Origin of the sequence: Bradyrhizobium sp. HKCCYLR20261, from assembly GCF_051168435.1 — a bacterium.
In the GTDB taxonomy this organism is placed as follows: Bacteria; Pseudomonadota; Alphaproteobacteria; order Rhizobiales; family Xanthobacteraceae; genus Bradyrhizobium.
Map to the genome: position 1 here is coordinate 63,987 of NZ_JBNPUZ010000009.1, position 57,671 is coordinate 121,657.

Here is a 57,671-nt window from a genome sequence, read left to right on the forward strand (position 1 = left end):
CGGCGACTGGCCGATCGAGATCGGCCTGTGGGTCGGCGGCGGCGCCACGCCCAACAATCTCGGCGACGCCAAGAACAAGAAGGAGAACACCGCCGTCTACTGGCTGGAGCAGTACAAGCGCAAGAAGGGCCCGGCGCCGGCGCCGCTGAAGAACTGCCCCTGGTGCGGCGGCGAACTGAAGGACGATGCATTCTCGTTGCATCCGACTGCGGCGAAGCCGCAGCGGCTGGACCTGCACTGCTACGAGATCGGCTGCGCCTTCTCCAGCGAGGAGCGCCTGCCGATCGTCGTCGTCGACGAGGAGATCTATCGCCGTCTGCCGGCCTTCATGATCGCCACCGTCGACAAATTCGCAAACGTGCCGTGGGAGGGGCGGGCGGGTGCCTTCTTCGGCCATGTCGAGCGTCATGACGCGACCGGCTTCTACGGCGCCGCGACGCCCGGCGGCACGCGGCTCACGGCCGAGCTGCGGCCGATCGACCTCATCATCCAGGACGAGCTGCATCTGATCTCCGGGCCGCTCGGCACCGTCGCCGGGCTGTATGAGACCGCGTTCGACCTCCTGGCCTCGCGCCACATCAATGGCGCCTGGCGCGGGCCGAAGATCGTGGCCTCGACCGCGACCGTGCGCCGCGCCGAGACGCAGATCCGCAATCTGTTCGGCCGCGAGCGCACCGCGATCTTTCCGCCGCCCGGCATCCGCCGCGACGACTCGTTCTTCGCCAGGGCCGACCGGACTACGCCGTCGCGGCTCTATCTCGGCGTTGCCTCGCCCGGTCGGGGTCCGAAGCTGGTGTTCCTGCGCGCGCTGCAGACCCTGCTCTCGGGCGCTCATGCGCTGGCGAGCGGCGGCAAGGACGATCCGGCCGATCCCTATCTCACGGCGCTGTGCTATTTCAACGCGCTACGCGAGCTCGGCGGCGCCCGCCGCATCGTCGATGACGAGGTGCGCGCGCATCTGACGAGCTATGGCCGCAACCGCGTCCGCCGCGAGCCTGAGGGCGCGCCGTTTGCCGACCGGGTGCTGCGCGAGATCCAGGAGCTGACGTCGCGCTATTCGACCGATCAGGTCTCCGAGGCACGGGCGCGCCTGGGACTGCCGGTCGCCGACAAGAACGCAGTCGATGTCGCGATGGCAACCAACATGATCTCGGTCGGTCTCGACATCGGCCGGCTCGGCCTGATGGTGGTGCAGGGCCAGCCGAAGACGGCGGCCGAATACATCCAGGCGACCTCGCGCGTCGGCCGCGAGGGCCACAAGCCCGGCCTCGTCGTCACCCTGCTCAACATCCACAAGCCGCGCGACCGCACCCATTATGAGCAGTTCCGCGCCTTCCATCAGAGCTTCTATCGCGCGGTCGAGGCCACCAGCGTCACCCCCTTCGCGCCGCGCGCGCTCGACCGTGCGCTCGCAGCGACCCTGGTGGCTGGCCAGCGCCACGTCACCCCGAGCCTGACGCCGGACCGCAATGCCGACAGAGCGGGCACCGAGCCCGCTGCCTACAAGCGCGTCCGCGACGTCATCGAATCCAAGATGAAGGTGGCGCGCGAGGACGAGGCGTCGATCCAGCGCTGCCTCGCCCGGCTCGACGAGTTGGAGCAGGCCTGGATCGGCATTGCCGCCAAGCTGACCGCCAATGGCGGCGAGTTCGCCTATGCCGGCGAGGCCGCGGTACGCCGGCTGCTGCAGGAGCCGTTCGACCAGCAGCCGAACATGGACAAGGAGCGCGAGTGGTTCGTCGCCGGGCGCTCGATGCGCGACACCGAGCCGGTGTCGCTGCTCAAGCTCAGGAAGCCCGACGGCACCCCTCTCGGATAATGGACCCTTCATGGCCGACATCACCCAGAATTTCAGCCAGCTGCTGCTGACCTATGGCCCCGGCGCCATGATGGACCTGCCGGACAACGCCGTGGTTGTCTCCGGCCTGCAGGATTGGGACTACAAGGGCTCGAGCTGGAAGCCGGTGGAAGAGGAGCGCCTGGTGGCGCTGCTGAAGCAGCAGCTCGGCACCAAGCTCAGTGCGACCTTTAATGGCCTTCGCCATCCGCCGATGTTCGACGAGGATCGCCGCGACGGCAACGCGCCCGGCGTCGCGGTACGGCTGTTTCCCTGCTGGTTCCTGGTCAACGAGACGCAGTCGAAGGACGCAGGCGCGGCGCCGGACGGCGCGGCGGCCGGCAACGAGAAGCGCCGCCGCATGGTGGAGTTCTCCGAGCTCGACGTCACCGCAGGCGGCCGGCTGTCCTACACCGGCGGCGGCGGCAAGGCCGGCGTCAACCCGATCCGCTTCGTCGGCGCCTGCACCAAGGGTCACCTGCAGGATATCTCCTGGCGCTATCTCACCCACCGCGGCCGCGACCAGTCCTGCCGCAAGCCGCTGTTCTGGGTCGAGCGCGGCGTCAGCTCCGATCCCTCCGACATCTCGGTGCAATGCACCTGCGGCGCCTCGATCAGCATGGCCGATCTGTACAAGCCCAAGTTCTTGGGCACCTGTGATTGCCACAGCCCATGGCTGACGCCGCGCCGCGACGCGAGCGAGACTTGCACAGAGGACCTGCGTCTGCTGCCGCGATCGGCGACCAACACCTATTTCCCGCAGACGGTGACGGTGATCTCGCTGACCAAGTCGAACGACGCGCTGCGGCAGGCGATTGCGCAAAACAAGACGGCCATTGACAGCATTCGCTCGCTTCCGAACTTCCTGGAGTTCTTGAGGGCATTTCCCCAACTGAAGGACGCCTTCAAGGAGTTCTCCGACGACCAGATCCTGCAGGCGCTCAACAGCGACGACGGCTCCGGTGCCAATCCGAGCGAAAACCCGCGCATCCCCGAATTCGACATGATGGCGAGCGGCGCGCCGGTGATCGGCAGCGACAGCGCTGGATCGTTCTTCTATGCCGAGACGCTGCCGAAGGATGCGCTCGGTCTTCAGGCGCCCTGGGATGCATTCCTGCACAACGTCGTGCGCGTGCACCGGCTGCGCGAGGTGACCTGCCTCTACGGCTTCACCCGCCTGGAGCCGCCGCCGACGCCGGCCGAGAGCGAGCTCGACGAGATCCAACTCGCCGTCGGCGGCGCCGACCTCGCACGCTCCGTCGAATGGCTGCCTGCAATCGAGCAGTTCGGCGAGGGCATCTTCCTGCACGTCGCCCCGGAATTTCTCCAGAGATGGCTCGACGCGGACCAGACCGTCGCAAAGGCGAGGAACCTGCGCGAGCGCGAAAACCGCGACGCCGCCCGTTTCAACCGCGAGCCCACCCATCGCGGCATCGCCTATTGGGCGCTGCACTCGCTGTCGCACGCCTTCATGGCCGAGCTCGCCCTCGACTGCGGCTACCCGCTGTCGTCGCTGAAGGAGCGCATCTATTCCTCAGGCCCAGCCCAGGCCCAGCGCTTCGGCATCCTGATCTACACCTCGACCGCCGGCGGGCAGGGCACCCTCGGCGGCCTCAGCCACATGGCCGAACGCGCCGGCGACCTGCTGACGCGCGCGACGCGCCGCCTCGCGTTGTGCTCCAATGATCCCATCTGCGCCGAGCACAGCGACGCCAGCGAGGAGTATCCGTTGCAGGGGGCAGCCTGCCATGCATGCCTGCTGGTGCCAGAGACGAGCTGCGAGGCAAGGAATACAAGATTGGATAGGGGATTACTGACAAGGACAGTACTGGGCGGGGGTCTGCCGCTGCTGGATTGAACGACCCATCAGTGTCCGAAGGTTAGTCTCCATCAAATTCAGGCCGAAGCGCGTAGCAACATTCCAAGCGACTAAGTCGACATCCCAGGAAACTCGATACTCTTGAGGGTGTCACGTATTCGCTTCAGCTCGCCAATCAGCTTGAGCACCTTTTTATCACCCAGCTTCGAGTTCAACTCGGCCAACCGAAAGATAGATGCGTGTAAGCTACCAACCACGTTGTCTCTTCGTGCTGGCCTGTTCAACTTTCCGTCCTTTCCGGGACGCATCTCGACCCACCGGATTTGATACTCCTCCGAACGCATATGGTAGGTCGATAAGCCGATCAGGGAATCGGAGGCGACCTCCAACCATTCGGCCGCATCTCGCCTGCGGACATGATATTCCTTCAATTGATCGGGAAGCGCTTCAAAAGCCTCGCGCATTTCCTCCGCAAGTTCGAAGATGATTTGTTGTGCTTGATCGACCGCATCTCCAACGCTGCCTTCCTCGCAAACCTTTCGCATCCTCCCACTCCCCACGCAGGAACATGAGCGAATACCCGCCAGCTGAGCTCAAGGAGCACCAGCGATATAATTCGTAGCTGAAGATCGTAGATTTGACGAGAGTGGTTAAAAACACCAGTGCATTCAGTTGCAGCTGCGAGGAGGGAGGAGTCCTCACTGTACCGGACACACCGGATCGGAGGGACTATGTCTGAGGATGTCCGCCACATCCTCGCAACGGACATATCGGATTGGACAGACACACTCTCCAGGAGAGTGTCTGGAGTCTGGGAAGACCTGAGCCTTAGTATGATCACCTCACAATGGCGTTTTCCAGACCCATTCGCCGTTGGGAAGAGCGGCACCAGAGAAATCGCAAGGCAGGCTCTTGGGAAGGCGCGCAGGGACGCCTTCTGCTTATCGTCCTGGGCCCTCTTGTATCTTCTTCGCCAGTCACATACTGGGCATAGAACTGCGTCGAGTTCGGTCAACGAAACATCGGATTGGGGTTTCCTTGCCGCGACCAAAGCAGCAAGCTGACGGTATCGGAGACGCTAAGCTTACGTATCGTACTCGGGTCGGCGTTTCTTCCGTCCTGATATACCAAACCATGCGAGAACGCCGGAACCGCCCGCTACAACCGAATATATGAAACCTCTTATAGGTTCTAGCTGGCTGATCTCATATTTCCACCATTCCAAGCCGTGCGCCTGCACTTCCCAAGTGTCCTGCAGAACTCGTATCGGATATGCACGCCTATCCTGTCCATTCTGGACGTACGATGTGACTTCAAGCGTAATCACGCCTTTTCCGGGCTTTAAAGGTTTGACGTCCCATTCCCAGCTAACTCGATCTGCGATATCGAGAATCGATCTCGTAGTCGTTCCCCGCGGGGTGATCTCAAACGTGTCCGGAGGACCTGCGAGCTTTGCTTCGAGGTCTCGAGATATCAGCAGCTTAGCTGTTCTGATCTCTCCTTCAAGACCCTTAAACAGTTCTTCGCGATCCGTTTGGGCAAAGGGCTTGCCCCAGTTTAGATAGAGAAAAACTGGAAAAGTGTACCCGAGTTCCAGATCCTTGGGCCTATTGTATTCTGCTTGAGCAGTCCTCAGTTGGTCAGCGATCTGTTTGGCGAGTTCCTCGCTGCTCCTGCTCGAAGAAATTTTGTTTTTCTCTAATGCTTCGACTAACTGCTGCTCCAGTTCGTTCACGGACTTGATTTCTGGAGTGAGCTTGACTTGGGGTTCTTCTGCAACACAAGCAGCAAGAAGTGACCCTAGGATTGCTAACGCAACTATGCGGCGCCAGTCCAGCATGGCTTGCCTCCGTATAGATTGATCCCTTGAAGCCATAGATACCGTTAGAAGGCAAGTGCAACAACGCGTTTAAATCCACGAGCTTATCTGAGATTGGCCATTTTCCTAGGGTTGGGTTGCTAAGTCAACCGCAGATTGTTTAGCATAAACTATGCTGCGTCGGTTCTGAAGACGATCACTGTCTCCTCGCACTTTGCTCCTGGCAAGTAGCACAAGCACATTTCGGGATTACATCAATTGGTGCGAGGCATGAGAAACGTGCTGGCAACGGTAGTATGTAGTTTCTCCGTCGTACCCGGATTCGCGTTAGGGGCCGTGGTACAGACAATGATGTACGTATTCAGTGGCTGGACAGACAGAACCGATTTTCTTCAGCTTAAGGCCTACTTTTATATCGAGAGACCTCGATTGATTTACGAGCTGGTTTTTGCGTACGCCGTGCCGACCGGATTTCAAGCTGCAATCGCTGGATTCGTGGCTGTGTGGATAACGGAAAGGGTTGTGACTGACGCGAACTACAAGATTAGCGCTGCTGTCGTGGGTATTCTTTTCGGAGCTTTATTGATCTTTCTTATGTATATAGTCATTGATTATGGCTTTGCAGTTTGTATTTTAAGCATCGAGGGTTTAGGGTTTTGGCTCGGTCTCGCGAGTGCGGCGGCTACTTCCTCGCAACCCCAGAGAAGAGTAGTCGAGCAGCTATCGAAACAGAGGTCTGGGACTTGAAGTCTGGGGCGACCATAGCGCGGGCCAAAGGGTTCGTAGTATGTTGGCTTAATTTTGACTATGGCCACTTTCGGCCCTGTCGGCGTTTGTTGCAGCACGTCGGTCTCGATCGGGTATTCCCGGGCGACGCCTTCGGGATCGTGCTCCACGCCGATCGTCCCCGCTTTGGGGGTCGGGAAGATCTTCACTCAGCCCTCATCGCCGATGAACTTGCTCGCATTGAGATAGATCCAGACCGTCTGCATCACGCCGGCCTTTGGCCCTGGGCTGTGCCTCTTCCGCTTGTATGTCGTCCTCCAGCATCGGATCGAGTTGGATGGCGTGCGCTTCCTCAACCTCGGAGCCGGGCGGTAGCGCCGACATAGTGTCGATTTCCGCGCGGTTGCAGACGTGGCAGGGGCTGCCGGGTGCACCGGATCTGCAGCCGCGCGGGCTAAACCCCCCGGGAAGCTCGGAATTGGGTTTCCCAGGCCTACCTAGTGCCGTCGCGACGAGGGCATTTCCGCTTTCTATCCTTTGCCACGTTTTCGTTGCGTCGCATGTTGCTAGATGTCCTCTCGCAGTCCTTTGAAGAACGGATGCGGCACCTTGCCCTCGCTGGATGTGGTGCGGTACTCGATCTCGGCCGGGAACTCGGGCTCAACCCAGATCCCGCGATGCGCAATGCGCTTGGGGTAGGGCTGCGTCCGGCGCACCAGCGGCTTAGGCGTTCGCCTCAGCTCGTCGGCGGAGGTACGGTCGAAGCCATGGTCGACTTTGCCGGCATAGACCAAGTCGCCGCCCTTGTAGCGGCCGACATAGATGTCGTCCAAAACGTCGCCGTCGAGCGCTAAGCCGGCGATCGGCAAGGTCTCGGGCTGGGCGCAGGTCTTCTTCGCCCAGTCATTGCCGTGGCGCGAGACGTAGCGGCTGTCGCGCACCTTCGAGACCACGCCTTCCTGCCCGACCTTGCAGCGTGGCCGAACATCTCGCGGCCGCCGATCTCGAAGCTCTCGTTCAATTAGACGTAGGTGCCTACGATCAGAATCGTCAGCCGCGCCTTGCGCTTGATCAGGGGGAGTGGCGTAGGTTCGAGCCATTGAGACGGAGCAGGTCGAACGCGGCCAGCACGACCTTTCTGGAACGGCCGTTGAGCTCGTTCTGCAACACAGAAAAATCGGTCGCACCGTTGGCCTGAGATACTGCGACTGGCTATCGATTATAGCCGATCCCGCGCTGATCTCACAGGCGTCGTCGCAATTTTGCGGAAGCGCGTGGTCCAGTCATGTCAGCGGCGCGTGTAGACCGTCACGTGCCCATGGCGCAGATGCGCCTGGACGCGGTAGCCATTGAATTTGATCTCGTGGAGCCAGCGCTCACCTGATGGCACGCGATCGACAGACTTTGCGAGCGCCGGCTCGATAAGCCGGGGTAAGGTAATTTCGTGCAGATCGATGCTGGCCGGCGATGCTGAGCGCTCACTCAACTGACTCCACGCAATATGTAGATTGGAATCCTTGGAGACGAAGTCGTCCGGTTGGGCATCCCTTGCGCTCAGGAGCTCGCCGCCGAAGCCCAACGTTCTGGGATCGCCTGTTCCGCGGCAATGACTGCCAGACCGCACCACAGACTCCGGGAAACTACGGCAAAAAAAGCTATTTTAAATATATGTTAGGCGGCCTTGTCGAAGTTGAATGCAAATTGTGAATGACAGTTGGGGAAGACCGATGCTTGGGAACCTTCGCATGATCTACAAGGTCGGTCTGATCGCCGCTTTCGTCGGCGTCGTGATGATAGGCCTAGTAACCTACATGGCAGGCGGCCTGAGCGCTCTCGACACGGAATACTCCGATCTTATGAGTCGGATCGACGCGTCCGCCTTGCAGGCAGTCCGAGCTGCCCGCAAGGCCGAGACCTATCGGGAAGCGGCATTCGAGTTGCTGACGGAGACAACCGATGCTGGCAACGCGCGATTGTTGAAGGTCACGCAAGACATGTCCGCAGAAGTGCTGGAAACATTGGCCAAGATCAAGGCCGACCTGCCAGAGAAGGGAGCGGAAATCGGGGCACGCATCGATGCGTTCAATAAGGCATTTGCCGCCTGCGGGCCCGTCATCAAGTATGCATCGACGACCACCACTCCCGAGGACAATGCCAAGGCGGCCGACCGGTTGCGCGCAGAGTGCAATGATCAGCTTCAGAACGCAGTATCGTCTCAGATCGAGCTTGGTAAAGACGCCGAGAATTTCGCCAGGCTCAAAGCTGGTGCTCAACACGATCGCGCCGTCAGTTTGATCCGTTCGGCCTGGGTCACGGCCGTGGTTGGAACGATTGTCACGATCGCTGTTGCGCTGTGCATCGGCATTTTCGGCATTGCCCGGCCTCTGGGGTTGCTCGTCGGACTGCTGCAGCGCATGGCCCGCGGAGAAGAGGTTGAGATGACGGGCCATGAGCGTGGCGACGAGATCGGCGATACCGCACGCGCGATTGATGGCGTGAAGAAAATGCTCGCGGAGAAGGCCCGCGCCGAGGCTGAAGCCAAGATCGCGCAGGATGAGCTGGCCGCTCGGCAGCGCCGTGCCGAGATGCTGCAGCTCGCGAACAGGTTCGAAGGAGCGATCGGAGAAATCATCAACACGGTATCGAACGCATCCACGGAGCTCGAGGCCTCGGCCGCCAGCCTGACGGATAATGCGGACAGGTCGCAACGGCTCGCAACCACCGTTGCCGCGGCGTCCGAGGAGGCGTCGACCAACGTCGACTCAGTCGCCGCTGCAACCGAGGAGCTGTCCTCATCTGTAAGGGAGATCAGCCGGCAGGTGCAGGATTCAGCCCGGATGGCGAGCGAAGCGGTTCATCAGGCCCATTCGACGACAGAGCAGGTCAGCGAGTTGTCCAAGGCGGCAAGCCGCATCGGCGATGTCGTGGAGCTCATCAATACGATCGCCGGACAAACCAACCTGCTGGCGCTGAACGCGACGATCGAGGCGGCGCGCGCGGGCGAGGCCGGTCGCGGCTTTGCAGTCGTGGCGTCGGAGGTGAAGGCGCTTGCCGAGCAGACCTCGAAGGCGACCGGCGAAATTGCGCAGCAGATATCCGGCATCCAGAGCGCGACCGCAAATTCGGTCTCCGCCATAAGCGCGATCAGCGGCACCATCGAGCGGCTGTCCGAGATTGCCTCGGCGATCGCGGCCGCTGTGGAAGAGCAGGGCGCCGCCACCCAGGAAATCTCGCGCAACATCCAGCACGCCGCCGAGGGCACCGAGCAGGTGTCTTCCAACATCGGCCAGGTACAGCGGGGCGCAACCGAGACCGGGACGGCTTCTTCGCAGGTGCTCTCCGCCGCCCAGTCGCTATCGAAGGATAGCAATCGCCTGAAGCTCGAGGTGGGCAGGTTCCTTGAAACGGTGCGTGCCGCCTGATCGAGGGCGACTGGCGGTATCTGGGGCTCGACGCCACCTATGTGAAGGTGCGCCAGAATGGCCGCGTCGTCTTGGTCGCGGTGATCGTCCCGATCAGCGTTAACAGTGACGGCCGGCGCGAGGTGCTGGGCATGGATGTCGACCCGTTCCGAGGCCAAAACGTTCTGGACCGCGTTCCTGCGCAAACTCGCTCGCCGAGGTTTGCGCGGCGTCAAGCTCGTGATCTCGAATGCTCAAGAGGGCATCAAGGCCACCGTCGCCAAGGTGCTCAACGCCACCTGGCAGCGCTCCCGCGTGCACTTCATGCGCAAGGTCCTGGCCCATGCCGACAAGAGCGGGCGCCGCGTGATCTCCGGCTTCATCGCCACCGCCTTCGCCAGGACGACGCTGAGGCCGCCAAGGCGCAGTGGCGCAAGGTCGCCGATCAGCTCCGTCCCCAGGTGCCCAGGCTCGCCTTTATGAATGAAGGGGAGCCTGATGTGCTCGCTTGTATGAGCCTCCCGGCGCCGCACCGCGCCAAGCTGCACTCGACCAATCCGATCGAGAGGGTCAATGGTGAGATCAAGCGCTGCACCGAGTTCGTCGACATCTTCCCAACGAGGGCGCCATCATCCGGCTCTTCGGCCGACAACCCTACACGCTTAGACTGGCGCGATATCGTGGCCGCCTTACATATGGTTGCCGAAAACCCTGCAAGACGCCGCGAGCGACGCGGATCACGGTGCTCGCGGCTAGGCGTCTTGCGCGATCTCCGATCCGCTCCCAAGTGTTGACGATCTGCATGATCGATCCCTACAGCCATTGATTGAAGCGGCGGATGTACAGTCGCTTGATTAATTGCGTAAGCAGGCAATAGCTCAGCAGGATTGCGACTAGGATCGGGAAATAGGCCTGGGGTAGGGGCACCATGCCAACATGCGCACCGAGCGGAGAGAACGGCAGGTAGACGCCGATCGCCATGATGCTGGCGGTGAGCAGGATCACCGGCGTGGCGGCCCGGCTCTGGATGAAGGGGACGTGTTGGGTCCGGATCATGTGCACGATCAGCGTCTGCGTCAGCAGGCCGACCACGAACCAGCCGGATTGAAACAGCGACTGCTTCTCGATCGAATCGGCTCCGAACACGTGCCACATGACGATGAAGGTCACGATATCGAAGATGGAGCTGATCGGACCGATGCACATCATGAAGCGTGCGATGCCGCTGGCGTCCCATTTGCGAGGTTGCTTGAGATAGTCCTCGTCGACGTCGTCCCAGGGAATCGAGACCTGCGAAATGTCATAGAGCAGATTCTGGATCAGCAGCTGAATCGGCAGCATCGGCAGGAACGGCAGAAAGATGCTTGCAACCAGCACGCTGAACACGTTGCCGAAATTCGAGCTCGCCGTCATCTTGATGTACTTGATGATGTTGGCGAAGGTCTTGCGCCCCTCGATTACGGCCTCTTCGAGCACGAGCAGGCTCTTCTCGAGCAGAATGATGTCGGCCGATTCCTTGGCAATGTCGACGGCGGTATCGACCGAGATTCCGACATCCGCATCCTTGAGCGCCGCGGCATCGTTGATGCCATCGCCCAGATAGCCGACGGTGTGGCCCTTGCTCTGGAGCGCGCGGATGACGCGCGACTTCTCCATCGGCGACATCTTGGTGAAGATCGTGGTGCGCTCCGCCGTGTCGGCGAGTTCGGCATCGGACATCGCCGCCACGTCCTTGCCCGTCATCGCGTTGTCGACGGCGAGCCCGACCTCCTTGCAGATCTTGCGTGTCACCACCTCATTGTCGCCGGTGATGATCTTGGTCTCGACACCGTGTGCGCTGAGCGCGGCGATCGCTTCGCGCGCCGTCTCCTTGGGAGGATCGAGAAATGCGACGTAGCCGGCGAGAACGAGGTCGTGCTCGTCAGAAACGGTGTAGGTGCGGTCTTCCAGCGGCAACGTCTTGTAGGCGACCGCCAGGGCCCGCAAGCCGTCTTCGTTCAGATCCCGGGTAATTGTCCGCACCTTGTCCCGCATCTCACTGGTGAACGGCACCACGCCGTCAAGCGCTGCCCCATTGTCATCGGCAGAGGTGCACAGCCCAAGGACTTCCTCGACCGCACCCTTGCACACCAGAAGATTCTTGTTGCCGTTGCGCACGATCACCGACATGCGCCGACGCACGAAATCGAACGGGATTTCATCGACCTTCCGATAGTGCTGAAGCGTTCCGACGAGCTGGTCCTGCTCGGCGTATTCGAGGACGGCCACATCGAGCAGATTCTTCAGCCCGGTCTGATGGAAGCTGTTCAGCCAGGCGAGCTCCAGCACCTGGCTGTCCTCATCGCCGTGAATGTCGAGGTGCCGCTCGAGGATGACCTTGTTCTGTGTCAGCGTGCCGGTCTTGTCCGTGCACAGGATGTCCATCGCACCGAAGTTCTGGATGGCGTTGAGCTTCTTCACGATGCTCTTTCGCCGCGCCATCATGACCGCACCCTTGGCGAGGTTTGCGGTCACGATCATTGGAAGCATTTCCGGGGTCAGGCCGACAGCAACCGAGACCGCAAACAGCAGCGACTCCAGCCATGCGCCCTTGTCGAGCCCATTGATGAGAAATACCAGCGGAGTCATCACCAACAAAAAGCGGATCAGCATCCATGAAACGCGATTGATGCCGATGTCGAAGCTGGTCAGGGGACGCCCACCGACGATGTCGCGGGCCATGGCACCGAAGTAGGTCGAGTCGCCCGTTGCTGCGACGACGGCGGTCGCCGTGCCGCTCACCACGTTCGTACCCATGAAGCAGGCGGTCTCCAGCTCCAGCGCGCCACGGGCTGGGCTCGCGGTCTTGTTTGGTGGCGGAACTGGATACTTCTCCAGCGGGATGGATTCGCCGGTCAGCATCGCCTGGCTGACGAACAGGTCTTTCGCGGTCAGGATCCGCACATCTGCGGGCACCATGTCGCCCGCGGACAGATAGACAATGTCGCCGGGGACCAATTCGGAAATCGCCATCTCCTGCGGACGCGACGTGCCGGCCCGCAGCACCGCCGTCGTCGAACTCACCATCGCGCTGAGCTCTTCGGCAGCCTTGTTCGACCTGAATTCCTGCCAGAAGCGCAACAGCGTGCTGAGCAGCACCATGGAGATCAGGACAATGATCGTTCTGAACGAGCGATCTTCCGGCGCCGCAAAGAGCACGTCGGAGAATAGCGACACGATGCTGACCGTAAACAGCACGCCGTTGAATGGCGTCAGGAATGCGTGGAACAGCTGATGATACCAGGTCGGCGGCCGCTCATGCGAGACTTCGTTGCGACCATACCGCTCGTGCCGCGCGGCAACCTCGTCCTCAGCCAGGCCGTGCGGCGTTGCGCCGAGCCGGTTGAGGGCGACTTCAGGTGTGAACTCGGCCATCTCAGTCAGAAGGCTGGACGACACCTGCTTGGCGCGGCGCGGTTCACGACCGTTCAGGACATGCTTTGCTTCGACATTCATGACAGTTCACTCTTGGGCAGGAGCGATGGCGCGGGTGCTGGCGCGCGGACGCGGCGCGGCTTCCCGGCCGCGTGCGGCTTGGCGCGGCGGCAAGCTTCGGCATCGATATCCCGGGAAAGAGGCGGACTAGGCGGCGCGACGCGGGGAATAGCTGCAACTGACGCCCTCGTCAGTCGCGTCGTTGTCTAGCACCCAACGACATTCCGGGCGTTTGCTCACCGGATTCCTTTGCCAGACCATGATCGGGACGACACGATTGGCCACTCGCGGCGAATAGGCGTCGCGGCGTTGTTCAGCGCTGCGATCCCGCGTGGTGACGTTCGTCCAATCCTCGCGGAGTTCGGGCGCGGCAACATTGCCGCGAAAAAAGACGATGTTGTTGATGCTCATGGCTCACCTCCGAACCGGCCCGACGGTCCCGGAAGCGAGCCGACAGGACGCTAGGCCCAGCCCGTGCTCGCCCGGCCGGCGCCGGGAGCGGTCGCAGTTGATTGGGTTGGTGCCCGACAGTGCCGCCTCGGCTCCGCCGGACAGCGACTAGGGTAGCTGTCCATTTCTCGTTTCGATCGTTGAATGACCTCGGAACTCCGAGATCGCAGAGTCGGATTGCTCCCGCTCCACACGGCTGTCAAGGAGAAATCGCCGACAGCAGGCGATTGGAGTTAGTCATGTGGGCTGCGTGCAATCGTTGAACTTATCTCCTCCAAAGGGCGATCGATGACGACACAACACATGCCCTGTGCCATTTGCAATCTCGAAGCGCGTGGAGGACGCCTCTATCGAGATGATTGAATCAGCGCGGCGTCCCGCTGTCGGACTCAGGAAGTGGGGGGCGGCGCCGAGGCCGCGCTGCGAGCCCAAGAGGTGTTAGCAAGAAGGGGGGGCGACGTACGCCGGCAAGGGGCTTCGCTACGAGATGGAAAGATCTCGATGACTGAGCTTTCGCGTTGCGGGTTGGGGACGGCGCCGTCCCTCCGCGGATAGATCGATCGACCGCCTCTAACCGCGCCGGCGGCTTCGCCAAGCAAGCATGGCAAACAGGCCCACGATCGCGGCGCCGGCCAGCATCCAGTACTGGCCGTCCAAGCCGAAAAAGCTGAATTTTTGGACCAGGATATCCACCGCTGTCGCACCTTTCTTGTGCAACCTAAGCGGCTTCGACGCGAAATCATATTCTTTTTTAATGGTCCGCCCGTTCCGGGTGCTGGGGTGAGCTATTGCTTTGCATATCGTCTTCAGGCGCCGGATGCCTGTCCCGTTCCACGGCCAATCCGTTCAGGAAGTCCTCCAGCGCGAGGCGGCCGGCCTCGTACGCCGCGCGATAGGAACGAAAGCCAGACTCGCGCAGCCGGATCCCCATCGACTTGTGCTTGCGTCGAATCTCCCAGGCCCAATTGTCCCGCGCCGAATGGCATACTGCCACGTAGAACGACCGGCGTGGAGACGGCCGCAACATCATTGAACCTCGTCGGTCGCTGGCTCGGCGTCGAGCCGGTTCTGCAGCCGATAGCCGACACCGGATTCCGTGATCAAAAGGCGCGGCTGGTTAGGATCGGTCTCGATCTTCTGCCGGAGCTTTCGAACCAGAATGCGAAGGTATTGGATGTTGTCGCGCTGATTTCCCGTCCAGATTTCCTTCAGCAGCCGATCATGCGTGACCACGAGGCCGACGTGCATGGCCAGAATATGCAGCAGTCGGTACTCCTTCCGCGTCAGTCGGACGGGTGCATTATTCAGTGAGACGGTGCGGGTCACCAAGTCGACCGATAGCGGGCCGGCGACGACGATGGGGCTTTCGGTTGCGGACTTGAAATAGCGGCGCAACGCCGCCTCGCTCCGCGCCAGCAGTTCGGCCATGCCGAACGGCTTGACGACATAGTCGTCGGCACCCGCCTGAAGCAGGCGAACCTTCTCGTCCTCTGCGGCTACAACTGAAAGGATAATGATCGGAACGTTTGACCATGCCCGAATCCGATCCAACACCTCCGCGCCGTGGAGATCGGGCAACGCAAGATCAAGGATGATCAGATCCGGGGGACTGAACGTCGCGATCCGGAGAGCTTCATTTGCATTCTCAGCCTCGATCACCACGTAGCCGTTGAGCTCGAATCCGGCCCGGAGAAACCGCCTGATCCTAGGTTCGTCGTCGATCACGAGAACGATATTGGCAGGCTTATTCATTGGCAGCGTCGGTACCTTTGCGAGAGGATAGGTCGGAAGCCGGCAGTGCGATGGACACCGTCGTACCTTGTCCAGAGCCGCGGCTTTGAACCGAGATTCTGCCGTGGTTGGCTTGCACGAAGGTCGAGGCGATCCAGAAGCCGAGCCCAGAGCCGGGAACGGAGGCTCGGTGCCGGCTGCCCCGGAACGACCGATGGCCGAGTTGCTGCTGCTCCTCAGGGGTTATTCCGACGCCCTGATCGACGACTTGGACAACCACGTATTTCGCCTCGGCCCGGACCTCAACCGAGATCGTCGAGCCGCTCGGAGAGTACTTGGCCGCATTTTCCAGAATCTGTCCGCAAGCCTCGGCGACCAGGCCGGAGTCGACGTGGATCAAGGGCAGCCGTTCGGCAAAGCGCGTCTCGACGCAGTGTGCCGCGAGTTGCCGACCCCTGTTGCCGAGTGCATCATTGACGATGTCCTTGGGGTCGGCCCATTCCAGTCGGGGAACGAGACCGCCGGCGCTGACGCGAGTCGCGCGGAGCAGGTTTTGAATATAGTCGTCGAGCCGCTCCGCCTCGCCCAGAATGGCTTGGACAAGGGAACTGACGCGAGCGTCCTGGCGGATGTTGGGAATGGTTTCGAGCACGCTCGCCGATCCCTTGATGGCGACCAGCGGCGAACAAAGCTCGTGCGACAGCGTGCCGTGGAAGGCGTCGCGGAGCAATTGCTCCTGCAGATTCAACTTTGCGCGCTCCATCGCCTGGCCGACGTCGAGCCGCTGAAGCGTCAACAAGGCCTCTTCCAAGATCCTGCCGATCCGGCGTCGCCTGGTCTCCAGGATCTGCGACGATCCGGGGCCGATATTGATGGCGATGACGCCGTGAACGGCATTGCCGGACGACATGGCTCGCATCACCCAGAGCTCCCTGCGCCGCTCGTCAAACAGCGAGCGAGCAAGCGGGCCAAGGCCCGCGTTCATGGTGGCGGCACAAGCCTGCACATCGGGAGGGGCCAAGCATGCTTCCGACGGCTCATAGTGGCCTTGCGACGTCGCCACGAAGAAGGCGGCCGGGTGTCCGAACGTCCGTTGCAAATGGTCTTGGATCGCGGACACCAGGTCGGCGATCGTGAAACAGGCCGCCAGCCGTCGGGAGAAGTCATAGAGCTCGTGGATCTCCCTCTCGCGCCGGCTAAGGTTCTCGGTCTCCCTGCGTAATCTCGATGCGAGATTGCTGCTGACCAGCGACACGATCAGGAACAGCAACAGGTCAACCGCTTCCTGCGGATCGTCGACGCGGAAGCTGTAAATCGGAGCAAAGAAGAAGAAGTCTGCGGCCGCCATGCCCGCGATGGACGCGACGATTGCAGGTCCGATGCCCCAGCGCGTCGCTGCGAAAATGACCGGAATGAGATAGGCGATCGGCACGAGGCTGGCCGCCGTCGATCTGTTCAGGATCAGAAGAAGCCCGGTGAAGACGGCAATTCCCAATACGGACAGCAGCCACGGCGCGGTCTTGCGGGCGACCATGGCGAATGTCGAACGCGTTTCCGACCCGGTGTTTTCACCGAATCCTGATTTCGTAGGCCCACCGCTCGTCATCGATGGCGAGCGGCCTGTCAGCAACGTGGAGATCAAAGTGCTTCCATGCCCCAGGCTAGACTATCGAACGGAGCGCCGCTCAGCCTCCCGTTTGGCGCTGCTATTTCGTTTTGGGGCGGGACCTGGTCGCAGGTTGAACTTCGGCGGCGCCGGCCTGCCTTCAATTCACCTCGCATGCGGCAGCGCTACGCCGCAATTCAAATACCACCCTGATATCGTCGACTTACCCGGTGCGATGACGATGGTCCGAATCGGCGTAGAAAATCTATGCTCTTCGAGGCCCTCAGAAATATAAAAGAAATAGCCAAATGGTAGTTTCAAGCTAACGACGCGTGCGCTCACATACGGTCTCTAAACGACGTTGATGACCTCAGGTGGCGTGTTAGTCCACGTGCGCCGGAAGGTAGAGAGCTCGCCGCTCTGTCCAGAGACTTATACGGACGCTCGCTCATTCTGCGTCAGTTGCCGGTCCGGTGAACCAAACACCGCGGTATCGGAGGCGGATCGAGGCGCGCGTGGAGCCAGGGCGGCGATCGCCGCGGTGCTGATCTGCTTTGGCGGATGGAGATAGAAATCCATCAGCGGCATGTGGGTGCCGAAGCCGTTCCGTTGACGAATATCCCGGGCAATCTCTCCCTCGCGGGGAAACATCGCGCTCCAGCCAGCAAAGCTGCTGGCGAGCACTTCTATCGCCAGGAGCTTGGTTGCGATCTCGACGAATCCCTCCTTGGCCTTCTTGGCACTCCGGGTGGTGGACGCTTTCCGAAGAACAAGCCGCAGATCCGCATTTCTCTCGATCAGCGGAGCGAGGCGGAACTTCCACAACATGTCCGGCAGCGAACCGAATCCATTCATGTCGTGAAAGGATGCGATCAGGCTGCGGCATTGCTTCAAGAGTGTCGGCGGCAGAAACAAGAGATCGAAGTCCGCGGACGCGGGATTCGTTCTTCTCTCGGGGGTCGTTTCGCGATTCGATGTGTCCGCGATGGAATATCGCGATGAAATGTTGCCCATGCATCGAGCTTAGCGAGCCGGGGCATATATCTTCGATCTACAAATCGCGAGATTTGCATAGCAAAAAAATAGTTGGACGGCTTCGGAGACGGTACGCAGCTGCTAAGACTATGACGAAAATGACACAGCCTCCGGCAAACATCCAAAGCAACACATCGTTTCAACGCGAAAAACCCGATTTTTTGCTGCCGGCTTGAGCAATCAGCCGCACCAATTGCCGATCTTGAATGCAAACAGCGCCCGAGTGCACTGCCGCGCTACTATTTCTTTATGAAATCTCGCGGCAAACCGTATCGCTTTTCGTCGAGCCGATGACGAAGGATTGCACCCGAAGCTTAACGACACCGTAAGAGCGTCCGCGAGGCGCCGGTAGCAACAGCTTGGGGCAATATGATGAGAAAGACTGCGTTGGTGGGTGCGTCGCTGATTGCGATGGGATTCAGTGGCGCCCACGCCGGAGACACGCTGCCGCCGATGGGCAAGGCAAACTGCGACCCTTACAAGAACTATTCGTGTTTGGACACCTATCTAGGCAACGATTTCCTGAGCCGCTTTATCAACTACTATCGGCTCGAATGGGGCCATGATGCGGCGCCATCCGATCCAAAGGCGCCCCCGTCTCGCCGTGCGGTTTGGCCTGAAACTCCCCAGAGCACGCCGCCGATGCCATTTACGGAGTGGCCCTATGGCGGTTCCACGAGCATTGGCGTGACTCGTCCAAACTCAATCGACAGCCCGTTGATGAACGCCTTGAGCAACACCGCGGCCGGTCAATGGATGAACGACGCCCACATTCAGGTCTATGGCTGGATCAACGCAGGCGGCAATCTGAGCAACAACACCGTTCGCGGCGGCAATTGGCCGGCGTCTTACGACTACAACGCGAACACCGTTCAGCTCGATCAGGCGGTCGTCTACTTCGAGCGGCTTCCTGACACGGTGCAGAAGGATCATATCGACTGGGGCTTCCGTATCGCGCCGATCTATGGCGAGAACTACCGCTACACGACCGCATACGGCCTGTGGAGCAATCAACTCCTGCAGCAGAACAAGAACTACGGCTACGACATGCCGATGGCCTATGGCGAGGTGTTCATTCCCTGGCTTGCCGACGGTCTGATGCTGCGGTTCGGTCGCTACATCTCGATCCCTGACATCGAGGCGCAGCTCGCGCCGAACAACTACATGTATACGCATTCGATGACGTATACGTTCGACAACTACACCAACACGGGCCTCGTGGCCTCGTTGGCGCTGAACAAGAACTGGATGATTCAGGGCGCGATCGCGGTGGGCACCGAAGCCATGCCCTGGCACGTCGGCGCCAAGATCCCCAACGCCAATCCGAACCCGCTGTTCCCGGACACCACGATGAAGAAGGATCCCGGCGCCCAACCCACATACAGTGCGGGCGTGCGCTACGTGACCGACAGCGGGAACGACGGGATCTATGTGGTCGCCAACGGCATCAACAATGGGACGTGGGGCTACAACAATCTGCAGTGGTACGGGTTGACCTATTACCACAAATTCAACGAACACTGGCACATCTCGTTTGAGACCTACAACGAGCACCAGAATAAGGTGGTCAATCTCGATAGTGCGGCGGGGCTCGCGCTGACCGCCAGCGGCACGCCGTTCTCGCTCGATGTCATGCCCTGGAATGCTCCGTTCGGCGCGCACTGCGGCAATACGACCGCGCTGTCGTGCACGGCGTCGGTTCAGACGTTCCTGATGTATCTGAACTACAGCCCGACCAAGCTGGATAACATCTCGTACCGCCTGGAGTGGTTCGACGACAAGCAGGGCCAGCGAACCGGCGTCAAGACGCGCTACGTCGAAACCGGTCTCGGCTGGCAGCATTGGTTCTCGCCGCAGATCGAGATCCGTCCTGAAGTGTCAGTGTACCACGCCCTGGACGCGCCTGCATTCAACGGCAACGCCAATTTCGGCATCCCGCCGAACAAGAAGACGGCGGTCATCGGCTCGGCCGACATCATCATCCACTTCTGATCCGTGCGATGGCAGGCGGCAGTTGTGTCGCCTGCCTCACCCAAGAAACTCGACAAGGTTGAGCCATGAAAACCACTTCTCTCACGACCCTTGCATTGATCGCCTTGGCATTGACGTCCCCCGCGATCGCGGCCGATCTGCCGATCTACGCCAAGGCCCCGCCGGTCGCGTCGCCGGCCTATGACTGGTCCGGCTATTATGTCGGTGTGTTCGGCGGCTACGCTTGGGGCAACCACAACTTGAACAACGCGGTCGGCCCGGGCGCGCCATTCACCGATTTCACGAACAACTATGAGTCGAAGGGCGGCTTCGGCGGCGGCGAGATCGGCGCCAACTGGCAGAGTGGCAACATCGTGCTCGGCGTCGAGGCGAGCGGTTTCGGAGCCGATGTCAAGGGAGACGACGCCTTCGGTACGCTTCCCTTCGGATCGAACGACGCCACCAAGCTCCGCAGCGGCTTTTCCTTGCTCGCGCGTGGCGGCATTGCCGTGGACCGGCTGCTGCTCTTCTTCACCGGCGGCTGGGCCTATGGCCAGCTGACCCACACCAGCGTCAATCCCGGGATCGGGACCGACACCTTCAGCGCCAACCGGAGCGGTCTCGCGGCTGGCGGCGGCATCGCCTACGCGTTCACGGATCAGCTGATCGGCAAGATCGAGTATCGCTATCTAGATCTCGGCACGTTCCGGCGTGATGCGCCTACGAACGGCGTGCTGCCGTATACGGTCGGCAACACCTATTCGACCGTGCTCGTCGGTCTGGATTTCAAGTTCGGCGGCAACACCGTGGTCGCGAAATACTGAAGCAGCGCGGGATGACGAAAATGATCGGCGGAGTATGTCGTGCGGCTGGGATGATGGCGGCTCTTGCTGTCCTGGGCTTCGTCCTGGCCGGCTGCGTGAGCGACCTCGGGGCGTCAAGTGGAACGAGTACCCACCAGATGCGCTACTACGGCGGACCGAAATATCCGATGTGGTCGAGTCAGTAAGTCATATCGAACCTGGTGATGATCCGCGGGCTCGTCGGCCCGCGGCCATCCGCCGATATCCGCCGTTCGCGCTGGATCCCGGCGCTTTGATCTTAGATGAGACGCCAGAAGCGTCGATCCGTGGAGTGGTTCCCTGCGAGGAGGATACAGATCCTCTCGTAGCGGAGAGCATGAGCGCATGTGCAGAGCTGAGTCATGAAAGTCGCCGCGGTGTCCGCTTCCAGATGGTTCGCGATCGTCGGTGCGGCGATGGTTCTGTTTGGCATCGTCGGCTTCCTTTGGACGAGGGCGGCCGCCCCGTCACCGACCGAGCACTCGAGCCAGGCCAAGGCGAAGCTGCCCCGCTATGTCCCCACAGCCGCTGAACGCGCGACCCTTTCGATCGAGGGGGTGACGGATCGCATCTTCCGCGCCGAGCACATCACCGAGGGGAAGATTGCGGTCAACGAGGACAGCTCCACGCCAGTGTTTTCGCCCTACGCCGGTCGAGTCGTGAAGCTGCTGGCCAAGCCCAGCGACATGGTCGAGCGCGGCCAGCCGCTGTTCGTGGTTGAAGCAACCGATACCGTTCAGGGTCTCAACGACTTCGTTGCCGCCATGAGCGCGCTGAACACGGCGCGCTCCAAGCTAAATCTGGCTGAGATCGTCGAGAAGCGTGCCAACGATCTCTATGCCGGCAAGGCGGTTCCATTGAAGGACTGGCAGCAGGCGCAGGCGGATCTCACGGCCGCGCAGAACGATATGCGCTCGGCCGAGACCGCGCTCGAGGCAGCCCGCAACAGGCTACGCATCCTGGGCCGATCCGAAGAGCAGATCACGAAGTTCCAGGAAACCCGTCAGATCAGCGCCGACACGCCGATCTATGCGCCGCTCGGCGGCACAGTCGTGCAGCGGAAGATCGGTCCCGGCCAGTTCATCAATTCCGGCGCCAGCGATCCGGTGTTCGTGATCGGCGATCTCTCGACGGTGTGGCTGACGGCGTTCGTGCGCGAAAGCGAAGCCGCCGACATCGTGGTGGGCCAGGAAATTTCGTTTACCGTGCTGGCCCTGCCAGGCCGCGAGTTCAAGGCGCGGCTGGACTATGTCTCCGCGGCGATCGATCCGTCGACTCGACGTCTTCCAGTGCGGGCAACGATCGACAACAAGGATGGGCACCTCAAGCCCGAAATGTTTGCCAACGTCACCATCTACGCCGCAACGGGTCGGCCTTCCGCCGCCGTGCCGAGGCAGGCGCTTATTTACGAGGGCGAGCGAATTCGGGTCTGGGTCGCGCATGAGGACAACACGATTGAATTGCGCGAAATCACGACCGGCCTCGTCAATGGTGATCTGGTCGAGGTCCGCGGCAATCTCAGGGTGGGCGAGAAGATCGTCACCCGAGGAAGCCTGTTCATCGATCGCGCCGCCACGTCCGGCAGCTGATCGGGAAAGGCAGATCGAATGGATCGTCTCGTCGCCTTTGCGGTCAACCGGCGCTTCCTGATGGTTGGCCTGTTCGTGGCCATGATCGTCGGCGGGCTCGTCGCGTTTCAGCAGCTCAACATCGAGGCCTATCCGGACCCGACGCCACCGATGGTCGACATCGTGACCCAGAGCCCCGGATTGTCGGCCGAGGAGATCGAGCGCTACATCACGATTCCCCTGGAAACGCAGGTCGCCGGCATCAAGAACATGAAGGTGATCCGGACAATCTCCTTGTACGGCCTGTCCGACGTCAAGCTGCAGTTCTCGTTCGAATACACCTACGATCAGGCGCTGCAGCAGGTCTTGAACCGTCTGTCGCAGCTGCCGCCGCTCCCCAACAATGCCCAGCCGCAGATCTCACCGCTCAGCCCGATCGGGGAGATCTACCGTTACCGCCTCGTCGGCCCGCCGAACTATTCGGTGCTGGACCTCAAGACGTTGCAGGACTGGGTGCTGCAAAGGCGGTTTCGCACCGTGCCCGGCGTCATCGACGTCACCGGCTGGGGCGGCAAGACCAAGACCTTCGAGGTCCAGGTCGATTTCAACAGGCTCGTGGCCAACGGCCTGACCTTGCCGCAATTGATGCAGGCGATCAGCAACGCCAACGTCAATGTCGGCGGCAACACGGTCAACATCGGTTCGCAGTCGGCCGTGGTGCGCGGCGTCGGCTTGATCCGTTCGATCAATGCGCTTGCCAGCACCATGGTGGCCTCAAACGGCGGCACGCCGGTGCTGGTCGGCGACGTCGCAACCGTGACCGTCGGCGAGCAGCCACGCCTCGGGATCGCCGGTGAGGATCAGGACGACGACATTGTCCAAGGAATCGTGCTGATGCGGCGTGGCGAGCAGAGCTCGCCGACCATCGCCCGCGTCGAGGAGCTCGTCGCCTCGATCAACAATTCCACGATCCTGCCGCCTGGCGTCCGGATCGAGCGCATCTATGATCGCAAGGATCTGATCGAGACGACGACACACACCGTTCTCGAGAACATGGTTGTGGGCATCGGATTGATCGTGCTCCTGCAATGGATCTTTCTCGGCGACCTCAGAAGCGCGCTGATCGTTGGCGCAACCATTCCATTCGCTCTGTTCTTCGCTGTCAGCATCCTCGTGCTACGCGGGGAATCGGCCAACCTGCTTTCAGTCGGCGCGATCGATTTCGGCCTGATCGTCGATGCGACTGTGATCATGGTGGAATCCATTTTCCGTCGGCTGTCGCATACGGAGCGGCTGACCGAGACGGAGCAGGCTGCTATCTCGGCGCGGACGAGCATGGGGATGAAGCACCATGCGATCCTCACGGCAGCCTCGGATGTGTCGCGCTCGATCTTCTTCGCGGCGGCGATCATCATTGCGGCGTTCCTGCCGCTGTTCACGCTGTCCGGCGTCGAAGGCAACATCTTCGGTCCGATGGCCCGGACCTACGCCTATGCGCTGGCCGGCGGTCTGCTGGCGACCTTTACCGTCACGCCAGCGCTCAGCGCGATCATCCTGCCGGCCCACGTCGAGGAGACAGAAACGTTCCTGATGCGCTGGATGCACCGGCTGTACATGCCCGTGCTTGCACGGTCACTCGCGCACCGTCGATTAGTCCTCGTCGCCGGTGCTGGTCTGATCCTGGTCACGGCCGTCTGTGTGCGGCTGCTTGGGCTCGAGTTCCTGCCCAAGCTGGAGGAGGGCAATCTCTGGATCAGGGCGACGTTGCCACCCACGATCTCGCTGCAGGAGGGAAACACCTATGTCAACGAGATGCGCAGGCTGATCGCGGAACGGCCAGAGGTCGAGTCGGTGGTGTCGCAACACGGCCGGCCGGACGACGGCACCGACGCTGCAGGCTTCTTCAATGCCGAATTTTTTGCGCCGCTCAAGCCGGCCAAGCAATGGCCGGACCGGGAGGACAAGGACGAGCTGACGGCAAGACTGCTCGCTCAATTGCAGGAGAAGTTTCCGGGCGTCGAGTTCAACTTCTCGCAATATCTGCAGGACAACGTCTCGGAGGCGGTGTCGGGCGTGAAGGGCGAGAATTCGATCAAGCTCTATGGCAACGATCTCCAAGCGCTGACCGACACCGCCAACAAGATCAAGGCACAGCTGGCGACCGTGCAAGGGATCACGGACCTTGCCGTCTTCACCTCGCTCGGACAGCCGACAATCCAGATCGACGTCGATCGTGCGCGGGCCGCGCGCTATGGTCTGTCGCCCGGCGACATCAACACTACGATCAAGACCGCGATCGGCGGCGACAGCGCCGGCGATCTCTACGAGCCCGGCAGCGATCGCCATTTCCCCATCATCATCAGGCTCGCCCCGCAGTATCGGCGCAGCGCAGAAGCCATCCAGAATCTGCGGATCGGCGCGCAAGGACCAAACGGCATAAGTCAGGTGCCGCTGAGCGAGGTTGCGACGGTGAAGCTCGTCTCGGGCGCGGCCTATATCTATCGCGAACAGCAGGAACGCTATTTGCCGATCAAGTTCTCGGTGCGCGAGCGCGATCTCGGTAGCGCCATCCAGGAGGCGCAGGACAAGGTCGCTCAGAACGTTCAGTTGCCGCCCGGCTCGCATCTCGAATGGGTCGGCGAGTTCGGCAATCTCCAGGATGCGATCAAGCGGCTGTCGATCGTGGTGCCGATCAGTCTGGCGCTGATCGCGATGCTGATCTGGTTCAATTTCGGCTCGATCGTCGACACCGTACTCACCATGAGCGTAATTCCGATGGCGGTGCTCGGCGGCATCCTCGGCCTGCTCGTGTCGGGCATTCCCTTCAGCGTGTCGGCGGCGATCGGCTTCATCGCCCTGTTCGGCATCTCCGTGATGGACGGCATCATCATCCTGTCGCAGTACAACGCTCTGATCGACGAGGGGATCGAGCGCGGCGCCGCGATCCTGCGCACCGGCGAGCTTCAGCTTCGGCCGGTGCTGATGACCTGCGTGGTCGCCGGCGTCGGGCTGCTCCCGGCTGCACTGTCCTCCGGCATCGGCTCGCAGGTTCAGAAGCCGCTCGCGGTCGTCGTCGTGGCCGGCATGATGTTGGCGCCGATCGTCATCCTGATTACGCTGCCTGCACTGATCTCGCTGTTCTCGCGGCGGACCCGGTCGGATCTCGTTGGGCAGCCACGGCTGGCGCCGGCGGAATGAGGTGGCCTGTGCATCAGCGCGTCCGCAACCCGATGTCGCGTCCGCTCCGCGCGGCAGTGATCACAATCGCCGCGACGCTCATGAGCCTCGGAGCCTCGTCTGCGGAGACGCTGCCGGAAGCCCTGGTCAGAGCCTATCAGTCGAGTCCGCAGCTCAACGCTGACCGGGCTCGCCAGCGCGGCACGGACGAAAACGTACCACAGGCGCTCGCCGGCTATCGGCCGCAGATCATCGCTAGCCTCAGCGCGGGCCTGCAGGCGGTCAGGAATACGCTGCCTGACAATACGGTGCAGGGTACGACACTCCGCCCCTGGACGATCGGATTGACCGTCAACCAGGTTCTGTTCAACGGCTTCAAGACCGCCAATAGCGTCCGCATCGCCGAATTCCAGGTTCTGTCGGGTCGCGAAGCCCTGCGCAACACGGGGCAGGGTGTGCTGCTCGACGCCGTCACCGTCTACATGAACGTGCTGGCCAACCAGGCGCTCGTCGAAGCGCAGCGGACCAATGTGACCGTTCTCCGGGAGATCCAGGAGACGACGCGCAGGCGCCTGGATGCAGGCGACGTCACGCCGACCGATACGGCGCAGGCCGAGGCGCGGCTGAGCCGCGGGCTTGCCGACCTTAACGCAGCCGAGGTGACGCTCGCGATCAGCAAGGCCACTTATGCCCAGGTGACCGGGGAGGCGCCGGGCCAGCTCGCCCCGGCCACGCCCGTCGACCGGTTTTCTCCGGTGACGATGCAGGCATCGATCGAGATCGCAAGGCATGAGCATCCCGCCGTGCTCGGAGCGGCTTATGACGTCGATACTGCTCAGACGACCATCAGGGTCGCCGAGGGTAGCTTGCTGCCCACTGTGGCGGTACAGGCGAATGTCAGCCGATCCAGGGAATCAGACACGACGCTCGGCACTTCAGGCACTGACCAGGCCTCGATCGTGGGGCAGATCAATGTGCCGATCTACGACGGCGGCACTGCGGCGTCCCAGACCCGCCAGGCCAAGGAGATGGCTTCGCAAAGCCGGCTGGTGCTCGAGCAGGTCAGGAATCAATCGCGTACGGCGGTGGTCGGTGCCTGGGTCTCGAACGAAGGCGCCAAGGTTGCGCTGAGCGCGGCCGAATCGGAGGTGAAGGCGGCGGAGATCGCCCTGCAGGGCGTCCGGCGCGAAGCCGCCGGGGGGCAGCGCACGACAATCGATGTGCTGAACGCGCAGCAGGAGCTCACCAATGCTCGCTCACGGCAGATCGCGGCCCAGCGCGACCGCGTGATCGCATCCTACACCCTGCTCAGTGCCGTCGGTCGCCTCGATGTCCACACTCTCGGCCTGAACACGCCGGACTATCTGCCCGAATTGCACTACCATCAGGTTCGTGATGCTTGGCACGGTCTGCGCACGCCGTCAGGTCAATAGCGCTGCGCGCTGGCCGAGGACGGGCACGCACGCAGGTAGGTGCCTCGGCAGCAGCATCCCCTTCGCGGGAAGGGTCGAAACCTAAAAGAAACACTATCAACCGTAATCTGCCACGAGCCTGGTCCGCTCCTTGCGGCCCCTGATCCATCGAACCCGACGAACGTGATGTCCATAGCTGATACAGAACAGTCGGAAGCAGGTCACGCTGCCTCAGGCCCGTCCGGAGCGGGGTTCGGGCCGCTGATGGTTGGCGCGCTGGGCGTCGTCTATGGCGACATCGGCACCAGCCCGCTCTACACGATGAAGACGGCGTTGGAATGGGCGGGAGGCGCCGACGCCGAGACCGCGCTCGGCATGCTGTCGCTGATCGTCTGGACACTCCTGATCACCACCTCGATCAAATACGTCGCCGTCGTGATGCGGGCCGACAATGACGGCGAAGGCGGCATTCTGGCGTTGATGTCGCTGCTGGGGATCAAGCACGGCGAGCGGCTCGGGGTGATCGCGATGGGCTTGATCGGTGCTGCCTTGCTCTATGGCGACGGCGCCATCACGCCTGCGATCTCGGTGCTGAGCGCGCTGGAAGGACTGAAAAGCCCGCTGCCGCAGATCAGCCCCTATATCGTGACGCTGTCCGCGATCATCCTGGTGGGTCTGTTTGCGTTGCAGGCTCAGGGCACCGACCGGATTGGCAGACTGTTCGGCCCGGTGATGATCGCCTGGTTCATCGTCATCGGGATCCTCGGCGTGTTCGGTATCCTGCGTCACCCCTCGGTGCTGGCGGCGCTCGATCCGCGCCATGGGCTGTCCTATCTGTTCGGTCACGGCATGACCGGCTTCCTCGTGCTGGGCGCGGTGTTCCCTGTGCGCCACCGGGGCCGAGGCACTCTATGCCGACATGGGGCATTTTGGCGCCCGCCCGATCCGCTTCGCCTGGTATGGGCTGGTGTTGCCCTGCCTGATCCTGAACTACGCCGGCCAGACCGCTGTCGTGGTCGATGCTGCGCTGGGCCAGGAGCCAAATCCCTTCTTCGCCCTGTGCCCGGCCGCGCTCCAGCTGCCGCTCGTTGCGCTGGCCACGGTCGCGACCATCATCGCCAGCCAGGCGATCATCAGTGGCGCGTTCTCGATGACCCGGCAGGCGATACAGCTTGGCCTGTGTCCGCGCCTGAACATCGCGCAGACATCGGCCACCGGCTACGGCCAGATCTATATCGGTTTCGTCAATTGGACGTTGATGGCGCTGACTCTGGGGCTCACCCTCGGCTTCCGCTCGTCCGACAATCTGGCGGCAGCGTTCGGCATCGCGGTGTCTCTGACCATGCTGCTGACTTCGATTCTGATGTTTCTGACCATGCGCGAGATCTGGAAGTGGAATCTGGCGGCGAGTCTCCTGACCGCGGGCCTGTTTGTCGTGGTCGACATGAGCTTCGTCAGCGCCAATTTGATGAAGGTGCTGGAAGGGGGCTGGTTCCCCCTGGTCGTCGCCGCCGTCATCTTCTTCCTGATGATGACATGGCATCAGGGCCGTGATCTCCTGGTCAAGAAGCTGGAGCGCGACACCCTTCCGCTCGCGACCTTCATCGCGCAGGTCGGCGCCAAGACGCGGGTCCCCGGCACCGCGGTCTACATGACCAGCCGGCTCGATGTCGTCCCCGTACCGCTGCTCCACAATCTCAAGCACAACAAGGTGCTGCACGATCGCATCGTGCTCCTGCGCGTGGTCACCGCGAGCACGCCGCGCGTCGCGCCAGATCTGCGCATCGACGTCGAGCACGTCGGGAGCAATTTTCACACGATGACGGTGCGCTACGGCTTCATGGAGCAGCCGGATGTCCCTGAAGCTCTCGATCAGTGCCGCCAGCGCGGGCTGATCTTCAACATGATGGAGACGTCGTTCTTCGTCGGACGGGTCAAGATCGTCGCCGAGCGGCGGTCGCGATTTGCTGCCTTCCAGGCCCATTTGTTCGAGATCATGCATCGCAACGCCATGGCGGCCACCGAATTCTTCCGCATCCCTCCGAACCGGGTCATCGAGCTGGGCGGACAGGTGGAGATCTGAGGAGCGCCACACTATCCATGCGAACTTGGAGCAGCAGGTCGCAATGATGTAGGCATCTTTACACGCGGCAGCTGGAATGATGGCCAGAGTGCAATCCTGTCCTTTAATGATATCAATCGCAGCCAGTCCGGCGGCATATCCATCAAGGACAGCTACTGGGGCCGGTTGAACGATACGGCCGGCATTGCGTCCGATATCGCAAGGTGCTTTTGGGTTCGCCATTGTCACACGTGTTCGCGCCACTGGAACGGTCTTGGCGTCTCGACAAGGTTGTGGTCGCCCTAAGATCGTGTCGTGACCGACGAATCACCACTGACAACGGCAAAGCCGCTCGTCCGCTATGGGGCTAATGGGGCCGCCTCGCTGTGCGCCCGGGGTGCTTTATGGGAGGGGGCCTGCTCGGCCGGCCTGTGGTCCCAAAGCTGACTTGGGCCATCTACCATGACACCTTCGGCCGGCGCTTTCTCAATCTCCGGTATGGAAAAACGTCGTTTTGGAGATCTGGCGGGTTACATTCTCTCCCGAATGGACCTGAGTGGACCCTTCGGAGCAAGCTTGTTTACAGTGCCTCTACCTCCAGCGAGAGAACTGAAAAGCCACCCGCCGGTGCTCACTTGTTTGGTAAGACCTTCCAGTAGAGTAGTTTTCCGAGGCGCTCGCTTGTCAACCTGTCAACCGTGTCAACCCAAGAATTGCCCGAACTAGCTGGCGAACTTTCGGGGCGCGCTTGGGCCGTGCGGGGTGGGGTGCGGGGAAGGACCCGCCGACCCTACTGGCGAAGGGCGACGCACGGGCGACCCGGTGGCGATGCTATCGCACGAGCGCGAGCGCCGATTTAGCGCCTAGCCCTAGCGCGACCATGGCAGGAGAGACGGCCACGAGCACCGGCGCGCCGGCGAGGGCCAGCGCGAACGATGCGAGCATACCGAGCGGCGTCAGCGCACCGAGCACAACCAGGCAAAGCACCAAGCGGACACCCTGTTCTTGGCAACGCCCCGTAGCGCTCGGATCAAGCACGGCCGCCCAACATATGCGCGAGCTCGTGATGCAAGCGCACGGGCAGGATGGTCTTGACGGCTAGTAGGAACTCCGCGCCAGTCAGCGCCGCTGATCATGTCTTTCGGAATGAATAGCCCAGAGCGTTGCGAGGCGATCGGCAACCGGCCGGCGCCAGCGCGGGTGAACACCTGCGCGCCCAGACTGAGCCCGACCGCGGTTTGGGAAGCGGCCGCCCGGCGGAAACCTTGTGCACGATCGCTTGTTTGCATTCATTGCAGCGGCAACCCATGACGTCACCCGATCAGGTATCGTCGCACGCGCAAGATGAGCTCGCGGAGTGTACTAATTCGCTTTTGCTTGCGCGGTGTCGGGCGGCGACGGTGTTTGAATGGTCGCACCGCTACTCTAGCCGCCGGTGCTCGGAGCGGATTACTGCGCCGGGTTTGCTCGCCGTTTTTTAACCGTGCGATTGGTTGGCCGCCAGGCTGTTAATTGCGAGCCATGCGTATCCTCACACCAACGGATCGGAATCGGATACATTCACATCTTTGCGTTGATGGGGAAAGTCGAGCCCGCGACACAACTAAGGGCCGCGGGCTTAGTATCGCGACCTTACATCACGCTCCGGATATAGGCCGGCACTTTCCTTCCGGTCAATCAACCCTGTCGCATATCGCGACTAAGCCTTTTATGCTGCAATGATTTTTTTGATTTTTTCCCGGCGCGCCGGATTCTAGCTCGCGACCGCTTCGGCCCTGATCGGCGATTCAGTCGGCTCGCCAACCGTGGGCCCGCGGCTTGGCGCAACCCAAGGTCGGCAGCGGCGCGGCCAAGGTCGCGGCCCTGGATCAGCCGCGCGCGGCCGTCGCTCCAGGGCATCAATGGCAGCGCGCTTGCCTGTACCTCGTTCGTTTCCAGCTTGCCGGCGAGATCCGCGGCTGAGCAGATCGGGCGCGAGGGGCCACGCCACCCATTCGGCGCGACACTCGCCAATATGCCGCGGCGCGGGATCGTGCCAGTTGAGCGGCGAGCGCGGCAGCATCGAGAGCGTATATTCGCCCTCGCGCTTGCGAGCGCGTGCTTCATTCTTGCGCAACTCCACGAACTCGCCGTCCGCGCCGATGCCGTACACGCGGGGGCCGGCCGTCGGCGCTAACATATGACAATGCACGGGCAGGCGAACCGCCACGCCGGTCGCTTGCCCATGGCGGCACACGACAGCGCGACGGCTTGCGAATTCCACACCGCCACCATCAAGGCCGGCGCCACCGGCTCAGCGATCGCCGCGAACTCGTCCAACAGTGCGCGCGCGTGATCCTCGCGACCGAGCGACTTTCGCCGTCGGCAGCCGCGCCAGCGCATCGGAACCGCCTCCGCGTCGCGATGCGGCTCGCCCGGCACATAGCCGAGCGGATCGGCCTCGATCGCACGGCCGAGACTGCGCGCGATCGAGGCGGGCCACGCCCAACTGCGCGCCGGCCGATCACATGGCCAATGTCGGCCGACACCGCTCGCCGTTTCGGAAACTCGTCGCGAACAGCCCAAGGCAACAGCTTCTAAACCTCCATCTTGCCTTTCATGGTTCCAAAAGCCCCGTTTGTTGGAACTATAGGGATGTAGGGATGTAGGGATGTAGGGTGCATGTAGGGTTGCTAACTAACCCTACATGTCGTTTTTTCCTTTGTTTTCAGTTGTTTAATTGTGATGGATGTAGGGATGTAGGGTTGAGAGTAGACGCACACATGAGAAGAGATTTTTCGCACGCTCCGCTCCCCAAAAGAGTCAGAGAGTGAAAACCGCGTTTGACCCTACATCCCTACAGCGCTCAGCTTAACCCTTTGCGATCGTTTCGGTATTTCCGCATGTAGGGTGCGAGACAACCCTACATGCACCCTACATCCCTACAGGCTACACCGCGCAATGTCGTCATCGCCAGGGTGCGGCGGCCGATCGTCGGCGCCAGTGAGGTCTGGCCGGTACGTTCTTGAGCCGCGCATGCAGGTAGCGCACGCCCTGCTCGCTACGTTTCTTTGCAAAGCCCTTCTGCCTGATCGTTTCCCGCTCGATTGCCGCCATCTCATCGAGTGTTCGGCTCACGGCGTCGATTGCGGTTTGCTCGTTCGTGATGGCCACCATCACGTCGGCCTAAGCGCTATCCGCGCGCGGTCTTTTCGCGAGCGCGTCGCGAGATTCATTGTCGCCCTCGCGTTCCCAATGCGTACCGGCCGGGGCGGGCCAGCCAACATTGCAACAGATCGGCACCAAAATGGTGCAGCAGCCGCTGACCGTACCGGTGGCATTTTGAGGCTCGGCAGCGCAGAGCGTAAGCACCTCCTGCGCGGTATTGGCAGCATCGGCTAGCGCATTATCGGCCGGCTCGAAATTTGCCTCGCGCCGCCCCTAGTAAGGGAACGCCTCATCGGTGGGGTGCGGGGCGCAGGACGCCGAGGACCCCAGAAATTTGAAGCTGCCACGCTCGACCTTATCAGTGATCCGAGCCGCTTCTGAGGATGTCATTAAAGTGCTTTCCGCGGACGCGAACAGGATTCGCTGCGGCCTTGGCAAGCCTCCGTTTTCAGTCGCAGTCATGTTCGCTTGTACCCCGTCGCGGCGGCCTTCTTTGGGTCACTAGAGGTGAGACACCCGTCACAGAAACTCTAACGATTCCGTGGAAAGACTTCTTGTCCCACCACAACGTAAGCCATTGATATTCCGGGGATTCCAAAGTCCCCTAGGGAGCGCCAATTCCGTTGCCTTCGCCCCGCGAAGGGACGAAGGCCCGGAGAGGCGGGTTTCTCAACCCTCAGTTTTCAGCCCTCAGTTCTCAGCCTCAATTCTCCGTCCCATTTCTCACCCCTCCGGCATGCCGGCTGCGACCCAATCGGTCACATCGTCGAGTGTCGCCTCGAAGCGCTTCAGCAGCTCGTCCACCTGGGCGGTCGTGATGATCATCGGCGGGCAGATCGCGATGCTGTCGCCGACATTGCGGATGATCAGGCCGTGCTGGTGGGCGGTGTCGAAGAATTTTAGCCCGACCTTGCCGACCGGCTCGAAGCGGGCCTTGGTCGTCTTGTCGGCGACCAGCTCGACGGCGGCGATCAGGCCGCGGCCGCGGACCTCGCCGACCAGCGGATGGTCCGCGAAGCGCGCCAGCTTGTCATGCAGATAGGCGCCGACCTCGGCCGCGTTGGCGACCAGGTTGCGCTCCTCGATGATCGCCAGATTCTCCAGCGCCACCGCGGTCGCGACCGGATGGGCGCTCGCGGTATAGCCATGGCCGAAGGTGCCGAGCCGGTCGGACTGGTCGGCCATCGCCTGGTACATCTCGTCGCTGATCAGGACCGCGGCGAGCGGCTGGTAGGACGAGGTGATCTGCTTGGAGCAGACCAGGATGTCCGGCTTGATCCCAAAGCTGTCGCAGCCGAACAGGGTGCCGAGCCGGCCGAAGCCGTTGATGACCTCGTCGGCGATCACCAGCACGTCGTATTTGCGGCAGACCTCCTGCATGCGCTGCCAGTAGTTCACCGGCGGCACGATCACGCCGCCGGCGCCCATCAACGGCTCGCCGATGAAGGCGGCGACCGTCTCGGGGCCCTCGCTGAGGATCAGGTCCTCCAGCTCCTTGGCGAGCCGCTCGGTGAACGCCTCCTCGCTCTCGCCGGGCAGGCCGAAGCGGTAGTAATGCGGGCAGGTGAGATGCCGCGCGAACGGCAGCGGCAGGTCGAAGCCGCGCTGATTGGCCTGCAGGCCGGTGAGGCTGCCGGCGGCGATCGTGATGCCGTGATAACCGCCCTGGCGGGCGATGAACTTCTTCTTCTCGGTCCGGCCGAGCGCGTTGTTGTAGTACCAGACGAACTTGATGGCGGAATCGTTGGCCTCGCCGCCGGAGCTGGTGAAGAACACGTGCTTCAGATTGGCCGGGGTCATCGCCACCAGCTTCTCGGCCAGCAGGGTCGAGGGCTCGTGGGTCTTGTGCGCGAAGATGTGGTAGTAGGGCAGCTTGGCCATCTGGCGCGTCGCCGCCTCGACCAGGCGCTTCTCACCGAAGCCGACGCCCACGCTCCACAGCCCCGCCAGCCCCTCGATATATTCGCGCCCCTCGTCGTCATAGACATAGATGCCGGAGCCGCGGTCGATGACGATCGGCCCGATGCGCTCGTGCCGCCGCATGTTGGTCGCGGGATGGATCTGGTGGGCGATGTCTTTGCTCTGCAGGGAATTCGTTCGCATGGAGGCGGGGACTTTCTGGTGGCGGAAGCGCCCAGTCTATCGCGATCCCCGCGCAAACCATAATGTCTTCAGGGAGCCCGGGCGCGGCAGGCGCGCGGGAGCGCCATTCCCGGCGTGCAAGTCTCGATCTCCGGCCTCCGAGCCTTCCGGCTCGCAAGCTTCCCTGACCCTCGAGATCTCCGACCCTGCAGCCATGACGTCTCCGCCTCGCGGCGCGCTTGATCGGCCTCGCGGCGCGTTTGCGCGTCCGAGCTTTGCTCTCAGGCACGCCCTTCGAACAGAAGGGCGCAGGGAAGGCCGGGTGCAGGCCGCACCCATGGCCCGCCTGCAGACAAAAAAGCAGGCGGCAGTCACCACAGGATTGGCCGAACAACCGGCCTTCCCTGCGCGATGGATTTTACGGCTGCTCCGTGCTCTCCCAGGGGACCGGGCTTACTTGCCCCCGTCATCGGGATGTCGCCGACCAAGACACCAGCGTCGGGGTGTCGGGACCACACGGCTTGACCGTCCGCGAAGGGCTCGTTCGTCCGCACGCGAAACGCGCACTGCGACCCCAGGCGGCCACCGCATCTCCCGCTCCACGGTCCGTGACGATCGCGAAACGCCCCTTCAGTGAGCAGGAGACGGCGAGGAGTGTCGGCCTGATTTGGCCGACGACACAAGACCGGATTTGCCCGACGGAATGCGACAAACTGGCACGACGGGCAATTGGGGATGGGTGGGATGCAGCGAGGCCATTCTGACGGGTGAACTTGAGCGCGGTTGCACCGCTGTTCCGACGAGGCAGGCGGTGCTAAGTGCACTGTCAACGTCATACCAAAGCCGCATCGCTATCGCTCGGCTTAGTCACCCGAGTACATCAGGTCTGCCACCGCAAATTCCTGCTCGATGAACCGGCGGGCCAGAAGATGCATGACGCGGGCCGCCGTGTGCAGGCGGACGATCTCATGGGCATCGTCGGGATCGGACTTCGAGTGTTTCCCGGCATGCGCCACGGCAATTCGGCAGGAGTCGTGGATGTATTTATGCGGTGGCTCATCGCCGCACAATCTAAGGAAGCGAGTGATGTCGTCGTTGTTCTTTGAGGTCGCGCGCATCGCCTCGAAATTGGCGAGGAACCATTTGCGCGCCGTTTCCTTGCCGTGATTCCGGATCTCGATGATCTTGTAGTAATTCAGCACGGCGTAGCTCACAAAGCCGTTCTGCTGCGCATTGCGCGCCTCGCGAAAAAGGGCAAGCGCGCGCCGTGCTTCCTCGGAGCCCGGGATCTTCCGGTCGAAGATGTAATGGGTTGCCGTCGTGAAGGCGAGGTCGCGCTTGGTTACCGGGACCGGGACGGGATTGCCCGACCATCCAAAGCCGGCGATCGCGAAATTGTCGTCGCACCACGCCATGATGCTCAGGAAGCGATTGATCACCGTCATCGCGGTCCGCTCGTCGACCCGGTTGGCAACAAGGTCGATGTGCACCGATTGCACGTGCTCCCTCGTCTTGGGCATGAGGACGAGTTGGTAGCGGTCGAAGGTGATGAGCCGCTCTTCCTTGGGCCAGGTGACCTGGTTATCGACGCCAATATGGAGGTAGCGGGAGTTATTGCGCACGCCGAGCTTCTGGTAGCGTATCCGTTCGGCGTCCTCGGCGTCGTATTTCGAACCGTCGCCTTCGGGAGGCGCGGCGAAACGCTCGGCCAACTCGCATTCCCGCGCGAGGCGCCGGAAGAACTCCTGATTAAACGACATCTCGCGCATTGCTGGCGCGTTCATGCGGCTGCGGTCGGGATCGAAACCGGCTTCTGCCCCGGGCGCCAGAAGCGAGATGGCGCCGTCCGGCACGAAATAAGCCCGCCGCTTTTGCCCGTCATGCAGATAAACGACCTCCGCGCCGCCGTTGCTGTTCACGCCCGTCTCAGCCACGGTCACGGTCATGCGGATGAAGTCCTTCCGCGCTTCTTGGTTCGCCAGAAGAATGGCAACCACGTCGCTGATCGTCCCTGCGCCGAAGAACGATGCGCCCGTGCCTCCCACCGGACGCAGGCCGCCGAGGATAATGGCGACGTGCCCCGCCCACCCGGGATGGACCGGGACAAGGCCGAAGACGGCCGCGGCGATATGATGCGGGGTCAGCTTCTCTTCGCGCCGCTCGCGCCCGCGCGGAAGTTTTCCGTAGCGGCGCAAGGAATCGAAACGCTCATCGAGTTCCTGCAGCGTGCTGTGCGAGACATCGCTGTCCTGACACAAGAGGCCTAAAATGCGGGCGAGGTTCTTGGCATACATCGGTTGTTCCTCACCCGCCGCCTTAGTCGTAAGCGTTGCGATAGTCCCTCAGGACTGGGTTTGCCCCGGTCCGCGAGAGACCTTTCTCGGGGATCGGCAGCTCGAGCGCGGTCAGGAGGTAGCAGAGCGATTCCATCGCCCGCATCGATTTTGAAAACTGCCGGAATTGCGCGTCGCTTTCCGGGTTGAAGTGACCATGCGCGCTCTTGCCGCGAAAATTGATCGCGCGCTTGAGATGCTCGACGGCTTCTTCCGGCATGACGCCCTTGCCGAACCTCGCCTGGACAGTCCCGATAAGACGCCTGAATTGCTGCTCGGCGGTTTCCGCCCTGATCCAGCGGATCGCGCCCGCGACCCGCTCGCCGATCGCCGCGTCATGCCCAAGCTCCTGCGCCTTCGCCGCCGCAACGGCGGCGATCGCGTCCACATCCGGGGCCGGGAGGACTGGCTGCGCCTTCCCGATCGGGATATCTTCGAACCATCGGCACGCGTTCAAGAGCCGCTCCGAGGAGACCACGTTTTTCAAATCGAAGGCGGTCCTCATCAACGCGTTGGGCCGCCGCCAGGCCGAGGCCCGGTTCATCCATACGATGAGGCATGCGCGGAAGGCGCCCAATTCCTCATCGTTCCAACAGCGTACCGGCGAGCCGCCGACCCAGAGATCGCAGTTATCAACGTCGGATTCCGGCCAGATGTAGTGGACCTTGTGGTCGCCGGGATATTCGTGCTTTTCGATGGCTTCCATCATTCCTGCGAAGGAAAGCCGGTCGATCCGGATCGAAGAGGGCGTGAGCGGCACGCCGAAGCAGAACGACAGGAAGTTCACGTAGTCCGACACATAGCCGATGTAGTCGCGGATGTTCTGCGGTCGATCGAATTCAATCCCGAAGGTCGGCCAGATTTCCTTCGGCCCCTCCAGCTCCATGCCGTAGGTCGCGCCGTACCACGCCCGGAGCGTCATGCCTTCCGCCGCCGCGTCGAAGATCGTGAGTTCATCCCCTTCCGGAAACCGCGTGCGGCCGATCGCCTTGACCTTGCCGTCATGGCGCATCAACTGGTTCGTGTGCTTTACGTTGAAGGTGACTTGCTTGACGCCGTCTTCGGCCGCCCAGGCATCGTGGCCCACGACTGCTACGTTCGAGAGGATCTCCTGATGGAGGGTCGTCCGCTGCGGCGGCACATTGCGCGATGAGGTTCCGGCGATCGTCGTGACGTTCGAATGCAGCGAGACGATTTCGTTCGTCGCGGTTTGCAGGAAGACCGGCTCTTCGCTTTCGATATGGAAGTGACCATCGTAGCTATAGATATCGACGCGGAGCGCGTTCTCCGAGATCAGAACCGTTCCCGTGAGGTTCTTCCCCGTGACGAGTTCGACGCAGTGCAGCGGTCTTATGCTTTCGCTCTTCGGCATGCGGCACCTTCGGGTGTTTAACTATTCGGCCTTGGCTAGAGCTAGAAACGCCAAGCCGCCAGAGCCGCAAAAAAGATCAACACAGCGGCGCAAACCGCCAGCGCGCCGACCGCACTAATCCTGAAACCCCACAGACTTACTTCGAGCCTTGGCTCTCGCATGGCGCAATTCTCCCTTAAGAATTCCGAGAATTGCCTTGCGGGGGGATTTCTTTTTGTCGCCGTTTTTCAGACGGCCGTCAACCACGCGCGGAATTCTTGTCGCGGATGTCTTTGAAAGCCTTTTGAAACGCCCTTCAAGGCGGCTTTAACATAAAGATGTCGAGGAGCCGCCAAAGCCGTGAGCGATGGCGGCATGTCCGCTTAAGTGATTCGTCCGTGCAAGAAGCAGCCATGAGCAAAGACGGCGCGTTAGCGCATGCGGCGTTGGGATTCCCGCACTGTCACCGATGTAAAGGGTTGAAACAATTTCAGATCACACACTCGGAAGCTATGCTGCCTGAGCTACTCGTATGGATGGCCCATTTTTCGAGCGCGCTGACGCCATCCCTCCCGCGCTTCCTTGTTGAGAAACGGCACAGTGGCGGACTGCTCATCAGCCGGTTGCCGATCGTGCGTCCACTGAGGCTTTAGATCGGACTCCGGACGCAAGATGAGATAACGGAAATGCTCGATGTAGGATTGCCACTCACCCGTCCAGGATCGCCCGAACGCGATATGACAACGCTTCAGTGCAATCGTATTCTCCGGATGCGCCCCTTTGGTCTTGATCAGGATTACGGGTCCAGTCCAGCACTGTCGCCGTAATTGGATCGGCGCCACCGGGCGCACGCCTTCCTCGAAGGCGCTGCGCCACGGGCCTTGCTCACGCACGGCCTGGAACTGCTGAGGGTTGGTCAAGGGGCCGTCGACGATCGTCGGTCGCACGTTGCACGGCGCATGGCCGCAACGGGGCGGCGTGAACTCTCTGGAAGCGGCCTCATTCGGCCTGCCTGGTCTCGCTCGTCGTTGTCGAATCCTCGCGCCGGCTGGCCAGGCCCAGCCGGCCGCCGAACGCGGCCGCGAACGCCTTGGTCTTGATGAGCTCCGCCGCGAGATAGCGGGTGAAGCGCGCCGCGCCGTTCCGGTCGAGGTGGCCGCCGCCGTCGAGCGTCGTGAGCGCGTCGTCATCCGGCGGCGGGATGAATTCCACGTTCAGGGCTTTCGCGAGCTCTGCGGCTTGGCGCGCGCAGGCCTGGCTGTGCGGCACCAGCATCAGCACGATTTGGCCGCCGATCTCGCGCAGCAGGCGGCGGGCATGATCCACCACCGCCGGGCTGGTGTCGCACTGCCGATCGCGCAGGATCCGCATCGGCGGATTGCCCGTGGCGGCATAGGCGGGATTGGTGTTCATCATGTCGCCGGTGGACACGCTGCGGTAGTCGCCGAACAGGGCGTCCGGCGCGGACCGTCCCTGCAGCACCGCGATCCAGTCTTCGATTCGCCATCTGACATTGCGGCGCAGCACGGTGAGATGGCCCTGCAGCCGGCTGCGCGCCGCGGCGTCGATCGGCTTCTTGTCGGAGCCGATCGTGAGGTGGAGGTCGTCGCTGAAGAAGTGCACGAACTGGTCGTCGGCATTGATCAGCCACAGCGCCGGCCTGATGCGCCAGCGGGCGATGATCCGGCGGGAGAACTCGCCGCCGCGGATGCCGAGAAAGGCCATGTTGTAGGTCTTCAGCCCGCCGAGCAGCGCCGAGGATCGGAGCGTTGGCCGGTCGATGCCGCGGGCGACGAAGGACGGGCCGAGCAGGACGATGTCCGAGGCCTTTGCCGCGGCGATCGAATGCCCGACATTGCTGTAGAAGATGTCCTGATCCTGAATCTGGTTGACGGACCGGCCGCCGACGTCGCGATACCAATCGGCATCGCCCGCTTTCGCGACCTGGCCCAGAAAATCATGCTCCACGCCGCCATCCCGCGACAGCAGCGCGACGATTCCGGCGAGCCCGATCATGACCAGCACCATCCCGCCCGCCAGCGCGACGAGATAGCGACGCATCAGGCGCGCGGTCGGAAGGAGGGGGAGGGGAGCGCCATTCGGTTCGCTCGCGCGTCCCGCCGGAGTGGGGGCGACTGGCATGGCGCGGGGACTAGACGACCGTTTCCGAAGTCCTGGCTCCTCGATCATGAAACCCCGGCTGTCATCGTCCGCGAAAGCGGGCGATCCAGTACGCCGTGACACCTCGGCGACTCTCTTCTGCCTCGGCGTACTGGATGCCCCGCTTTCGCGGAGCATGACAGCGGTGGGCAGGGCGAGAGCTCGATCCGGAAACGACCGGTTTCAAGGAAACACTCGTCGAGCCGATTCGCGCAACGGGCTTGCGATCCGGCGTCATGCTTCCCTCATGCCCGCCGGCTCGCCGTGAGCAGGCAGGGCTATCGTATTTGACGAACAGAGTTTTGCACGCGACTGCTTCCTCATCGTCATGGCCGGGCATGTCCCGCCTGCGCGGCCGAAGCCGCTTCGGCGCGGCGAAGGCCCGGCCATCCACGTCGTGCGGCATGCTGAGCACGACGTGGATGCCCGGGACGGAGCCCGGGCATGACGATGAGGAGACAGTTTCGCGACCCACTGAGCGTGATCATATGCGATAGCCCCTCTGCTGCCAAAGTCCCCGCGACGCCGCTGCACTCGGTCCGGCCAGTGCGACCGGCCGTCCCCGCGGCCGCGTGACGTGCACCGAGGCAACCCGAGCAACGACGCATGCGGCCCGATCCTTATTGCATCCGCACCGGCAAATTGAGCGGGCCGCGAAACCCGAACCCGTGCCACCGCACGCTGGCCGCATCGACCAGCTCCATGTTCGGAAACCGCTCGAACAGCATCGGCAGCAGGATCGCGCCGACGGTGCGGCGGGAGAGGTGGGCGCCGGCGCAGTGGTGGGGGCCGTTGCCGAAGGCCTGGTGGGGGTTGGGGTCGCGCAGCGCGTTGTAGCGCTCGCCGTCCTCGAACAGCTCCTCGTCGCGGTTGGCGGAGGCCTGGATGGTCATCACGGTGTCGCCCTTCGGGATCAGGCAGCCGCGGATCTCGGTGTCCTCCATCACCAGGCGTGAGCTCGCCTGGATCGGCGCCACCCAGCGCACGCCTTCCTCGAAGGCTGAGCGCCACTTGTCCTGCGCTTTGATGGCTTCGAGCTGGTCCGGGTTGGTCAGCAGGCCGTAGAGGATCGTCAGCAGCGCGTCGCGCGGCTCGTTGATGCCGCCGCCGATCGCGATCTTGATGTTGGCGATGATCTGGCTTTCGGGAATGGGGTTCTTGGCGTTGACCATGAAGGACAGCGCGGAGGAGTCCGGCTCGTTGCGCACGCGCGCCATGTTGGCGCGGATGCAGCGGTCCATCTCGGCATTGGCGAGGTCGGTGGCGTCGAACGGCCCCGGCGTCCAGCCGAAATTGCCGGCGCCGTCGATCAGCGCCTGCGACCAGCGCTGCATGTCGTTGTCGCTGGCGTCGGGAATGCCCATGACATGCGCGAGGATGCGCGCGGCCAAGGGGCCGGCGAGCGCGGGGAACAGATCGACGATCTCGCCGCGCGGCAGCCGGTCGAGATAATCAGCGGCGAGTTTGGCGTAGAGCGGCTCCCAGACGGCTTCGATCGTCTTCGGCATCAAGGCCGGCATCATCGCCATGCGCTCGGCGCGGTGCTCGTCGTGATCCTTGCGCATCAAAGTGTGCGCGAGGAAGGCGCGCTTCATCGGCGTGTTCGGATCGTCGGACGAGAACAGCGCCGCATTGTCCTTCACGTACTTGGTGTCGGCCGCCTTGGTGAGGAACGTCCGGCCCACCGACTTGACCCGCAGCACCGGCGCCTCGCGCCGCAGCCGCTGATAGATCGGATAGGGATCGCGCGTGAGCTCCGCGATCGTGATGGTCTCGTCGAGGGGAGCCAGTCCAGGAGCCAGGGTCGCGGTCGGCATGGGGCGCTCCTTGCGAGGATGCGGGCCAGCGTGGATCTCTCTCGATGAGGATAGGTGTGCGAATAGGGCGGTGCAATGCTCGTCCGATGTCCTGATGAGGACGAGCCTGCTGTGATCGGCATGTGCTGCAGCGCGGCGGTGCACGTGCAGCATGCTGATGGTGGGCGTCGCGCGCTTGCTGTTGCGGCGAGCCGGACACGCTGCAGCTGCCGAGTGTTCCGTCTCGCACGGGCTCCGTGGAGGACCGCGCGAGACGGATGTCGGTGGGCCTACGGGCAGAACCAGGCGGGGCCGATCTGCATGCAGCCGCGGCGGTGATAGTCGTGCGGGCGGGAGCGGAAGCGATGCCAGCCGGACGGCGGGCCATGACGCCGCTCATAGCCGCGATGATGATGGCGCCGCTGTTCGCGCTGCCAATGCCCGCGCCCGTCGCGGTCGTAGTCGCGCTGCGCCAGGCGCATCGGCGCGGCCGCCGTGGCGCCGGCCTCCGCAGGCGCGGCCACCGGCGCGGCAGAGACGCCGACGGTGCTCGCGAGGAAAAGAACGGACAGGGCAGCGATGGTTGCTCGCATCGGGAACTCCAATGATGTGTGGTGGCTGATGTGGCCGTAACGGCCAGGGGCGAGACGGACGCGTCCAGTGGAACGCCAGCGATGCGCGCGTGTCCCGGCTCTGTCGTCCGCGTCGCGCCTATCGGCAACCGCCGGGCTGGGCGACCGTTCCGGCTGTGCGTGGCCGCGGAGGCGCGTCAAACTGTCCTGCGCGGAAGGGCGCAGGTCCGGATCGGCCGAGATGATGATGCACGGCGACGCTGACGATCGGGGCTTTGCGCTCGGTATCTCTACGTCGTCATGGCCGGGCTTGTCCCGGCCATCCACGTCGGTCGGCATGCTGAGAACGACGTGGATGCCCGGGACAAGCCCGGGCATGACGGAATAACTAACTGGCGGCGCGGTGTGTGGCGACCTGACAGAGCGGTGTGTCGCGACCGCAGAAAGTCGAACTCAAGCGGAGATCATCATGCGCGACCCCGCGGGCCCTCACACCCAGCCGCCGTCGACGATGTAGTTCTGGTTGGTGCAGGCGCCGGAATCGTCGGAGGCGAAGAACAGCACCACGCGGGCGATGTCGTCGGGCATGATCTTGCGCTTGAGGCATTGCCGCTGCATCAGCTCCGCCTCGCCCGCGGGCGTTAGCCACAGCTTGAGCTGGCGCTCGGTCATGGTCCAGCCGGGGAGGATGGAGTTGACGCGGATGTTGTCGGGGCCGAGGTCGCGGGCGAGCGAACGCGTCAGGCCCTGGATGGCGGATTTCGCTGTGGTGTAGCAGGGCATGCCGCCCTGGCCGAGCACCCAGCTCACCGAGCCCAGATTGACGATCGAGCCGATGCCGGCCGCGCGCATGTCAGGCGCCACCGCTTGCGCTGCGAAGAACTGGTGCTTGAGATTGACCGCCATGCGCTCGTCCCAATAGTCCGGCGTGACATCCTCGATGCTGTGGCGGTCGTCGCGCGCGGCGTTGTTGACGAGCACGGTGACCGGGCCGAAGGCGCGACGCACGCCCTCGACCGCGGCGCGCAGCGCTGCGATGTCGCGCAGATCGGCGTGCTCGAAATGAACGCTTGCGTCGGACGGCAGGCTGGCGAGCAGCGCCTGCGAGGCCTCGCGGTCGATGTCGATGAAGGCGGTGCGCGCGCCCTGCGCGAGGAAATTGCGCACGATGGCCTCGCCGATGCCGGAGCCGCCGCCGGTGACGAGGACCGTGCGGTCTTTCAGGCTGGGATAGATGGCGGTCGGCATGGGCGTCCTCTTGATCGGGGAATGGGGGATAAGAGTGAACTGCATTGCAGCGGCGGGCCTGATCAGCCGGGCCGAGACGGAACGATCGCACAGGCGCGCGCAACTTGGTAGTCCGGGCGGGCTCGTGGCCCGCCATGACGATGGGAGAGAGGCGGCGCGGGCGGCGTCAGTAGCGGCCGCCGCTGCGCTCCTGCTGCTTGATCCAGTCGGACAGCGTCTTCGGCGCGGCTGCGGCGGCGCGGGCCGGCTTGGCGGCGCCGCTGCGGTCCTTGCGGGGCGTGTCCGCGGGACCGCGCGGACGTGTCGCAGCGTGGGCGCTGGCGCTGCCGCGCGACGCAGCATTGAGCCTGTCGGCCTCTTCCTTCTCCAGCCGCAGCTTACGCAGCCGCTCCATCTTCTCGCGCTCGGGATCGGGCGGAGGCGGCGGCAGCTCGCGCAGGCGCGCGTCCTCCGCCGAGATCAGCAGGCCGGTGATGGCGCCCTCGCCCAGCGCCTTGCAGGCCTCCAGGCGGTGCAGGCCCTCAACCAGGACAAAGTGATCCTTGTCGCGGCGGACCAGGATCGGCTCGCGCTGGCCAGACTCCAGGATGCTCTCGGCCAGCGCGTCGACAACGTCCGGCTTCAGCGCTTTGCGCTTCTTCTCGGGAACGTGGATCTTGTCGATGGGGAAACTTTCCGGTGCGGACACAGTCAAGGCTCCCTCATGTTGGCGCGGTCGCTTGCTGGCTCGATGATGTCGACGCGCCCGGCGAGCGAAGGCGATCGTCCGGTGGACGATGGCTGCGGCATCCAGGTCTGGAACAAGGACGCGCCGGAAGACAGCGACAGGAGCATGCCGCTTTACAATACGGACATTCCCCCGGCTTCCGCAAGCGCCGCGGGCGGAGGGCGGGCAGGCGGCTGCCCTGCGCGTGCCGCCTCTTGACGCGGCTGAAGCAGCCGCAGCGTCACGAGGCGAAGCCTGGTGTGTTGAACTGCGCCTTCAGCCGCGGCGTCATCCAGTTCAGGAAGGTGCGCAGTTTGAGCGGCATCGGCTTGCGCGGCGGATAGAGAATGTGCACCGGCAGCGGCGCCGGCTCGAACGGGTCGAGCACGATCTCGAGCTGCTTCGCGCGCAGCGCGGCCTCCATCTTGTAGGACATCACGCGCGCGAGGCCGGCGCCGTCGATCGCCGCGAGCACCGCGGCTTCCGACGTGTTGACGCACAGCCGCGACGTGATCGGGACCACGCGGGTGCGGTTGCCGGCGACGAACTTCCACGCCGCGGGCGCCTTGTGGTCGTCGATCGTGATGCACTGATGCGTGGCGAGATCGGCCGGCTTCTTCGGCCGGCCGCGCGCCTTCAGGTAGGACGGGCTGGCGCAGACGACGGTGCGGATCGACCCGATGCGCGTCGCGATCATGCTGCTCTCCGGCAGCGGCCCGACGCGGACCGCGACGTCGAAATTCTCGTCGCCGATGTTGACGACGGTGTCGGTCAGCTTCAGGCGGAGCGAAATCTCCGGATGGGCGTCGAGGAAGGCGATCGTGTGCGGCAGCAGATGGGTGTGGCCGAGCCCCCACGGCGCTGTCACCGCCAGCTCGCCCCGTGGGATGCGGTACTCGCCGGACAGCTCGCGCTCGGCGTCCTCGACCTGCTCGACGATGCGCCGGCAGGCGTCGATATAGGCGCGTCCGGCCTCCGTCAACGTCACGCGGCGCGAGCTGCGCTGAAACAATTGCGCCTTCAGGCGGGCTTCAAGTTCCGAGACCTTGCGGCTGATGGTGGCCACCGGAAGCTTGAGGCGGCGCGATGCGGCCGAGATCGAGCCCGTCTCTGCGACTGCAATGATCGCCGTCATCGCCTCCAGGCGATCCATCGCGCCACCTTTCCGAAATCACCAAAGCAACTTCTCATCTATATGGGCTGCACTGCAGCGGAGCAATGCGATACCTCCGAGGACGACCATCCGCCGCGGGCCGCGCAGGTCGTGTCGCGCGGCGCCGGATGATGCCGCCGTCGCGGTGGCTCGCACCTCACTCTGCCTTGGAGTCCGACATGAAGCACGTTCGTCCGACCGGTCCGCTCGCCGCCCTGAGCCGCCGCCGTTTTGCTTTCGGCCTGCCGCTGCTGGCGGCCGGCGCGGCCGTGTCGCAGAGCACAGCCACCGCGCGCGCCGCACCGGCCGGCACGGCGCCGGTGGTGACGCATCATCGCACGGCGACGATCGACGGCATCAATATCTTCTATCGCGAGGCCGGGCCCAAGGACGCGTCCAAGGACGCGCCGGTGGTGCTGCTGCTGCACGGCTTTCCGACCTCGTCGCACATGTTCCGCAACCTCATCCCGCAGCTCGCCGACCGCTATCGCGTGATCGCGCCGGACTATCCCGGCTATGGCCAGAGCGACATGCCCGACCGGACGAAGTTCACCTACTCGTTCGATCGCTTCGGCGAGCTGATCGACGGGCTGCTCGGCCAGCTCGGCGTGACGAAGTTCGCGATGTACGTCATGGACTACGGCGCGCCGGTCGGCTGGCGGTTGGCGCTCGCGCATCCCGAGCGCGTCACGGCGCTGATCGTGCAGAACGGCAATGCGTATGACGAGGGCCTGAAGGAGTTCTGGGATCCGATCAAGGCGTACTGGGCCGACCACTCCGAGGCGCGCCGCAAGCCGCTCTATAAATTGGTGACGCTGGAGATCACCAAGTTTCAGTACACCGACGGCGTCAGCGATTTGAGCCGCGTCTCGCCCGACAACTGGGTCCATGACCAGGCGCTGCTCGACCGTCCGGGCAATGCCGACATCCAGATCGACATGCTCTACGACTATCGCACCAACCTGCCGCTCTATCCCAAGGTCCAGGCCTATTTCCGCAAGCATCAGCCGCCGACGCTGATCGTCTGGGGCAAGAACGACAAGATCTTCCCGGCCGACGGCGCCCATCCGTACAAGCGTGACCTGCCGCAGCTCGAGTTCCACCTGATCGACACCGGGCACTTCGCGCTGGAGGACAAGGCCGACGAGATGGTGCCGCTGATCCGCGACTTCCTCGGCCGCAAGCTCGGCGCGTGATGCGCCGTCACGATATTCGCTCCCGTCGCGAATTTGTGGTGTGATGATGGATGACTGACGACAACACAGGGAGCCGCTCCATCATGACACGCAAAATCGTGGCCGCGCTGGCCGCGCTGGCCTTCGCGCTGCCCACCGCTGCCTACGCCGAGGACGCGCCGCTCGAGCAGCAGCTCGTCGATGCCATGAACAAGGTGTTCGGCGTGCACGCCGGCTTCCGCGCCAATCACGCCAAGGGCGTGGTGGTCGAGGGCAGGTTCAAGCCGTCGGCGGAGGCGGCGACTTTAAGCAAGGCGTCGCTGTTCAGCGGCGGCGAGATCCCGGTGACCGTGCGGTTCTCGGATTCGACGGGCGTGCCGAACCTGCCGGATGGATCCGACGACGCCAATCCGCACGGCATGGCGGTGAAGTTTCGCCTCGCTGACGGCAGCGACATGGACATCGTCATCAACTCGCTGAAGTTCTTCCCCGTCTCGACGGCGGCCGAGCTGCGCGACCTGTTCCTGGCGATCGCCGACTCCGGGCCGAACGCGGCGAAGCCGACCAAGCTCGAGCAGTTCATCGGCAGCCACCCGTCGGTGCCGGCGGCGCTCGGCACCATCGCGACGCCGGACAGCTTTGCCAACGAGGGCTATTTCGGCGTCAACGCCTTCGTGCTGGTCAACAAGCAAGGCGCGAGGCAGGCGATCCGCTATCAGATGCTGCCGGAGAAGGTAGTGCATCTCGACAAGGCCGAGGCCGCCAAGCGCGCGCCCGACTATCTGATGGCCGAGCTGCCGGCGCGGCTGAAACAGGGGCCGGTGACGTTCCGCTTCATGGCCCAGCTCGCCGCCGCCGGCGACGACACCAAGGACCCCGCGAAGCCGTGGCCCGACGATCGCAAGCTGGTCGAGCTCGGCGTCGTCACGATCGACAAGGCGGTGGCCGACAGCGATGCCGCGCAAAAGAAGCTGTTGTTCCTGCCGAGCCAGCTCCCCGACGGCATCGAGGCCTCCGACGATCCGATGATCGACATCCGCAGCGCCGCCTACGCAATCTCGTTCTCGCGGCGCAATCCCTGAGCGCCTCTCCTGCGCGGCGCGCCGCAAGATCGTGGCGCGCCGCAATCATGCACGCTTTGCGGCGCCTTTGATCAGTCTCCGTCGCGGCACCGACGAGGGATCGCCGCATTCGCCGGGATTGCGGCGGTGGGCGCCATGGTTTGTCCGCATCGGTGGCGCGCCGCGATCGGCAGTCTCGCGCGCGCTCGAGGGAACCTCGACCTCGACGCCGCGATCAGCCGCGACGCGTGTTGCCGAACCGACGCACCGATCCTCGCGCGACTGCGACATCATCCGCATCTACCTGCGCGAGCAATCAGCATCGACTGATCGGTCGTCCCTTCGAGAGCGCGCACGAATCAGCCTGCAGCCAGCGATGCATTCGCAACGCGCCGCCTCGTGCGGCGACCTGCGTTCGTCGACGAACGATCGCAGCGGACCGGGCGGCGCGCGCACTCTGCGTCGCAATCGTGTCGGGCGTTGCTTCATTTTGCCTGAATTCTGCATCTCCGGCGCAACACTCGAAACGGAATCGTTAACGGCTCATCACGGCGATCTGCATTCCTTCCGATTGACATTTTTCAATTCAGATCGCGACACAATCTGACCCTCCTGATGCGGCCGCCGTAGTTGCGGCCCGTGTTCAGGAGTTGTGAGTTCGATGCGTCGCGTATTTGGCGTATGCCTTTGCCTAACTACTTTCGCAGGAAGTACGACATCGGTTTGGGCGACCGACCTCGCCCTGCCGCCCCCGCTCCCGCCTCCCGACGTATTCGCCTACAGGTGGAGTGGCTGCCATGTCGGCGCCAATGGCGGCATGGCGTGGTCGCGTCAGCAGCAGACGTGGAGTCAGCTCGCCAATGCCGGCGCCGCGCCCGCGCAGCCTGCGCAGCAGCCTGCCGGCAATGCCAACACTCCGCCGGCCAAGCCGCCGGTGGTTGCAAACCCGCCGCAGAACCCGCCGCCGCCGAACAACCCCGGCGGGAACAACGGCGGAGGCAAGCCGCCCTACAAGCCGCCTCACAAGCCTCCGGTTTATGGCGATCACGGCGGCGGCTGGTGGAAGCCCAGCAAGCCCGCTCTCTGCGAAAAGGATCACGACGGGGGTTATAGCAAACCGCCCTCTAAGCACGATCACGGCGACCATCATTGGCCGCAGGTCGGGTCGAAAGGTGGCGACAAGCCGTCCTGGCCGTGGCAGACGCCGTCCAAGGACAAGGACGATAACTACAAGGATAACTACAAGGACGTCAAATATAGCGACAACTGGTCCGGCAAGCGCCACGACGACGATCATGACAAGTCGGGCGGCTGGTCGCAGCTGCATTCGAACGGCTATTCCGACCGTTACTCCTGGCTGAGCCACGACAAGCATGATGACACCAAGGCCGGCGGCGGCTGGGGCAAGAAGGACGGCGGCTACGACAAGCCGATTTCGTTCGGCTGGTCGAAGCAGCCGGCAAAGCCCGGCTATGACAGCTACGCCTGGGCGAAGCCGGATCACGACGACGACAAGGGCGGCTACGGCGGCAAGCCCGACAAGGATCATTGGCAGCAGCACGGCGGCAAGCACGATCACGACGGCTGGCCGCAGCATCCGGACAAGCCCGGGTGGCCGCCGAAGACTCCGCCGAAGGACGGCGGCCAGCCGAAGCCGCCACCGCAGGGCAACAACAATCCTCCGCCGCAGAACCCGCCGCCGCAAAATCCGCCGCCTCAGAATCCACCGCCCGTCGCCGGAGGCGGCAACGTGGCGCCGCTGCCGGTTGCGGCCGTGCAGATTCCGACGGCCTCATCGAGCAACGGCAGCGACGTCCTCGGCGGCCTGCAGCTCGGCTGCGACTATCAGTTCGACCGCTTCGTCGTCGGCATCCAGGCGATGGCCGATCTCGGCAACATCAATGCGACGACGTCGCTGGCGCCTGGGATCGCGCTGGATACGCGCGTCAGCAACCTCTACACCGCGACAGTGCGTGCCGGCTATCTGGTAACGCCGGAGGTCCTGCTCTATGCCAGAGGCGGCGCCGCCTGGACGCGCACCCGCGTGGCGGTGACCAACACGGCGACGGGGCAATCGGCGAGCACGGCGTTCAACCGCAGCGGCTGGACGGTCGGCGCCGGCGTCGAGTGGATGTTCGCCCGCAACTGGTCGGCCTTCGCCGAGTATGACTATGCCGATTTCGGCACGGTCACCGGCACCGTGCCTGGCGCGGCCGCGATCACCGGCGGACCCAACGTCGTCAGCCAGAAGACGCAGATCCACACGGCTCTGGTCGGCGTCAACTACCGCTTCGACATTCTGCCGCGCCTCGGCCGCTGACGGCGCGCTCCGATCTCCACAGACGACAGGCCGCCTGGAGCCCCCAGGTGGCCTTTTCTGTTGCGCACGCCCATGCGTCGCCGCATTGAACGTTTCGACGCCGCGCACGGACAAAATGATCCGGCCGCGTGAACGGCAAAACGGAGGATGGCATGACAATCGTCTCGCGCGCGTTGCTCGTCTGTGGCGCCCTGCTGATCGGGGTGACCGGCACCCGCGCGCAGACGCCGCTCGTCGACGAAGCCGCCGCGCCGAGCGAGCCTTATCAGGGCCCGTTCGCCTATGACGAGGAGGAGATCGTGGTGGCGCGCTCGCCGGCCGAGCCGGTCGCGCTCGATCTGCCGCAGGGGCTGTCGTTGCGCGACTACGAGGCGTCGCCGACCGGCCGTGAAGCCGCCGTCATCGTCGAGGACGCCGCGCGCCGCCAGCAGGTGGCATTCTGGGCATTCGGCCGCGACGGCTTCTCCCGCCGGATCGACGTGCCGGCGCAGACGCGGCTCGTCTCGATCACCTGGCATCCCCGCGGCAAGGCGGTGTTCCTGCTTGCCACGACCGAGCGCGGCTCGCAGATCCTCAGGCTCGATGCGACCGCGGCGAGCTTCACGCCGACAACGGTCTACAGCAGCGCCGCATCGCTGCGCCGGCTGGTGGTCGGCCCGCGTCCGTTCGAGGTCAACGGCGAGAAGGCGCCGGTGCTGCGCCTGTTCTTCGGCGAGAAGCTCGCCAGCGGCGCCTATGCGTTGCGCACGGTGACCGAGACCGGCAAGGGGCTCTACACCGTGGTCGGCCCGCAGCGCGACGCTGGCAAGAAGAACGATGACGAGGCGCCGAACACGACCATCGCGGCATCGGCGCTGCCGCTGCAATTCCATCCCGCCGGCAATCAGCTGGTGTGGGAGGATCAGAAGAAGTGCCTGCACAGACTGACCTACGCCGCCGATAATTGGGGCAAGAGCGCGCCGCTCGGCCGCGATTGCGGCCATACCTTGACCTACACGCCGAACGGCATCGCCATGATCGACTGGCAGCCCGGCCAGCCCGGCATCCGGATCAAGGGCCTGGTCGACAATTCCGACCAGGCCGCGCTCGGCGAGTACAAGCTCGACTCGGTGCCGTCGCAGATGCCGGACGGGCGCGGGGTGATCGCGCTCACCACGAACGGTGCCGTCAGGAGCCTGCGGTATCTGCCGATCTCGGTGCCGCTGGCCGACGTCGCCAACGCCTGGATGTACATGGAGAGCGCCGCCGACCAGCAGGCGTTCGTGCGAGACCGCGGCCTGTTCCGGCGCCTGCCGGAGATGGACCAGCTCTACAAGCTGTATGACACCGAGTCCTATCAATGCGGCGCGCCCGACACGCGGGTGCCGACGCGGCCCTATTTCGTCACCACGGATTTGTTCTGGGAATTGTACAGCGCCGCCTTCGACGGCCTGTTCATCATCCTCGAGCGCGAGCAGGCCGGGCCGGCCTTCGCCCGCTTCGTCGCTGCCGCCGATGCGGAGCTTGCCAGGCGGCATCCGGGCAGCCGCATGGCCAAGGCGTTCGCCGCGGCGCATGCCGTGCTCGATGGCCGTAGCGAGTCGAATGCCGAAGCACGTCTCATCGTCGCGGCCCGCGGCGCCGAACAGTCCCTGGCGCTGCAGGAGACGCTGGACTTTGCGCAGTTCAAGCCGCGCGGGCACTACACGACGGACGCGCAGAAGCGCTATTTCGGCGCGGTGCGCTATCTCAGCGCGCTGCCGCTGTCGGCCGAGGACACCGCGATGCTGCGCGGCCTCGATGCGTCCGTCGGCAGGGCGGCGACCGACTGGATCGCGGTGTACCGGCCGTTCATCGCCTCATCGCGGCTCGACCTCGTGTGGGGCGGCGCGGCCTCGACCATCGCCTCGCATCCGGACACGCGCGGCCTGCGGCTGTTTCCGTTGTCCTGGGGCTGGGACAATGAGGCGCTCGACAATGTCGTCGACCACGCCGACCGGCCGGCCGCCGAGCGGATCGTGACGCGCGACGGCGGCTCGCGCCTGTTGCCGTCGGGCCTGGACTTCGCGGCCGTCGCCGGCAATCGGTTGGCAAGCGAGCTGCTCAGCCGCGACTTCGCCACCTATCCCAATCTCGCCGGCCGCATCGCCGCGGTGCGCCAGCGCTTCGCCGCGGCCGGCGGCCAATCGCGCAGCAGCCTCTACGATTCCTGGATCGCGGCGCTGGCAACGCAGTGGGCCGACAGCACGACGGCTTCAACAGTCGCGGGCCCGGTCTGGAACGCCAAGCGCCTGCAGACGGGGCTCGCATCCTGGGCGACGCTGCGCCACGCCACGGTGCTGGTCAACGACAAGACGGTGGCCGAATGCGGCGAGGGCGGCTTCGAGGCGATCGTGATGCAGCCGCCGCGCGGCTATGTCGAGCCCGATCCGGCGAGCTTCGCGGCCATCGCCGATCTGTTCGAGGCGACCATCGGGATGGTGCGGGACGGCCGGAGCCTCGCGGCAGATGCGGCGGCCAATGCGCGTCTGCGCGACGGCATCGTCCGGCGCCTGACGGAGTCTCGCGACTCCATCCGCAAATATCAGAGGATTGCGGAGAAGGAGTTGAAGGGCGAGACGCTGAGCGCGGAGGACTACAGGCTGATCCAATATGTCGCCCGCGCCGCTGAGCACAATTTCCTGATCTTCTCCAGCCTGTCGAACCCGCAATATGCGCTGTCCAACCCAGATCCGATGATGAAGGTGGTCGACGTGGCCGACGCGCCCGGGACGACGCGCGAGCTCGGCGTCGGACGGCCGCTGGAATGGGACCAGATCGTGCCGCATGGCGGTCGCTCGCAGATCGTCAAGGGCGGCGTCTATTCCTATTACGAGTTCGCCTCGCCCCGGCCGCTCGACGATGCCGAATGGCGCAAGATGGTCGATGCGCAGCCGCGGCCGGACTGGGTGGCGCGGCATCTGTCGGCGAACGTGTTGTCGTGTCCGGCGCGGCAGCCGTGAGGCGCGCAGCGCTGGCGCTGCTGCTGATGTTGTCCGGCGTGGCAGTGGCGGATGCGGCGGAGTCCGAGGCGGCGCGGCTGCTGTTCACCGGCGACATCATGCTGGCGCGGCAGGTGGCGCGGGAGATCGACGCCCGCCACGGCCTGTCGCCATGGCATGGCCTGCGAGACACGTTTCGGGGCGCCGATCTCGTGGTCGGCAATTTCGAAGGCACCGTCGGACCGGCGGACGCCTGCGATGCGCCGAAGGAGCTGTGCTTCGCGGTCGAGCCGAAGCTGGTGCCGCTGCTCAAGGACGCCGGCTTCACCGCGCTCGGCCTTGCCAACAATCATGCGGGTGATCTCGGCGCGGCGGGGCGCAAGGCGACCCGCGCGGCGCTGCAGGCGGCCGGGCTCGGCGGGATCGGAGCGGCGGAGTCGCCGGCCTTCGTCAAGGTTCGCGGCCGGACGCTGGCGCTGATCAGCGTGAACCTCGTTCCAGGCCGCGATGATCTTGTCGATCGGATCCCATCGTGGCAGGTCGCGCGGAAGCTGCGGCTGGCGCGGGCGCTGGCGGACTGGGTGATCGTCTCTGTGCATTGGGGCAAGGAGCTCGCCGACTGGGTCGTGCCGGAGCAGGAGGCTGCGGCGAAGTGGCTGGTCGCGCAGGGCGCCGATCTCATCATCGGCGCGCATCCGCATGTCGTGCAGCCGCCGGCCTGCGTCGATGGCAAGCCGGTGTTCTACTCGCTCGGCAATCACGTCTTCGACCAGAAATATCCCCTGACCAAGCGTGGCCTGATCGCCGATTGCGCGATCAAGGACGATCGACTGGTCTGCGGCGGCCTGCAGACGAGGACGCCGGAGGGCTCGGCCTATCCCGCCTTGGCGGCGCCGGAGCAGCCGCCGGTCAGCCTCGCGCAATGTCCGGTCAACGCGAGGGCGCCGCTGAGCGTGGCCGGACTGGCCATCAGCCCGTGGATCCGCGACGGCGAGATCGTCTCGGACGGCTTCGTTCTCGAAGGCCGTAGCGAGGTGAGACGCTGGCGCACGCCGCCGCGTGCGCTGCTGTCAGCGGAAGCCGGACGCCTGATGGCCGGCGAGCCACCGCTGCTGTTCACGCTCGAACGCCATGCCTCGCCGATCGACGGTGAGGACGGTCCGCGTCCCTATGTCTACGAGGTCACGCCGCACGGCCTGGTGGCGAAATGGCGCGGCTCGGCGCTGGCCTGGCCGCTGCTCGATGCCGTGCTGATCGCCGACGATGCCGGGCAGTCCTATCTCTGCGCGCTGCATCGCGGCGATTCCTTCATCATGCTGGATACGGCGAAGCCGTCATCGACACGGACCCAGGTCTATGCCTGGAACGGCTTCGGCTTCACCGGTGTGAGCGACGGCGCGCTCGATGCGCGTTGCGCGGGGCGATTCGCCCAGGGCGATTGAGCAGGCGCGCATGGCTTCAAGTGGATCGCTGCGGCGGGAGCCTGCAGTGCGGATGTCTGCAGCCGTCATTCCGGGGCGCAGCGCAGCATCGAACCCGGAGTCCCGAGCTGATCAGGCGATCTCGAGAGTCCGGGTTCAGCCCCTTCGGGGCTGCCCCGGACTGACGGCGTCTCAGCCAGCAACGGCCTTGCCGTCGTCGAGCAGCTTGGCCACCCTCCGCAGCGCGAGCTGATAGCCCTGGGTGCCGAAGCCCGCCATCACGCCGTCGGCGCGCTTGGAGACGAACGAGTGGTGACGGAATTCCTCGCGCTTGTGCACGTTGGAAATGTGCACCTCGATGACCGTGCCGTCGAACGCGTTGAGCGCATCGAGGATCGCGACCGACGTATGGGTGAACGCGCCTGGATTGATGACGATCCCGCCGGCCGTCTCCCGCGCCTCGTGAATCCAGTCGATCAGCTCATATTCGCGATTCGACTGGTGGAAGCGGATCTCCAGGCCGAGCTCGGCGGCAAGCGTCCTGCAGTCCCGCTCCACATCGGCCATCGTCTCGTGGCCGTAGATCTCAGGCTGGCGCTTGCCCAGCAGGTTCAGGTTGGGGCCGTTGAGAACGTAGACGAGGCGGCTCATGAGAGAACTCCGGTTGGGACTGCGCCAGCAGCGCTCCCGGGCGACTGCGGGATCTGCCGCATCGCCAAGGCGGCCGCGACGTGCTTGCCACGAAGCTCCCGCGCTTGGCAACATCCGAGCCTCCGCATGGCCCTGCCAGCGCCGAAGCCGGCTGGCTCTTCTTTCTTCCGAAGGTGCTCGCCCCGGCGACCGCGCGTCAACTTGCCTGGTCGTACTCCGCATCCGCTTCGGCCAGGCCGTTGTCGGTGTCGTCGGTGTGCCCGGTCGACGATGGTCGGGACGACAGCCCCTGGGCGCCCCGTAGCCGGATCACCATGTCGATGATGTCGACCTCGGCTTTGGCGAGGTCCATCTCACGCGTCAGCTCGCGGACCTCCTGGCCTTTGCGCGCGAGCTCGTCCGACAGGGTCACGGCCATGTTGCGCTCGGTGACGTTGCCGGAGCCGTTGACGAACGCCTTGGCCCGCATCCATTCGAGCCGCGCCCGCTGGGTGTCGCGCGCGAATTTCTGCTGCACGAAACGCCGACGGGCCTCGGCATAGGCGGTGATCAAGGCGGGCTCGGACAAGCCAAGCAGATACTCGATGGAGTGGTCCATGGGACGGCTCTCCGGTGATGCGGTCTGCTCGCGCAGATGCCGGATACCTTGACGCTCCCGATATAGCGAAAACTTTGTTGGGACGGAACCCGGCGAATGCGCGCCGGCTGCTTCCCTCGCGAGGGCAAAGACGCCTGAAGCAACGCTACCGGCTGCGCCTGGGATAGATGATCACCGACAGATAGGTCATCGGCGCCTTGATCAGCTCTTCGGGCCCGTGGCGCGCGGCGGCGTCGAAGAACAGCGCGTCGCCCGGCTCCAGCAGATACAGCCGGTCGGCATGGCGGTAGCGCACCTTGCCGGAGAGCATGTAGATGAACTCGACGCCGGCATGGCGGAAATCGGTGTAGGGGACGGCGTCGCCCTTCAGCGTGATCAGATAGGGCTCGACCACGACGTCGCCGCCGAGCGAGTGGCCGAGCAGGTCGTAGAGATGGCCGGCCTTGGTGCCGCGCCGCTCGATGCGCACGCCCTGGCCGGCTTTCACGAAGGAGCAGTCGCGCTCCTCGCCGTTCTCGCGGAACAGCCGCGCGATCGGCACGTTCAGCGCCTTGGCGAGCGCCGACAACGTCGCCAGCGATGGCGAGATCGAGCCGTTCTCGATCTTCGAGAGCATGCCCGCCGAGATGCCCGCGGCGATGCCGAGCTCGGAGACGGTGAGATCGAGATCCTTGCGCAGCCGGCGGACCTCGGCGCCGATCTCCGATTCCAGCGTCGGCGTGGCCTCTTTCGGCGCCAGCGAGCCGGTGAGCAGCTCGGGCTCCGCTGACGGCGTGTCCGCCTTGCCGCCCTTCCTGGATTGCTTCGCGGCGCCTTTCGCCACAGGAAACCTCGCTCGCTCGCCGGCGGCTTGCCGCGGCCTGACCGTTCTATTCTCTATACGCCGCAGCAGGCATCGCGGCCAGTGCGCGGGCTGGTCGTGCGCGTCGCCATCGGTCTCGCACGCTCACAGATGGGCGGAAGATCGATTTTCTTACAATGAATAAAAGTTTCTTGACGAGAACGGTTGGCTCGCTATCCTGATGGTCGGACGGGGGCCAGCCCGTCCCACAATGATGTGGATCGGAGCGGCGCATGTGCGGAATCGTCGGGCTGTTTCTCAAGGCTCCGCGGCTGGAGCCGGAACTCGGCGCCCTGCTCGGCGAGATGCTCGTCGTGATGAGCGATCGCGGTCCGGACAGCGCGGGCTTCGCCGTCTATGGCGGTCGTACCCAGGGAATGGTCAAGCTGACGATCAGCGGCGCTGATGAGGAGACCCTGCGGCGCGCGGTCGCCGAGCTCGGCAAGGCGATCGGCATGATGCCCGCGCTGACCTTGCACGACACCCATGCCGTGGTGTCGATCTGCTTCGACAAGGAAAAGGCGGCGCGCGCCTTCATCGAGAGCCGCGACGACATCAGCTTCGTCGGCGCCGGCGCGCGGATGGAATTGTACAAGGAGGTCGGCCGTCCCGATCAGGTCACGCAGCGCTTCGGCCTGTCGCGCATGACCGGCAGCCACGGCATCGGCCATACCCGCATGGCGACGGAATCGGCCGTGACGACGCGCGGCGCGCATCCGTTCTCGACCGGGCTCGATCAGTGCCTGGTGCACAACGGCTCGCTGTCGAACCACAACGGCGTGCGCCGCATGCTGCAGCGGGAGGGCATGCGCTTCGCCACCGAGAACGACACCGAGGTCGCGGCCGGCTATCTGAGCTGGCGCATCCGCGAAGGCGCTTCGCTGAAAGAGGCGCTGACCAGCAGCCTGTCCGATCTCGACGGCTTCTACACCTTCGTTGTCGGCACCGAGACCGGCTTCGCCGTGCTGCGCGACCCGATCTCCTGCAAGCCGGCCGTGATGGCCGAGACCGACGACTACGTCGCGTTCGGCTCGGAATATCGCGCGCTCGCGGGCCTGCCCGGCGTCGACAAGGCGCACATCTTCGAGCCCGAGCCCGCCACCGTCTACGTCTGGGAGCGTGGCTGATGCCGAGCTTCGATCTCGCCAAGGCGCCGCTGCGCGAGC

40 protein-coding genes and 3 pseudogenes (2 of these 43 cut by a window edge) are annotated in these 57,671 nt (G+C 63.7%); 20 read left to right on the plus strand and 23 right to left on the minus strand.

The genetic code is table 11. The annotated features are described in order from the left end of the window. Positions 1–1,819, plus strand: partial view of a DISARM system helicase DrmA gene (gene drmA / locus ACQR1L_RS21645; RefSeq protein WP_434859939.1) — the 3' portion only. Its footprint begins 1,721 nt before the window's first position; 1,819 of the gene's 3,540 nt are visible here — the last part of the coding sequence; its start codon lies off the left edge, out of view; the stop codon is at positions 1,817–1,819. Positions 1,820–1,829: 10 nt separating this feature from the next. After that, positions 1,830–3,695: a DrmB family protein gene (drmB, locus tag ACQR1L_RS21650; RefSeq protein ID WP_434859940.1), complete on the plus strand. Its 1,866-nt coding sequence runs from the start codon at positions 1,830–1,832 to the stop codon at positions 3,693–3,695. Positions 3,696–3,766: 71 nt separating this feature from the next. Here drmB and ACQR1L_RS21655 read toward each other — a convergent pair whose 3' ends face one another. The 3 genes and pseudogenes from ACQR1L_RS21655 to ACQR1L_RS21665 form a co-directional block, all read right to left on the minus strand. Further along, entirely contained in the window at positions 3,767–4,201 is a 435-nt protein-coding gene (locus ACQR1L_RS21655; protein WP_434859941.1) for a hypothetical protein, read from the minus strand. Positions 4,202–4,740: 539 nt separating this feature from the next. Then, the gene (locus ACQR1L_RS21660) at positions 4,741–5,496 is read right to left on the minus strand and encodes a hypothetical protein (RefSeq protein WP_434859942.1); all 756 of its coding nucleotides are present in this window, start codon (positions 5,494–5,496) and stop codon (positions 4,741–4,743) included. A gap of 1,271 nt (positions 5,497–6,767) precedes the next feature. Then, a pseudogene (locus tag ACQR1L_RS21665) lies at positions 6,768–7,683 on the minus strand (DNA ligase). Positions 7,684–7,946: 263 nt separating this feature from the next. Here ACQR1L_RS21665 and ACQR1L_RS21670 point away from each other — a divergent pair. Together ACQR1L_RS21670 and ACQR1L_RS21675 are read left to right on the plus strand one after the other, a co-directional pair. Beyond that, positions 7,947–9,623, plus strand: a complete 1,677-nt coding sequence (locus ACQR1L_RS21670) for a methyl-accepting chemotaxis protein (protein ID WP_434859943.1) — start codon at positions 7,947–7,949, stop codon at positions 9,621–9,623. After that, positions 9,617–10,356 (plus strand): annotated as a pseudogene (locus tag ACQR1L_RS21675) (IS256 family transposase); the annotation flags it as partial. The gene ACQR1L_RS21670 and the pseudogene ACQR1L_RS21675, both read left to right, overlap by 7 nt. Before the next feature lie 59 nt (positions 10,357–10,415). Here ACQR1L_RS21675 and mgtA read toward each other — a convergent pair. The 6 genes from mgtA to ACQR1L_RS21705 form a co-directional block, all read right to left on the minus strand. After that, positions 10,416–13,097, minus strand: a complete 2,682-nt coding sequence (gene mgtA / locus ACQR1L_RS21680) for a magnesium-translocating P-type ATPase (RefSeq protein ID WP_434859944.1) — start codon at positions 13,095–13,097, stop codon at positions 10,416–10,418. A gap of 126 nt (positions 13,098–13,223) precedes the next feature. Further along, entirely contained in the window at positions 13,224–13,487 is a 264-nt protein-coding gene (locus ACQR1L_RS21685; RefSeq protein WP_434859945.1) for a hypothetical protein, read from the minus strand. Positions 13,488–14,096: 609 nt separating this feature from the next. Beyond that, on the minus strand, positions 14,097–14,219 hold the full coding sequence (locus ACQR1L_RS21690; RefSeq protein WP_434859946.1) for a hypothetical protein: 123 nt from the start codon (positions 14,217–14,219) through the stop codon (positions 14,097–14,099). A 333-nt stretch (positions 14,220–14,552) separates the two neighbouring features. After that, entirely contained in the window at positions 14,553–15,278 is a 726-nt protein-coding gene (locus ACQR1L_RS21695) for a response regulator (protein WP_434859947.1), read from the minus strand. After that, positions 15,271–16,791 (minus strand): sensor histidine kinase, encoded by a 1,521-nt coding sequence (locus ACQR1L_RS21700; RefSeq protein ID WP_434859948.1) that lies wholly within the window; start codon positions 16,789–16,791, stop codon positions 15,271–15,273. Before ACQR1L_RS21700 ends, ACQR1L_RS21695 begins: the two co-directional genes overlap by 8 nt. Before the next feature lie 504 nt (positions 16,792–17,295). Then, positions 17,296–17,877 (minus strand): hypothetical protein, encoded by a 582-nt coding sequence (locus tag ACQR1L_RS21705; protein ID WP_434859949.1) that lies wholly within the window; start codon positions 17,875–17,877, stop codon positions 17,296–17,298. A gap of 741 nt (positions 17,878–18,618) precedes the next feature. Here ACQR1L_RS21705 and ACQR1L_RS21710 point away from each other — a divergent pair. The 8 genes and pseudogenes from ACQR1L_RS21710 to ACQR1L_RS21745 all read left to right on the plus strand — a co-directional run bounded on the left by ACQR1L_RS21710 (position 18,619) and on the right by ACQR1L_RS21745 (position 30,892). Further along, positions 18,619–19,890, plus strand: a complete 1,272-nt coding sequence (locus tag ACQR1L_RS21710; RefSeq protein WP_434859950.1) for an outer membrane beta-barrel protein — start codon at positions 18,619–18,621, stop codon at positions 19,888–19,890. A gap of 65 nt (positions 19,891–19,955) precedes the next feature. Then, the gene (locus ACQR1L_RS21715; RefSeq protein ID WP_434859951.1) at positions 19,956–20,693 is read left to right on the plus strand and encodes an outer membrane beta-barrel protein; all 738 of its coding nucleotides are present in this window, start codon (positions 19,956–19,958) and stop codon (positions 20,691–20,693) included. Positions 20,694–21,073: 380 nt separating this feature from the next. Further along, positions 21,074–22,300, plus strand: coding sequence for an efflux RND transporter periplasmic adaptor subunit (locus tag ACQR1L_RS21720; RefSeq protein ID WP_434859952.1), 1,227 nt, complete (start codon positions 21,074–21,076; stop codon positions 22,298–22,300). 18 nt (positions 22,301–22,318) lie between these two features. Next, positions 22,319–25,477, plus strand: a complete 3,159-nt coding sequence (locus tag ACQR1L_RS21725) for an efflux RND transporter permease subunit (RefSeq protein WP_434859953.1) — start codon at positions 22,319–22,321, stop codon at positions 25,475–25,477. 80 nt (positions 25,478–25,557) lie between these two features. Next, positions 25,558–26,889, plus strand: coding sequence for a TolC family outer membrane protein (locus ACQR1L_RS21730; protein WP_434860076.1), 1,332 nt, complete (start codon positions 25,558–25,560; stop codon positions 26,887–26,889). A 300-nt stretch (positions 26,890–27,189) separates the two neighbouring features. Beyond that, positions 27,190–27,684: pseudogene (locus ACQR1L_RS21735) on the plus strand (KUP/HAK/KT family potassium transporter); the annotation flags it as partial. A 103-nt stretch (positions 27,685–27,787) separates the two neighbouring features. After that, positions 27,788–28,951: a KUP/HAK/KT family potassium transporter gene (locus ACQR1L_RS21740; protein WP_434859954.1), complete on the plus strand. Its 1,164-nt coding sequence runs from the start codon at positions 27,788–27,790 to the stop codon at positions 28,949–28,951. Positions 28,952–30,748: 1,797 nt separating this feature from the next. Then, a complete protein-coding gene (locus ACQR1L_RS21745; RefSeq protein WP_434859955.1) occupies positions 30,749–30,892 on the plus strand; it encodes a hypothetical protein in 144 nt (47 codons plus the stop codon). 984 nt (positions 30,893–31,876) lie between these two features. On the opposite strand, the gene ACQR1L_RS21750 is transcribed toward ACQR1L_RS21745, so the two are convergent. The 11 genes from ACQR1L_RS21750 to ACQR1L_RS21800 form a co-directional block, all read right to left on the minus strand. Beyond that, positions 31,877–32,086, minus strand: coding sequence for a hypothetical protein (locus tag ACQR1L_RS21750; protein WP_434859956.1), 210 nt, complete (start codon positions 32,084–32,086; stop codon positions 31,877–31,879). A gap of 714 nt (positions 32,087–32,800) precedes the next feature. Then, on the minus strand, positions 32,801–34,180 hold the full coding sequence (locus ACQR1L_RS21755; RefSeq protein ID WP_434859957.1) for an aspartate aminotransferase family protein: 1,380 nt from the start codon (positions 34,178–34,180) through the stop codon (positions 32,801–32,803). 842 nt (positions 34,181–35,022) lie between these two features. Further along, on the minus strand, positions 35,023–36,453 hold the full coding sequence (gene mauJ, locus ACQR1L_RS21760) for a methylamine utilization protein MauJ (protein ID WP_434859958.1): 1,431 nt from the start codon (positions 36,451–36,453) through the stop codon (positions 35,023–35,025). A gap of 22 nt (positions 36,454–36,475) precedes the next feature. Then, positions 36,476–37,864 (minus strand): hypothetical protein, encoded by a 1,389-nt coding sequence (locus tag ACQR1L_RS21765; RefSeq protein WP_434859959.1) that lies wholly within the window; start codon positions 37,862–37,864, stop codon positions 36,476–36,478. A gap of 503 nt (positions 37,865–38,367) precedes the next feature. Then, the gene (locus tag ACQR1L_RS21770) at positions 38,368–38,763 is read right to left on the minus strand and encodes a hypothetical protein (RefSeq protein ID WP_434859960.1); all 396 of its coding nucleotides are present in this window, start codon (positions 38,761–38,763) and stop codon (positions 38,368–38,370) included. Positions 38,764–38,842: 79 nt separating this feature from the next. Further along, positions 38,843–39,904 carry a hypothetical protein gene (locus ACQR1L_RS21775; protein ID WP_434859961.1) on the minus strand — a complete coding sequence of 354 codons (1,062 nt, stop codon included), beginning with the start codon at positions 39,902–39,904 and terminating at the stop codon, positions 38,843–38,845. 719 nt (positions 39,905–40,623) lie between these two features. Continuing rightward, positions 40,624–41,820 (minus strand): cytochrome P450, encoded by a 1,197-nt coding sequence (locus ACQR1L_RS21780; protein ID WP_434859962.1) that lies wholly within the window; start codon positions 41,818–41,820, stop codon positions 40,624–40,626. Between the two features lie 269 nt (positions 41,821–42,089). Further along, positions 42,090–42,392 carry a hypothetical protein gene (locus tag ACQR1L_RS21785; RefSeq protein WP_434859963.1) on the minus strand — a complete coding sequence of 101 codons (303 nt, stop codon included), beginning with the start codon at positions 42,390–42,392 and terminating at the stop codon, positions 42,090–42,092. A 468-nt stretch (positions 42,393–42,860) separates the two neighbouring features. Beyond that, on the minus strand, positions 42,861–43,619 hold the full coding sequence (locus ACQR1L_RS21790) for an SDR family NAD(P)-dependent oxidoreductase (protein ID WP_434859964.1): 759 nt from the start codon (positions 43,617–43,619) through the stop codon (positions 42,861–42,863). 166 nt (positions 43,620–43,785) lie between these two features. Then, the gene (locus ACQR1L_RS21795; protein ID WP_434860077.1) at positions 43,786–44,307 is read right to left on the minus strand and encodes a ParB N-terminal domain-containing protein; all 522 of its coding nucleotides are present in this window, start codon (positions 44,305–44,307) and stop codon (positions 43,786–43,788) included. Between the two features lie 259 nt (positions 44,308–44,566). Then, complete coding sequence (locus ACQR1L_RS21800) at positions 44,567–45,478, minus strand: LysR family transcriptional regulator (protein WP_434859965.1); 912 nt, start codon at positions 45,476–45,478, stop codon at positions 44,567–44,569. A gap of 179 nt (positions 45,479–45,657) precedes the next feature. Between ACQR1L_RS21800 and ACQR1L_RS21805 the strand changes: the two genes are divergently transcribed. From ACQR1L_RS21805 to ACQR1L_RS21830, 6 genes are all read left to right on the plus strand, one after another. Further along, positions 45,658–46,674 (plus strand): alpha/beta fold hydrolase, encoded by a 1,017-nt coding sequence (locus ACQR1L_RS21805; RefSeq protein ID WP_434859966.1) that lies wholly within the window; start codon positions 45,658–45,660, stop codon positions 46,672–46,674. Between the two features lie 80 nt (positions 46,675–46,754). Beyond that, a complete protein-coding gene (locus ACQR1L_RS21810) occupies positions 46,755–47,735 on the plus strand; it encodes a catalase family peroxidase (protein ID WP_434860078.1) in 981 nt (326 codons plus the stop codon). Positions 47,736–47,766: 31 nt separating this feature from the next. Beyond that, positions 47,767–48,321, plus strand: a complete 555-nt coding sequence (locus tag ACQR1L_RS21815; protein WP_434859967.1) for a hypothetical protein — start codon at positions 47,767–47,769, stop codon at positions 48,319–48,321. A 210-nt stretch (positions 48,322–48,531) separates the two neighbouring features. Further along, a complete protein-coding gene (locus tag ACQR1L_RS21820) occupies positions 48,532–50,034 on the plus strand; it encodes an outer membrane protein (RefSeq protein WP_434859968.1) in 1,503 nt (500 codons plus the stop codon). A gap of 152 nt (positions 50,035–50,186) precedes the next feature. After that, positions 50,187–53,015 carry a DUF3160 domain-containing protein gene (locus tag ACQR1L_RS21825; RefSeq protein ID WP_434859969.1) on the plus strand — a complete coding sequence of 943 codons (2,829 nt, stop codon included), beginning with the start codon at positions 50,187–50,189 and terminating at the stop codon, positions 53,013–53,015. Next, positions 53,012–54,436: a CapA family protein gene (locus ACQR1L_RS21830; protein WP_434859970.1), complete on the plus strand. Its 1,425-nt coding sequence runs from the start codon at positions 53,012–53,014 to the stop codon at positions 54,434–54,436. Before ACQR1L_RS21825 ends, ACQR1L_RS21830 begins: the two co-directional genes overlap by 4 nt. Positions 54,437–54,607: 171 nt before the next feature. Here ACQR1L_RS21830 and aroQ read toward each other — a convergent pair whose 3' ends face one another. From aroQ to ACQR1L_RS21845, 3 genes are all read right to left on the minus strand, one after another. Continuing rightward, positions 54,608–55,066, minus strand: a complete 459-nt coding sequence (gene aroQ / locus ACQR1L_RS21835; RefSeq protein WP_434859971.1) for a type II 3-dehydroquinate dehydratase — start codon at positions 55,064–55,066, stop codon at positions 54,608–54,610. A gap of 196 nt (positions 55,067–55,262) precedes the next feature. Beyond that, positions 55,263–55,664 carry a hypothetical protein gene (locus tag ACQR1L_RS21840; protein ID WP_434859972.1) on the minus strand — a complete coding sequence of 134 codons (402 nt, stop codon included), beginning with the start codon at positions 55,662–55,664 and terminating at the stop codon, positions 55,263–55,265. Between the two features lie 145 nt (positions 55,665–55,809). Beyond that, a complete protein-coding gene (locus ACQR1L_RS21845; protein ID WP_434859973.1) occupies positions 55,810–56,487 on the minus strand; it encodes a helix-turn-helix domain-containing protein in 678 nt (225 codons plus the stop codon). Positions 56,488–56,738: 251 nt separating this feature from the next. Here ACQR1L_RS21845 and ACQR1L_RS21850 point away from each other — a divergent pair, with 251 nt between their 5' ends. Together ACQR1L_RS21850 and ACQR1L_RS21855 are read left to right on the plus strand one after the other, a co-directional pair. After that, a complete protein-coding gene (locus ACQR1L_RS21850; protein WP_434859974.1) occupies positions 56,739–57,632 on the plus strand; it encodes a class II glutamine amidotransferase in 894 nt (297 codons plus the stop codon). Continuing rightward, positions 57,632–57,671: the 5' portion of a protein glxC gene (locus ACQR1L_RS21855; RefSeq protein ID WP_434859975.1), read on the plus strand. It continues 644 nt past the right edge of the window; 40 of the gene's 684 nt are visible here — the first part of the coding sequence; the start codon lies at positions 57,632–57,634; the stop codon falls past the right edge of the window. The genes ACQR1L_RS21850 and ACQR1L_RS21855 overlap by 1 nt, the downstream gene beginning before the upstream one ends.

Bases quoted from the DNA above. Each gene is read 5' to 3' on its own strand.
- ACQR1L_RS21800 (WP_434859965.1), bottom strand. From the start codon at position 45,478: ATGGATCGCCTGGAGGCGATGACGGCGATCATTGCAGTCGCAGAGACG.
- ACQR1L_RS21655 (WP_434859941.1), bottom strand. From the start codon at position 4,201: ATGCGAAAGGTTTGCGAGGAAGGCAGCGTTGGAGATGCGGTCGATCAA.
- ACQR1L_RS21740 (WP_434859954.1), top strand. From the start codon at position 27,788: ATGGGGCATTTTGGCGCCCGCCCGATCCGCTTCGCCTGGTATGGGCTG.
- ACQR1L_RS21695 (WP_434859947.1), bottom strand. From the start codon at position 15,278: ATGAATAAGCCTGCCAATATCGTTCTCGTGATCGACGACGAACCTAGG.
- ACQR1L_RS21850 (WP_434859974.1), top strand. From the start codon at position 56,739: ATGTGCGGAATCGTCGGGCTGTTTCTCAAGGCTCCGCGGCTGGAGCCG.
- aroQ (WP_434859971.1), bottom strand. From the start codon at position 55,066: ATGAGCCGCCTCGTCTACGTTCTCAACGGCCCCAACCTGAACCTGCTG.
- mauJ (WP_434859958.1), bottom strand. From the start codon at position 36,453: ATGTATGCCAAGAACCTCGCCCGCATTTTAGGCCTCTTGTGTCAGGAC.
- ACQR1L_RS21755 (WP_434859957.1), bottom strand. From the start codon at position 34,180: ATGCGAACGAATTCCCTGCAGAGCAAAGACATCGCCCACCAGATCCAT.
- ACQR1L_RS21840 (WP_434859972.1), bottom strand. From the start codon at position 55,664: ATGGACCACTCCATCGAGTATCTGCTTGGCTTGTCCGAGCCCGCCTTG.
- ACQR1L_RS21700 (WP_434859948.1), bottom strand. From the start codon at position 16,791: ATGGTCGCCCGCAAGACCGCGCCGTGGCTGCTGTCCGTATTGGGAATT.
- ACQR1L_RS21790 (WP_434859964.1), bottom strand. From the start codon at position 43,619: ATGCCGACCGCCATCTATCCCAGCCTGAAAGACCGCACGGTCCTCGTC.
- ACQR1L_RS21750 (WP_434859956.1), bottom strand. From the start codon at position 32,086: ATGGTGGCCATCACGAACGAGCAAACCGCAATCGACGCCGTGAGCCGA.
- ACQR1L_RS21820 (WP_434859968.1), top strand. From the start codon at position 48,532: ATGGCGTGGTCGCGTCAGCAGCAGACGTGGAGTCAGCTCGCCAATGCC.
- ACQR1L_RS21725 (WP_434859953.1), top strand. From the start codon at position 22,319: ATGGATCGTCTCGTCGCCTTTGCGGTCAACCGGCGCTTCCTGATGGTT.
- drmB (WP_434859940.1), top strand. From the start codon at position 1,830: ATGGCCGACATCACCCAGAATTTCAGCCAGCTGCTGCTGACCTATGGC.
- ACQR1L_RS21775 (WP_434859961.1), bottom strand. From the start codon at position 39,904: ATGCGTCGCTATCTCGTCGCGCTGGCGGGCGGGATGGTGCTGGTCATG.
- ACQR1L_RS21720 (WP_434859952.1), top strand. From the start codon at position 21,074: ATGAAAGTCGCCGCGGTGTCCGCTTCCAGATGGTTCGCGATCGTCGGT.
- ACQR1L_RS21765 (WP_434859959.1), bottom strand. From the start codon at position 37,864: ATGCCGAAGAGCGAAAGCATAAGACCGCTGCACTGCGTCGAACTCGTC.
- ACQR1L_RS21805 (WP_434859966.1), top strand. From the start codon at position 45,658: ATGAAGCACGTTCGTCCGACCGGTCCGCTCGCCGCCCTGAGCCGCCGC.
- ACQR1L_RS21785 (WP_434859963.1), bottom strand. From the start codon at position 42,392: ATGCGAGCAACCATCGCTGCCCTGTCCGTTCTTTTCCTCGCGAGCACC.
- ACQR1L_RS21670 (WP_434859943.1), top strand. From the start codon at position 7,947: ATGATCTACAAGGTCGGTCTGATCGCCGCTTTCGTCGGCGTCGTGATG.
- ACQR1L_RS21715 (WP_434859951.1), top strand. From the start codon at position 19,956: ATGAAAACCACTTCTCTCACGACCCTTGCATTGATCGCCTTGGCATTG.
- ACQR1L_RS21710 (WP_434859950.1), top strand. From the start codon at position 18,619: ATGAACGCCTTGAGCAACACCGCGGCCGGTCAATGGATGAACGACGCC.
- ACQR1L_RS21730 (WP_434860076.1), top strand. From the start codon at position 25,558: ATGAGCCTCGGAGCCTCGTCTGCGGAGACGCTGCCGGAAGCCCTGGTC.
- ACQR1L_RS21705 (WP_434859949.1), bottom strand. From the start codon at position 17,877: ATGGGCAACATTTCATCGCGATATTCCATCGCGGACACATCGAATCGC.
- ACQR1L_RS21685 (WP_434859945.1), bottom strand. From the start codon at position 13,487: ATGAGCATCAACAACATCGTCTTTTTTCGCGGCAATGTTGCCGCGCCC.
- ACQR1L_RS21660 (WP_434859942.1), bottom strand. From the start codon at position 5,496: ATGCTGGACTGGCGCCGCATAGTTGCGTTAGCAATCCTAGGGTCACTT.
- ACQR1L_RS21780 (WP_434859962.1), bottom strand. From the start codon at position 41,820: ATGCCGACCGCGACCCTGGCTCCTGGACTGGCTCCCCTCGACGAGACC.
- mgtA (WP_434859944.1), bottom strand. From the start codon at position 13,097: ATGAATGTCGAAGCAAAGCATGTCCTGAACGGTCGTGAACCGCGCCGC.
- ACQR1L_RS21825 (WP_434859969.1), top strand. From the start codon at position 50,187: ATGACAATCGTCTCGCGCGCGTTGCTCGTCTGTGGCGCCCTGCTGATC.